Genomic DNA, 57,671 nt, shown 5'->3' on the forward strand with positions numbered 1-57,671 from the left:
ACACAAATCACTCCTCACAAAAGAGAGGAAAATTAACACCATTTTTCACAAGAAAAACGACTCTACAACTTTTTACTTTTTGTTTTCTTTTTTGTCTTCTGAAGTAGAGTAGAAAGATTCATTACCAAAAAGTTCATCGCAATTACCGTTTCCGAGGTCTCAGGTAGTTTGGCCATCACTCGACCAAGACTAAATTTCCTCTTTCCCTGTCCGAATTTACCCTCAATGGCATTACGCACTCTTTCATCTGAGCGTGCCTCTTTCTTTTTTTCTTTGCTCACCTCTTTCGGCGGTCTTCCCAATCGGGGACCACTCATTCTTATATCCCTTTCTTTACAATAAGCTCGATTCGCTTTTGTTCGATAGATTTTATCCACATGAACCGATTCCGGATAACATCCTGTTTCCCTTTTATATTCTTCTATTCGCGCTTGTAAATCTCCCGATTCGTTGTAATTATCCCAACTTAATTTGTCTAAGAAGACAAAGCCATTCACATTACTTGCCGATATTTTAGCTCCAAACTCTACTGCTTTTCCCGCTTTTCCACGCACTATTGGACGCACGTGAGGTTGGCTTACACTCACAATTCTGTTTTCTACTTTATTTGTCTTTTTTTCATACATTTCTAACTGTTGCTCATACACTTTTCCTATCGTTACAAGCTCTTCTTGCTCTTTTTTCGTTAGTTTTTCTAACTTTGCTCCCTCTTCTATCATTTTTTCTATATGAGACAAGTTTCTTTTTATATATCCTAGTTGTTTTTTTGTTCCTTTTCTTCTTTCTTTTTTTGACACACGACGTTTTTTTGCTATGGCTAAGTACTCTTTTCTTGCCACTTCCCTATAAGTCCTCGGCTTTTCTTTCCTTTTCTCTTTTATTTCTTCATACAGCTTATCTATTATTTTTTCTGTTTTTTCTCTGGCATCATTCAATATTCCTATATCCGTTGGATATTTTATATCTGCTGGTGTACAAGTCGCATCTAACAATAACTTTCCTTCATTTTCTTTTTTTTCTGACGCTACACCCGTCGCTTTTTTTTCTATTTCTTTATTAATTTTATTTATTAATTCCATTCCTATTTTTTTACGAAAATGAACCATCATTGACGCATTAAATGCTTCTTTGCTACTATAGCTTTCCATTCCTATAAAGTACTGTAAATAAGGGTTCTCTTTTATTTGTTCTACTGTTTCTCTGTCACTTTTTCCTGAAATTTCTTTGATAATTAATGCTCCTAATGCCATTCTAAATGATTTGGCTGGGGCTCCTTTTTTTTCTGTGAAGTTTTTTGCATATTCTTCCTCATATTCTTCCCAGGGAATCATTTTTGACATTTCTATCCAACGATTTTCTTCGTCTAACTGCCCGCCGAACAGATTTTTCAAGTTTTCTGGTGTTTCAATTGAGTACTGTTGCTTTCGGTACATCTGCTTTCTCTCTTCTTAATGCAATGGTTTTGAGGCATTCTACCCTATTTTCGTGCATTCTAGCGGTTCTTAATTCGCCTACTATTTTTCTCCGTAAAGGTTTCAGCTTTTTTCAGCAAGCCCTATTTACCGGAAGTGTTATCCGAAGCCTTAGAAGCTGCCAGAGGAGCCATTGGATTCAACGGTGCAGAGGCATTAATAGAGTTCGCTCCTCATGTACCTGAAGTGTTATCCGAAGCTTTAGCACTTACTAGAGGCATTGGGGATAAGTCCAAGCGTGCAAAGGTATTGGGAAGGCTAGCTCCCTATTTACCGGAAAGTTTGTTACCTGAAGCCTTAGAAATTGCCAGAGCCATTGGGAATGAATACTACCGTGAAGAGGCATTGACAAGGTTAGTTCCTCATTTACCGGAAAGTTTGTTACCTGAGCTGACTTTTCCCGTTAAGTCCAAAATCCAGCAATGCAAACTTCTAGAGGCTTTATCTGGCAAGGGTTTGAGTAATGATTCTCTTGACAGGAAAAAAATATTCTGAAGCCATCATCCCGCTTATCGTTCAAATTTCAAAAACAAAGGATGAAGGGAGTATGAGACTGTAAAATGGAGAAAATCTTAAAGGGCAGGTCAAAAAATGTTGGAATGGTGGACAAAAAACTTTGCCAGTTGTGAATTGGGAGACGAGAGGCTAAACAATCGTGCCTTCTCGATTGGGAAAAAGTTAAGTGAGGGGTTTGGAAAAGCCTTATCAGAAGTGTTTAAGGGAGGAAACGAGTTAAAGAGGGCCTATGAATTTTTGGGAATCCGAAAACAGACTTTGTCAAGATAATAGAGCCGCACTGTGAAATGACAACTGCCGCCGTAGAAGAATATAAGATAATGCTATCAGTCGGAGATACGACCTTCTTAGATTATCGCAATATCAAGGAAAAAAGGGAAGGGTATGGGCCGACTGGAAAAGGAGGGAATGGATTAATACTGCATAGTGCTTTAGCAATTGAGCCAGAAAAAGGACAAGTATTAGGTTTATTATGGCAAAAACTGTGGAATAGGGAGGTAAAAGAAAAGCCCCCAACAGATGAAACGGCGAAGCAGAAAAAAGAAAGACAGAAAGAACAAAGAAAAGCAGCTCGTCAAAGACCATTTGAGGAAAAAGAATCCTACAAATGGGTAGAGGCTCTAAACACCTGTGAGAAACAGGTAGAAAGTTCAACGAGGGTAATTCATGTATTTGACAGAGAAGGAGATGTTTCAGAAGTCTTTGACTCAGTGCGTCAACTCAAGCATACAGGAGTGCTGGTCAGAGCGTCTCATAATCGTAGTTTAGACAAAAATAGTGAACGACTTTGGCAACATTTGGAATCAGAACCGATTCGTTTTCATCAAGAAATCGAGATTCCGAGTACAGGAAAAAGAAAAGCACGGAAGGTTAAGCTTGCCGTCCGATTTTGCTCAGTTAATCTACGAACTCCCTATCGTTTTGATAATCGTGACCCGTTGAATGTCTATGCTGTTTATGCGACAGAAATCGATTGTCCCGAAGGCGAAACTCCTTTATCTTGGATGCTTCTGACTACAGAAGTTGTTGAGACTATTGAGATGGCTGTCACTATTCTTCGTTGGTACACCTACCGATGGCGGGTTGAAGAATTTCATAAAGTCCTTAAGTCTGGTTGTCAGAGTGAGCGTTATCGACTTGCCTCTGATGGAATGAAAACTCTTTTGGGTTTTTTAAGTGTCATTGCTGTTGAACTTTTACACGTTACTTATCTTCATCGTACCCAGCCCGATGCTCTCGCGATTGAAATTCTTAATCCTCTTCAACTTCAGGTGTTAAAAGCAGCCGCCTCTCAAAAACTTCCCCCTATTTTGACTGTTGCTTGGGCTGTCGAGTCTGTTGCTTTTCTTGGTGGTTATCTTGAACATCGTCGTAAAACTCCTCTCGGTATCCAAGTCCTTTGGCGCGGTTGGTTGAAGTTGCATGACCTTTGCCAAGGCTGGCAGCTTGCAATCCGCACTTAACGGGAAAAGTCAGGTTACCTGAGGCCTTAGAAATTGCCAGAGCCATTGTGCATGAATCCGACCGTGTAAAGGCATTGACAGGGTTAGCTCCCTATTTACCGGAAAGTTTGTTACCTGAAGCCTTAGAAATTGCCAGAGCCATTGGGAATGAATACTACCGTGAAGAGGCATTGACAAGGTTAGTTCCTCATTTACCGGAAAGTTTGTTACCTGAGGCCTTAGAAATTGCCAGAGCCATTGTGCATGAATCCGACCGTGTAAAGGCATTGACAGGGTTAGCTCCCCATTTACCAGAAAGTTTGTTACATGAAGCCTTAGAAATTGCCAGAGCCATTGGGAATGAATACTACCGTGAAGAGGCATTGACAAGGTTAGTTCCTCATTTACCGGAAAGTTTGTTACCTGAAGCCTTAGAAATTGCCAGAGCGATTGGGAATGAATCCGACCGTATAAAGGTATTGACAGGGTTAGCTCCCTATTTGCCTGAAGTGTTACCCGAAGCCTTAGAAATTGCCAGAGCGATTGGGAATGAATCCGACCGTATAAAGGTATTGACAGGGTTAGCTCCCTATTTGCCTGAAGTGTTACCCGAAGCCTTAGAAATTGTCAAAGCTCTTGGGAATGAAAATTACTATGCAGAAGTATTGACAGGGTTAGCCCCTCATTTACCAGAAAGTTTGTTACCTGAAGCCTTAGAAATTGCCAAAGCTCTTGGGGATAAATCCGACCGTGTAAAGGTATTGAAAGGGTTAGCACCCCATTTGCCAGAAAGCTTGTTACCCGAAGCCTTAGAAATTGCCAGAGCGATTTGGTCTGCATCCGACTGTGCAGAGGTGTTGACAGGATTATCTCCCTATTTGCCAAAAAGTTTGTTACCCGAAGCCTTAGAAATTGCCAGAGCCATTGGGAATCAAGGATACCGTGTAAAGGCATTGACCGGGTTAGCTCCCTATTTACCAGAAAATTTGTTACCCGAAGCTTTAAAAGTTGCTGGAGCGATTGGGAATGAATACTATCGTGCTAAGGCATTGACCGGGTTAGCTCCCCATTTACCAGAAAATTTGTTACCCGAAGTCTTAGCAGTTGCTAGAGCCATTGGGGACAAAGACAAATGTGCTAAGGCATTGACCGGGTTAGCTCCCCATTTACCGGAAGTGTTACCCGAAGCCTTAGAAATCGCCAGAGCTATTGGGCGTGAATCCGACCGTGCAGGGGCATTACAAGTATTGACTAAGGTGTTAACGCCTGCCAATGTTGACCTATCCTTCTGGGAAAAAACCCTTCATGCTTTGGGTACTCTCACTCGTCCTTCTTTCCTCGAAACTATTCCCAACTTAGTCCCTTTAATCCTTCATTTTGGTGGAGTGGTCGCCTTAAGAGAAGTCCATCAAGGGATTAGAGAAGTTAGTCGCTGGTGGAGGTGATGAGTGTGGGAGGTGTGGGAAGGGAGGGGGGTGTGGGGAGTGTGGGAGGTGTGGGAGGGATTAGTCGAGGAGCCAATCGTCTGGGTGGGTAATCATCTTTACTAAACCACTCAGGACTTGATTATAAGTCCCGTAAAGATCCCTCCCTTGTTCAACCGTGAGATACTGACATTTCACAGCAAACTTTAACCAAACTTGAGTTTCCGCCGCCTCCGCCTCACAATCATTCAATTTAGCGACAAATGCCGCTTTATATCTTCTTTTTCTCCAAGCCTCAGCTAGATTAGCGCAGACTGAGCGAGAAGAGCGACGAATTTGGTCAGTTAATGAATATTTCTCTTCAACTGGGAACTTTTTAGAAAATTCAAAAATTTGCATCGCCATCTCAAACGCCAATTGATAAATGGCTAAATCCTCGTGAGTCCTAAAATACTTTTTCTCCTTTTCCATCTTTTTAAATTGCGATCATTCTCCTCCCCATCTTCCCACACCTCCCCCACTTCCCCCCATAAGTCCTTTTACTTTTGTCACAGAAACAAATGATTTAACAGTGTTAAATCCCTACAGAATGGGATTGCAATCGCATTTTCAATGGACAATTATCAACTATTCATTATCAACTATCAATTTATCGGCGATCGCATTTTCACTTTGAACTATCAACTATTCATTATTAACTATCAATTATTAACTAATCGGCGATCGCAGTATTAATTCAAGATTTAGGAGTAATGTACTGTACTACCCATACCCGTCAACTTGCGAAAAAAATCGGCTGGACTGAGAACTCAACTCTAGCAAGAGTCCTCTTTTTGCCTTTAAGATGGAAATCAGAAAAATTTAGGTGTGTAGAGTTTAGTTAACTTATGCGGAATGCTATCACAGTAGTGGCTTTGCTAATTTCAATGACGGGGATTTTTGTCTCCTTAGCGAGGGAAGAACTACGCTGTAAGCTAGGGTTGAATTCTGCTGACTGTCCTCCCCTTTCATCTAGAACAACCTCCAGTCAGGAAAATCAGCCCAACTTCTCTTTGCCCAAAATCTTTAAAAACCATTCCACCACAACGGAAAATGTTAAAAACAAAGAAAAATCGGCAGAAACTCCTCAGCAATCGCCAGAAATCCCACAACTTTCGGGCATAGATACAACTAAGACAGAAGCAATGGGCAATAAGCTCCTCAAATCTGACTCAGAGGCATCGAACACTATTCAAAACGAGACTTCTCCCTTTAACTCTGGCCCCTCTAATCCTGAGCCGGTAGAAAATGCCAAGACGACTTCTGAGTATCCCAGCCAGGAAAGCAGTCAAATAGATCAAGAGAATCAAAACAACCCCAGTAATGATTCTAGTCCCGCTCAAACGCCCTCTCATCTAGCCCCCGATGGCCAACCGATCCCTGTTATTCCCCCTTCGCCAGTCACTTCTCCCTAAGCTAATCAAAAGTGCTGATAGAGTAGAGAGAGGATCCTTCGGCATTAAGTTTTATGAAAATTCCCATTCAAGCTCTATACGGGTTTTATCGCAGTGCCATTCGCAACGCCCGCTATCGTTGGTGGATCATTTTAGGAACCTTAGTCTATTTACTGAGTCCCATCGATATTTCGCCAGATATTTTTCCGATTGTCGGAGAAATTGACGATTTTATTTTGGTGACACTGATGATGTCAGAAGTTTCTCAATTAGTATTTGAGCGTTTTCGCTCCCGTTCTGAAGAAGATTCAGCCTCCACCCCCAAAACGACTCACACCATTATTGATGTGGATTCGGTTTCTGTTGACTAAATTGGCTTGGTACTTGGTTAATTTAGGTTTCTCTTTTTGCGATTGAATTTATCTCCTTGTCCTATGTCTGAACCTGCCCAGTTATTGCTTGTTGATGATGAACCTAGTATCCGCGAATCGGTGCAGGCTTATCTCGAAGATAGTGGCGATTTTCAAGTTGCCGTTGCGAGTAATGCGACGGATGCCTGGACTTATTTGCAACACCATTTACCGGATTTGATTATTTCCGATATTATGATGCCCCAAGTAGATGGCTATCAATTTTTAAGTAAGTTGCGAGATGATCCTCGTTTTAAGACTTTGCCCGTTATCTTCTTAACCGCTAGAGGGATGACCAGCGATCGCATTCAGGGTTATCAATCTGGTTGTGATGCGTATCTATCCAAACCGTTCGATCCAGAGGAATTGGAAGCCATTGTTAAAAATTTACTCGAACGTCGTCAGGCCAATATAGAGTCCCAGAGTGAATCGACTAAATTGCAGGAAATATATCAAGAAATCCGAGATTTGAAGGAACAAATTAGCCATCCTTCAGGGTTTGTGACTACACCTTCCCCCATTAAAATTGATTTAACACCTAGAGAACAAAGTGTTTTAGATTTAGTTGCCCAGGGATTAATGAATAAAGAGATTGCCTCTCGCCTAAAAACCAGTGTCAGAAATGTTGAGAAGTACGTCAGTCGCCTATTTAGTAAAACAGGAACCAATAGTCGGACTGAATTAGTGCGCTTTGCCCTCCAACATGGTTTAACCCAATAGTTTGCTAGAGAAAAATTGTCCTACGCTTTCTTAGAATAAACTTGTCCTAAACCAGGGAGTTAAAACCCTTACTGGCGGTTTTTAATGTCATAGTGAATCCGTTCGCCGCCATATTCCTTGGGGCAAGATTAATCAAAATTTAATAAGATCTTAGTTAGCTGTTAAAAACAAAGACCATCTAGAGGTTATAGAATTCTTAATAATTAGGATTAAACAGAAAACTGAACCTATATAAATTTTGAGTTCATCTATGCTAGCAAGTAGTTCGCTTACGCAGGAAAATATATCGGTTCTGGAAAAGTCGAATAATTTGGATTCTCTACCTCTGGATAACTATCGTGTAACTGTAGAAACGTTAACAGAAGAGGTTAAGGAGCATCTACTGGCAAACCCACGCTTGTCAGGAGTTATGATTACCCAAGATTATCAAGTGATTGGTGCAATTACACGGCGGACTTTATTTGAAAAATTAAGCAAAGAATTTAGTCATGGGATCTATGCAACTAAACCCATTTCAGTATTGTTAAATAGCCTCAGAGGGAAGGAAGAAATTCTAAAAATTTCCGCCACAACCCTGATTACTGATGCCGTTAAATTATCCTTTTGCCGTCCGATAAAATCAGCCTATGATCCAATTATGGTGCTCAAGAACGGTCAAGAGCGAGGAATGCTAGATTTTAGTAAATTAATTCTAGCTCAGTCAGAACTATTTTCCGCTCTCAATGAGCAGTTAATGCAACAAGAACAAGAACTTAGGAACTATGCAGATCAAGTAGAAGAACAGCGACAGCATGTTCAGCAATATGCAGTACAATTAGAACTTCAACAGCAGGAATTACAACAGCATAATACTTTACTAGAGCAGCAAAAAACACAGTTACAGCAACAGACAGAAGAATTGTCTCGCCAAGCTGAAGAATTATTTCATAAAAGTGAAGAAATTTCTAATTTAAATAAACGTTTTGAAGAAGTGGGGATTCTCGTCTCTAGAGAAGGCAAAAGAACTTTCAAAGAATTAGGCGATAGCGTCCAGTCGGTTCTTGAATTTACTCAGAAAATTAATGGAGTCAGTAGTGATTTTCAAGAAAAATTAACGATGATTGAGCAAGGTAATGATCTAATCAATAAAATTAGCAAGCGTGTAGAAAATATTTCCTATCAAGCCTCGGTTTTAGGCGGCAGTTTACCAGTAGATCATCAGAATAGGCTGGCCTTTAATATGATGATTGAAGAAATCAAAAAACTTAGTGTACAGATCTTGGAAGCGAATACTGCTATTAACAACCTTTCTAAAGAAATTCGACCGCAGATCCGTGTTTTAGTCAAAATCGCTCAAGAAAACCAAGAAGTGGTGACAACCCTTGCTCAAAATTCTCAGAATACTGAAATGGCTCTAGCCAATCTTTCTCAATTACTAGAATAGGTATTTAAACCTTTAGTGAGATAACTAAGAGCGGCGATCGCGGTCATTTGTGGGTTTAAAGGAAGCGGAAATTTACAATACTGATATCATTGTGGAACTATGGGTTTAACCGCAGTATTGTCTGCCAATCTTTAATCAGTTTTGCCATGTTTGATTTCCCACCTCTGCCCAATCCTAGCGCGATGCCAAGGGCACGCTACGCAATCGCCAAAAAGATCTGGCTAAGATTCGGTTTATCCATGCTGTTGACAATGCCGACTATTCTCTTGAGTAGTTTGGTCTGGAAAGCCATTCCCATCACCGGCACATCCCCCCAAGGCAGTTTTGCGATCGCCCAAGGCAATAACAAGCTGCTACAGCAAGGAAGTACTTTAGCGTTGGCAGGCAAAACCTTTCCGGTTAATTGGATCCAGTGGCAAGAAGGAGGACAAGTCCGCACCGGCATCAGCGATCTGGGAGCCATGCAAGTCTTGGGGATTGAGCTTTTGGATAGCAATCAGCCCCAGGTACAGCCCAGTCAGTGGTTTTCAACGGTGAGTAATCTCGCCACTCAATTCATCGCGCCCTATCGCTATCTGGATTTAACCGATTGGTTACAACAACTGGGCAATCAGGCCCAGGCACAGGGAGATACCTTAATGGTGAGTGCAACGGGTTCCCAGGTGACGGAGGTGCGGGAAGGCAATCAGGCTTGGGGAAAACGCATTGTCTTAACCCTTTCTCGACCTACTTTTTGGCAGGTTAGTCAGGCGAAAACGGAAGGGGTAGTCATGCTCAATGCCGCGATCGCTCCTAATCTTTTGACAACTAACGCTGTCCCTAATAATGGGATTAATAAACCCAATCAGCAGAGCAATGACGAAGATGATTTAGGCAGTAGTAATGGCGTAAAATCAACAGCCGGTCAAAGCTTTCGACTGGAGAATCTGGGAGCTAATAGCAAGATCTATGTCAGTCTCCCAACAGCGCATAAACTTCAGATCACAACTCTTAATAATCCCTATCGTTTAGTCATTGATATTCGGGCGGATGCTCCCCCGGCCAAAACCATTGTCTGGGCAGACGGGGTAACTTGGCGACAACAATTTATTGATATTGGCGGTGGTTCAGGTCTTTTTCCCGTGACCTGGTTAGAACTCAATCTTGCTTCTCCTCAAATTGCCCTGAAACCCTTAACGGCCAATCCCCAGGGTTTGCGCGGTATTGTCACCACAGCCAATCTGGTACGTGCTTGGCAAGCTTCAGCCGGTATTAATGGCGGTTTTTTTAATCGTAATACTCAATTACCATTAGGAGCAATCAAACGAGATAATCGCTGGTTATCTGGCCCTATTCTCAATCGTGGCGCGATCGCCTGGGACGATCAGGGTAAAGTAACCGTAGGACGCTTAAGTTTGCAGGAAAGTCTGACGACAAGCAATGGACAACAAATTGCAGTGAACTATGTTAATAGCGGTTTTGTGCAGAAAGGAATCGCCCGTTATACGACTGATTGGGGGGCGAACTATACGCCCATGACGGACAATGAAACCATTATTGTTGTTCAAAATAATCAAGTGACGGCCCAGCAATCTGGCGGCCAATCTGGTCAAAATGCCTTTCCGATTCCCCTGAACGGCTATCTCCTCACCCTGCGCGGTAATCCCCCAGCTCCGAATCTTTCGGTGAGAACGTCTCTAACCTTACAAAGTAGTGCTGTTCCGTCCAAATTTAATGATTTTTCCCAAATTGTGGGAGCCGGGCCGCTATTAATTGAGCAGGGAAAAATTGTCCTGAATGCAGCAGCAGAGAAATTTAATACCGGCTTTCAACAGCAACGGGCCTCTCGCAGTGCGATCGCGGTTAATGGAGCGGGAAAGATGCTGTTAGTCGCAGTGCATAATCGAGTTGGCGGTCAAGGGGCAACTTTAGCAGAAATGGCTTTGATTCTCAAAAAATTAGGAGCAGAATCGGCTCTGAACCTAGATGGCGGCAGTTCTACTTCTTTAGCCCTAGGGGGACAATTAATTGATCGTTCCGCCGTCACAGCCGCTAGAGTAAATAATGGTTTAGGACTTTTTATTCGTCCCTGAGCATCGTTTATGCTATTAAGGTAAGTTGATAGACAAACTGCTATTTACCCCAATAAACCTTGAATAAATCCATCTATAGTCTGCTCGATTTACCTTCTAAGGTTGAATATGCTTTGCTGGCCTTGTTGGAAATGGCAATGCGATTTAATCAGCAAACCCCCCTGACGGTTAGTGAAATAACTGCTAGACAACCCATTCCTGAACGTTACCTAGAGCAAATTTTGGGAACATTGCGTCGGGGTGGCCTCTTAAAAAGTCAACGGGGCTTTGGCGGCGGTTATCTTTTGGCCCGCGATCCTAGTCAAATTTCACTGCTGGATATTGTCACTCTCATTGAAGGTGAGCGTAAAGCAGAGCAACAGGGAGAATTTCCCACCATTGAGGTCAGACTGATCCGAGAAGGCTGGCAACAGGCCAATATCGCTGCTCAAACGGTTTTAGCTCAGTGTTCTCTGGCTGATCTCTGTAAACAACGGCAGCAATATCTGCAAACCAGCTTGATGTATTATATTTAGTCTCTAACCGAGAAAGTGGGCACAACCTTAAGAATGTCCAAGAATAACGGTCATTTTTTCCATTCCCCCTAACAATAAAAAGCGTCCTAGCTAACACAGGAAATCTATGGGAGAGAAAAAACGGATTGGCATTTTAACCAGTGGGGGTGATTGTGCAGGCTTGAATGCGGTCATCCGGGCGGTCGTACATCATGCAATCGGCAACTATGGTTGGGAAGTGGTTGGCATTAAGGAGGCCACTAATGGCTTAATGAGCAATCCGCCCCAGGTGGTTAATTTTGATCTAGAAACAATTGACTCACTGCTACTTATGGGGGGAACCATACTCGGTACGACCAATAAGGGTAATCCCTTTGCTTTTCCCATGCCTGATGGTTCCGTCCGCGATCGCACCCAGGAAATTATTGATGGTTATCGCAGTTTGAACCTAGAAGCTCTGATTGGCATTGGCGGCGATGGTAGTTTAGCGATTCTTCGCAAAATTGCTCAACAGGGCGGCATTAACCTGGTCGGTATTCCCAAAACCATTGACAACGATGTGGGGGCGACGGAAACGTCCATCGGTTTTGATACCGCGCTCAATATTGCCACCGAGGCCCTGGATCGTCTGCATTTTACGGCGGCGAGTCATAACCGTGTGATGGTCTTAGAAGTGATGGGACGGGATGCGGGTCATATTGCTTTAGGAGCAGGCATTGCTGGCGGGGCTGATATCATTCTTATTCCTGAAATTCCCTACCATCTAGACAATATCTGCAAAAAAATTCGCCAGCGTCAGGCCAGGGGTCAACACTTTTGTTTGGTGATCGTATCTGAAGCTGTTCGTACCGAATTAGGAGATCCGCTTAAGGGAGTACAACAGATGGGAGAAGATCGTTATGGCGGTATTGGCAAATATATTGCTGAGAAAATCGCTGAATATACGGGGGCTGAAACCCGTGTCACCGTACTAGGTCACATTCAACGGGGCGGAATCCCGTCCCCTGTGGATCGTCTCTTAGGAGCAGCCTTTGGTGTTGCCTCCGTGGATCTAATTGCCGCCGGTCACTATGATCAGATGGTCGCTTGGCAACGTCGTCAAGTGATTAGTGTCCCCATTGCTGAAGCGATTCAAACCTACCGTTCTGTGGATCTGGAGGGAACCCTAGTGAAAACAGCCAAGGGATTAGGTATTTGTTTAGGCGATGATTGAGGAGTGGTGTTCCTTACCATGCTAACTAGGGCGATCGCATTCTCTTAGGAGAGAAAATAACTGGCGATCGCTCTCGTCTCCTATGAAGAAAAAACAACTTTTTAGGGTAGAATGACAAAGGAAAATCTGGAGAGGTGGCAGAGCGGTTGAATGCGGCAGACTCGAAATCTGTTTTAGGGCGACCTAACGGGGGTTCGAATCCCCCCCTCTCCGTTCCTAACTTGAACTCACAACACTAGGCACGAATTTCTTTAACTTGCTTACTTAAGCGAAGTTGGGTGCCATGGGCATTCCAGTGAACTTGATCAAAGACTTCGTGCAGGATACAAAGTCCTCTGCCACTTTCGGCTTCTTCGGGGGGGAGAAAAACTTCGGCACAGTCCTCGCCCTCACCACATTGACACTGGGGGGTAAACCCTTCTCCTTGATCGGATATTACCCAAGCCATGCCTTCTTTGGAAGTCGTAAAATGAACAACAATAGATTTACTAGGATCCAGTTTATTCCCGTGTTTTGCCGCGTTAACTAGTGCTTCTTGGAGTCCTAGCCGAATTTCATCCCGAAAACAATTAGGAACACTGGTTAGCAGTAGGTCAAGGACTGGACACAAATAAAGCGTAGAAGAGAAGCTAAGTGTACTCCAACTCCGTTTAATCGGAGGAAGGGAAATAGAAATCACGCGCTTTACCTCTAAGACTGAAATACAAGAATACTGGCAAAAAAGGGGATTAGCTCTCAATGCTTCGGCCTCTCAATTAGCCCCATTAAGTACACCCTAGGGATTAGGACAGAATGTCCAGTCTAAAATATCCCTAAACGTTTGAAACCTTGTTTTTTAAGGCCTTCAGTAAAAACCAATTACGGCGAAAATTAACGTAACCATAGCGATTCAATCAAAAAATTGATGCTACTGACTTGATCATAGGTTTTCTTGACAGAGAGAAAGACTGGAAGAATGCAAAGCTCTAATGAATGCTCTTGACGGAACCCAGTCACGATACTCATTCTAACGCAATCTTTCCTAAGCGATTGTTATCTTGATCGCATCAAATTTTGTCAGAGGGCGTGATTGGGTTGTTTAGGGTCTTTGCAAAATAACCGCACATTCGACGTGAGCCGTTTGGGGAAAGAAGTCTGCTCCCTGAATCCAACTCAATTGGTAGTTGACCGCCTGGCAAAGGAATTTTAAATCCCTGGCGAGGGTAGCAGGTTGGCAACTGATGTAAACAATCGTGCGGGGGGCATGGGCCACCAAGGTTTCTAGGACTTGATGATCGCAACCTTTACGAGGAGGATCTAGAAGCACAATGTCAGGGATTTGAGACAATTGAGGTAATAGCGTTTCTACTTTGCCTTGCTGAAATTCCACATTCGTAATCTGGTTGATCTCGGCATTGCGGCGGGCTTGATGAACAGAAGCGGTATTAATCTCTAAAGCGATCGCCGATTTAACCTTTTGGGCGAGCGGTAAGGTAAAAGTCCCGATCCCACAGTAGGCATCCACCAGGTGTTCATCTCCCGTTAATGGCAATTGTCCAATAATTGCTGTTAGTAAACTCTCCGCTGCTTCTGTGTGGATTTGGAAAAAGGTATCGGGGCCAAGCTCAAATTCTAAACCCGCAAAAATTTCTCGACAGCTATTCCGACCGACAATGATCTGTGTCTCTTCCCCAAAAATGACATTGTTGTGTTGTGGTTGACAGTTGAGAGCTACGCCCACTAGTTCGGGGTAACGCTCTAACCAGATTTCGGCCTGTTCTGTGAGACCAGGCAAAGAAGGACTCGCACTGATTAAGGTAAGTAGAATTTCGCCGGTTCTTCGCCCAATCCGCAGAGCCAGATGGCGTAGTTTTCCCCGTTGTTGGCTTTCATCATAAATTGACCAGCCCTGGGACTGAATATCCTGTTTAATCTCCTTGAGGAAGGGGTTAAGACGACCATCTTGCACTGGACATTGATTGAGATTAATCAAATGATGACTTTGACGGCGGTAATAACCCGCTTGAACTTGTCCACTTTGAGAACGGGCCAGGGGGTAGGTAACTTTGTTGCGATAGCCCAAATTATCGACAGAACTGAGAAGGGGCGCGATCGCCAGATCCATAAAACCACCAATCCGTTCTAGGGCATCAATAATTTGCTGTTGTTTGCTTGCTCGTTGGTAATCGATATCAATATGCTGCCACTGACAGCCGCCACACTTATCAGCCACAATACAGTTCGGTCGAATGCGATGGGGGGATGGGGTTAAAATCTCCTGAAGTTGCCCATAACTATACTGTTTTTTCAATCGCACTAATCTCACCAAGACGCGATCGCCAGGGACAGTATCAGGGACAAACACAACTCGCTCTTGAAAACGCCCTAAGCCCTCACCACTATTGCTTAAACCAGTAATCTCTAACTCGATTAAATTGCCCTGTTGCCAAGTGGGATTGCTCATAGTTAATCCAAATAAGAGGAGAACTTGATTTTGTCGTGGGGATGGGATTGATTGTGGTTTAGGACAGCCTAAGTAAGGGCTAAACCTTGATTCCAGGCATGACGGGCAGTCCCAGCGTGTTTGGCGAGAGTTGTCCGTTGGGCGTTATTGAGTTTTAGCTCAGTTTTAAATCCCAAGAGCATAGTGAAGCCAAGAAGTTCAATTCAAGATTATGATAAACAAAAACAGAGAGATTGGCTCAGGTTGAATCTCTGGATAAAAATTAAAAATTTGAAAATGAACAAAAGTTAGTGATTATTAGCAAAACCATTACTGTTAATTAACCCTTCGTATGAAAAAAAAACTCTGCTTTTCCTTAACACCTGCTGGGTTGCTTCATTCCAGAATAGCGATCGCCACCAGTAAAGCCGGCGGAGTGGGCGTACTCGATCTGGAATTTTGTCGCCCCGAAGATGGAGAGAGAATCACTCAAAATCTTAATACTCTATTAGGGACTATTTCGATGGAACAAGAGATGGGTTTAAGATTCCGAGGGAATCAGCTTTCTTTTGTATCTTCCCTTTTGTCTCGTTTATCAGCTCGTCCCTATTGGATCATGCTGACAGGTTGGACAGCAGAGAATTTAAACAATATTTTGACTCAGTTACCGTCGGCCCATTCCTATCAACTCTTATTAGAAGTGACAGGGGCGGATCAGCTTGACCAGATTGTAGCCTTATCTGTCCCTATTGCCGGTCTTGTGCTGAAAGGAAGTGAAAGTGGGGGTTGGGTTGGCGAGGAATCCGCCTTTATGTTAGTACAAAAAGTCGTGGCCCAACAATACCAAAAGCAGACTTCACCCAAACTGCCCGTGTTTGTTCAGGGGGGAATCGGGGTTTGCACCGCAGCCGCTTGTTATGGCATTGGGGCCGCTGGTGTGGTGTTAGATGATCAATTATGGTTAATGCCAGAGTCACCTCTGCCGGAAACTTGGCAACGTCACTTAAAGGGGCTGAGTGGACAAGAGGCCTCACTCTATGGTGACAAATTAGGAGCCGGTTGTCGAGTTCTAGCGCGTCCTAGCTTTAAAGGAATTGCTCGCTTACAAGAATGGGCAGAGAAGTTGGAAATTCAAGCAGCAGATTTGGCCCAAGCGATCCCCCTCTGGCAAGAGCGTGTCTCAGACATTATGGGTTGGGGAGAAGCAACGGATTTTGTTTGGCCAATGGGTCAAGCGGTGGGTTTTGCCGAAGGATTAGTAGAACGTTATAAAACGACTGGCCGCCTGATTCAAGCCTTGATGGGTCAGAGTGTAGAACAGGTCAAACAAGCTCAAGATCTTCAACCTCTTCAGGCGCGATCGCCGTTGGCCCAGGCCCATCGGACAGAGTATCCCATTGTTCAAGGGCCAATGACCAGGGTAAGTGATACCGCAGAATTTGCTGCCGCCGTAGCCAAAGGTGGAGGACTACCCCTATTAGCCCTAGCCATGATGCGTGGTAAACAGGTAGAAGCTCTCCTCCGTCAGACCCAAGAACTTTTAGGAGAACAGTCCTGGGGAGTAGGAATGCTGGGTTTCGTTTCCCAAACCCTACGGGAAGAACAAATGGAAGCCATTCGAGCCGTTAAGCCCCCGTTTGCTCTAATTGCTGGTGGCAGACCCGATCAAGCGGCCCATTTTGAATCCCTGGGAATTCCGACCTATATCCATGTACCTGTCCCACGACTGCTTAAAATGTTCTTACAACAGGGAGCCAGACGCTTTGTCTTTGAGGGACGTGAATGCGGCGGACACGTGGGCCCCTTATCCAGCTTTGTGCTTTGGGAAAGCATGATTGCTACCTTGTTGAATGAAGTGACAAGTAGTATGGCCTCAGAGGTTCATGTGCTTTTCGCGGGGGGAATTCACGATGCTTACTCGGCGGCGATGCTGGGGGCCATGACCGCACCGCTAGTGGCCAAAGGTATTCGAGTGGGAATGTTAATGGGAACGGCCTATCTCTTCACCCAAGAAGCTGTGGTCGGGGGGGCAATTATCCCTGAATTTCAAGCACAAGCGATTCAATGTCATCGTACTGTAACCCTAGAGTCAGGGCCAGGTCATGCCACCCGTTGTGCCGTCACCCCTTTTTCCCAAGAATTTGAAGAAACTCGTCGTCGTTTATTGACAGAAGGGAAATCCAGTGAAGAAATTCGCAATGCCTTAGAAGACTTGAATGTGGGTCGCCTACGGATTGCTTCTAAGGGTTGTAACCGTAATGCCGAAGGGAAAATAGTGGCCGTTCCTTTGGAGCAGCAACGGGCAGAAGGGATGTACATGATTGGGCAAGTGGCCACCCTCCATGAGCAAATCTTTACCATTAAGGATCTTCATGAGCAGGTCTGTGTGGAAAGCAATCATCTCCTCTTAAAGCAGGAATTACCTCAGCCATCTTCTCCCTCTGGCCAACTCACCCAACCCTCCGATATTGCCATTATTGGCATTGGCACTCTCTTACCAGGTGCTCAAAGTCCAGAGGAATTATGGAGCCATATTCTTGAGAAGAAAAATGCCATTACGGAAATTCCGGCTCATCGTTGGGATTGGCGTTTGTATTACGACTCAGATCGTTCTGCCAGAGACAAGATTTATTCCAAATGGGGCGGCTTTTTAGACGATATTCCCTTTGATCCTCTGGATTACGGTATTCCTCCCAAATCTTTAAAATCCATTGAGCCGATGCAGTTGCTCATTTTGGAGACAGTGCGTAAAGCTTTGGCCGATGCGGGTTACGAAGACAGAGATTTTGATCGGGAAAATACCTCTGTGATTGTAGGGGTGAGTGGCGGTAGTGCTGACTTGGGACAACAGTACGGAACTCGTTCAGAAATTCCCCGTTTTGTGGAAAATCCGCCGCCGGAAGTTTGGGATCGATTGCCGGAATGGACAGAGGAAAGTTTTCCAGGACTTTTATTAAATGTAACAGCCGGTCGTATTGCCAACCGTTTTGATTTTGGTGGGACGAATTGTAGTGTGGATGCAGCCTGTGCTTCTTCCCTTTTGGCCCTGAAAATGGCCGTGGATGAGTTGGAGTCAGGACGTTGTAATGTGGCGATCGCCGGTGGCTTGGATACTACACAAAGCCCCTTTGCCTATTTTTGTTTTAGTAAAACGCCAGCCATGTCCCCCACCGGTCAATCCCGACCCTTTGATAAAAATGCCGATGGTATTGTCATTAGTGAAGGTGCTGGTATTGTCGTGCTCAAACGTCTTCAGGATGCCGAAGCGGACGGCGATCGCATTTATGCTGTGATTAAGAGTGTGGGCAGTTCCAGTGATGGTAAGGCTTTGGGATTAACTGCGCCCTTGAGTTCTGGTCAACGTCGCGCTCTGCAACGAGCCTATCAAAAGGCAGACTTTTCCCCTGGCACGATCGCCCTCTATGAGGCTCATGGAACCGGAACACCGGCGGGAGACAAGGCCGAATTAGAAACCATCAACAATACCCTCGTGGCAAGCGGCAAGGCCCTACCCAAATCCTGTGCGATTGGCTCAGTGAAATCTTTGATTGGTCATACAAAAGGTTCGGCTGGTATAACAGGGTTGATCAAAGCTTCTTTAGCTCTCTATCACAAAGTCTTAACGCCCCATGCCAACGTGCAAAAACCCCTATCCTTGCTGGAAGAAGCAGAAACACCTGTTTACCTTTTAAAAGAAGCTCATCCCTGGCTCCCAAATCCTGATTATCCTCGACGGGCAGGGGTAAGTGCCTTTGGTTTTGGGGGAACCAATTTCCATGCTGTTCTAGAAGAGTATGACGGCGGCTTACAGGAATCCGTCCTCGGCAGTAATCCTTGGCCGCAAGAATTATTGGTTTTTCGGGCTGAAAACCGGACAAAACTGATTAGTCAAGTTCAACAGTTGCAACAACAGTTACAGGCAGGAGCCGAGCCTCAGTTACGGGATTTGGCCTATAGCTATGCCCAACGGGCGCAATCTTTCACGGCCTATCCGATTGGGTTAGCCATTGTGACGGCCAATCTCGGTCAACTTCAAAGCGATTTAGCCCTAGCCCTCGATTACCTGAATGGGTCTGAAACCCAGGTCTTACCGCCCCATATTCTCTACGGCGAGAATGCGGCCCCCTCGACCCAACCCATCGCTTTTCTCTTTCCTGGTCAGGGAGCCCAATATCCTGAAATGGGACGGGAATGGAGTTTGTATCTGCCTGAAGTTCAGGCGGCCCTTGCCTTTGCCGATCAGCAACTCGCTTCGCACTTTCCCCAACGTTTGAGCCAGTTGATCTATCCTCCTAGTGCCTATTCCGAAGCGGGGGAACGTCAACAACAGGATGTTCTCCGTCAAACCAATGTGGCCCAACCGGCGATCGGAACTCTGTCGATGGGATTATTCCATTTTCTGAGTCGTCTGGGTTTTAAACCGTCCGTATTGGCGGGTCATAGCTATGGGGAATACACTGCGCTCTATGGGGCGGGGGTTTATTCTGCCAGGGATTTTCTCAAGCTCTCTGCCATTCGTGGTCAGGCTATGGCTAAAGCGGGTCAAGATTTTCCAGGAACTATGGCTGCGGTTCAAAGCGATCGCGCTACGGTCGAAAAATATCTTCAAGCGACTCAAGACATTGTTCTGGCCAGTCACAACACCCCCTCCCAGGTGGCCATTGCTGGACAAACCCAAGCCGTTTTAGCTCTGGTAGATCGCCTCAATCAAGAGGGTATTAATGCTCGGACACTGCCGGTTTCGGGAGCGTTTCATTCTCCCTATATGACCCAAGCCCAGGCCCCCTTAGCTGAGGCCATCAATCGTACAGAGATGCAGCTTCCCCAGATTCCGGTTTACAGCAATGTAACGGGGGATATTATGCCTGATGATCTGGAGCGTCTGCGGGGACTCCTGTTAGAGCATCTACTGGATCCCGTAGAATTTGTGAAAGAAATTACCACGATGTATGAGCAGGGAGTCCGTACTTTTGTAGAAGTGGGGCCGCGTTCGATCCTTAGCAATCTGAGTCGCCAAATTTTGGCAGAACGGGATCACACGATTGTTGCCTTAGATGCTGGCGGCAGTGATCTGCGAGGATTGCTAGTGGGTCTGGGTAATTTGTTTGTTCGAGGCATTGATTTTAACGTGACAGCCCTTTTCCAACATCGTCCGGTTCAATCCTTAGAACTCAATCGTCTCGTTGAGTTAACCCGTAAGCCAGACTTATCGCGCACGACCTGGCTGCTCAATGGTGGTAGCATCCGTAAACAGGATGAAGCCGTGGGCTATTCAGGAAAATTACCCCCCCTAACCCTAGAAACTGCCAAGGTAAATCCCACTTCGGTACAAACTACTAGCCCAACACCGAAACCTGACCAGCCGGTAGGAACAGCCCCAGTTCCAACGGTGAGCAATATCAGCCCAACCAACCACAAATTCCCTGCTTTTTCTGTTCATTCCAACCCAGCTTCCCTGCCAATTTCGGCGGACAACACTACAATTTCTGATCAAGCTTCTCTTCCCCTCAGCCATTACCCGATGAATCAACCAAATTATCCTGACAATTTTCCGCCTCACCATTCCTACAACCCTGGTCAGGAAGCCTTGATGGCTTATCAGTCCTATCAGGAAACCATGCGACATTTTCTGGTTTTACAGGAACGGGTAATGGCTCATTTCCTCACAGGAATGCCGGCTGCTGCCCCAATGCCCGGTAATAGTTGGCGCAGTATGCCCGTCAGTAATGCGGCCCCGATGATTGCTCCCCAACCTAGTCCGGCCGTTAATGGTGGTCATCGAGATGGTTCTGCGCCTCCAGCCCATCACCTTACTGTACCTGCCGGTTTACGCCCGATTCCTGCTCCCATAGAAACCGTCAGTACACCTCCCCCCGTCCCCCCGTCCCCCCCTCTCCCCGTATCGCCCCCAACTCCAGCGATCGTGAGCCAACCCACCGCTAGTGCAGCAACCGTTGTCCCTACGACCGACCATGCTTCAACCCTGGATCGGGCTTCTTTAACAGAAATACTGTTGAATTTAGTCAGCGATCGCACGGGTTATCCCACCGATTTATTAAAACTGGATCAGGATTTAGAGGCGGAATTAGGGATTGATTCCATTAAGCGAGTTGAAATTCTAGGCGCGTTACAAGAAGAGTTGTCGGGGGCGATCGCCGGTCAAGTGCAACAACAAATGGAACGCTTTACCAGTGCTAAATCCCTAGATAATATTCTGGATCAATTATTAGCCCTGATGACCCAAGGAGCCTCCTCTGGAACTGAGGTCAATGGCTTGGGAAAGCGGTAAGCCCTCGCTACGTCATGGGAGCCGAACCAGAAGTTTTACCGATCTCGGTTGTGGCCCCGCTCGCTGGTCTTTTTCTGATTACCGAAGACGAAACGGGGGTTGCTAACTTAGTGGCCCAGGCTTTACAGCAACGGGGAGTTAAAACAGTACTGCTTTCCCAATCAGTGCTGGCTAATTCTGAACAATTAACCGCTCAAGTAACTGCCTTGGCTGGACAGGGGCCCGTTTCGGGCATTGTGCATTTACTCGGTTTAAATTCTCATCCTTTACCGGAAAATCTTGCCGACTGGCAAGCCGCAACCCAAGGGCAGATCAAAGGTCTTGTGCAATTGCTTAAACTTTGCGCTCAGGATTTACAGGCTGTGGGTAAAGAGGTTTATGCGGTGGTGCTGGGAGCCTCGAATCTGGGGGGTGAATTTGGCCGCAATGGACAATGCCAACCTGGTTCCTTGATCGCTGGTGGCCAGACAGGTTTACTCAAAACTTTGGCGGCGGAATGGCCAACGGTGGTGACAAAATCCTTGGACTTTGATCAGGCGGCTCCTGCGGTGATTGCGGCTCGCATCCTAGAAGAATTATTGCTGCCAGGTGGACGGATTGAAGTGGGTTATCCTCAAAACACCCGCACGATTTTTCGCAGTTTAGAGATTCCCCTTACCGACCGGTCGGGAGAACCCTCTCTCAAGCCCACCCAGGATTGGGTGCTGTTGGCAACGGGGGGAGGAACAGGCATTACAGCCCAAATGTTGGCCGATCTAGCTCCCCTTGGTTTAACACTGATTTTGACAGGGCGTACGCGAAGCGTGCCTTTGGCATCGCCGGAACCGACTCCTGAGTCAGACCTAACCCAAGGCATCACCGAGATTGGTCAATTACGAACCCTGATGTTAAACCAGGTGAAAAGTGAAGGAATTATCCCCACCCCTGTCTTAGTAGAACAACGGGTTAAACAGCTTTTAAAACAACGGAGTTTGCGTCAAAGTTTAGATCACTTACGCACTCTAGGGGCCAAGGTGGAATATCACACCGTTGATAGTCGAGATCCTTCCCAGGTAGAAGCCTTGTTCAATCATATCTATGGCCACTATGGTCGTTTAGATGCGGTGGTTCATGGGGCGGGCATTATTGAGGACAAGTTACTAGCGGATAAACCCTTGGATTCCTTTGCCAGAGTGTTTGATACCAAGGTCGATAGTCTCTTTTTATTGAGTCGCTATCTGCGTCCTGAATCCCTTAAACTTTTGGTGTTATTTAGCTCCATCGCTGGTCGTTATGGCAATCGGGGTCAATCGGACTATGCCACTGCCAATGAGGTGATGAACCGTTTTGCTTGGTATCTAGATCAGCAATGGCCATCGGTACGGGTTGTTGCTATCAATTGGGGCCCCTGGGATAGTGAAGGCATGGCCTCTGAGGGGGTTAAACGCCAGCTACGAGAACAGGGCATTATTCCTATTCCCGAAGTAGAAGGCCGACAGTTTTTCCTCAATGAGATCTATTACGGTCGCAAAGGAGAGGCAGAAGTCATTGCTGGGGAAGGCCCCTGGGAAAGTAAAGAACAGGAACAGGCCCGTTTACGCATTGTCGATCTGGCCCCAAAACTGCCGCCCCGTGCTTTCCCGCTTCTAGAACGTGAGCTTCAACTACAACCGAATGGTAGTCTCACCCTCAGTCATCAGTTTTCCCTGCTTAATGACCCATATTTGCGAGATTACTCGCCCCAGGGATTGCCTACCCTTTCACCGGCGATCGCCTTGGAATGGTTAGCAGAATTGGCCCAGGCTGGTTGGCCGGAATGGAAACTAGCAGAAGTTCGAGATTTTCAAGTCTTGCAGCCCGTCATTTTAGCAGACTCCACCGCCTCCCTAGAAGTCATGTTCAAGGAGATCGCCTCTAGTCATAGCAATACAGAATCCATCGAAATTGTAACGGAAATGGTGGCGGTAGAAACTCAGGCAATTCTCTATCGGGCTGCTGTCAGTTTACGCTACTATACTAAACACGGTCACAGGTTGCGAATTCTAAAAATAAGAGATAATATAATAAAAATAGAAAAATTAGTCAAGAGGCTGAGAAATGATTAAGTTAGAATTTACAGAAGAAGACAAAAGACTGTTGTCTTACGGTCGGTTTAATCACCCGCATCCTAGAGTGCAGCTAAAGATGGAAGTTTTATGGCTAAAAAGTCAGGGATTGTCTCATCAAAAAATTGCTCAATTCGCAGGAGTTTCAGTAAATACGGTGACAAGCTATATCCGTGATTATCAAGAGGGCGGGATAGAAAAACTAAAAGAAATAAAATTTAATCGCCCGAAAAGCGAGTTAACAGAGCATCAAGGGACAATTGAGGCATATTTTGAGTCAAATCCACCAGCAGCAATAAATGAAGCAGTAAAAAGAATAGAAGAATTAACAGGAATAAAAAGAAGTCCGACGCAAGTCAGAAAATTTTTAAAGTCAATAGGAATGAGGTTTCTAAAGGTGGGAACAATTCCATCAAAAGCAGATGTAGAAGCTCAGGATAGCTATAGAGAAAAAGAACTAGAACCAAGGCTAGAAGAGGCAAAAGCAGGAAAAAGGGCAGTTTTCTTTGTAGATGCCTCTCATTTTGTAATGGGAGCATTTGTAAATTTTATATGGTGCTTCAAGAGGATTTTTATTAAGTCACCATCAGGGAGAAAACGTTTTAATGTGTTAGGAGCATTAAATGCAATTACCCATGAAGTAATTATGGTAACGAACAGTTCTTATATTACGGGAACTCAGGTTTGTGAACTCCTAGAAAAGATAGCAGAATTAGGACTATTAATACCGATTACGTTGGTATTAGACAATGCTCGTTATCAAAAATGCCGAATTGTACAGGAGTTGGCAGAATCATTAGGAATAGAGTTACTGTACTTACCTCCTTATTCTCCTAACTTGAATTTAATTGAAAGACTGTGGAAGTTTGTGAAGAAGAAGTGTTTATACGCAAAATATTATGAAGATTTTACGCAGTTTTCTGCAGCAATTTCAGGATGTCTTGAGGATGCTAACGTAAAATATAAGGAGGAGCTTGATTCTCTGCTCACCTTACGATTTCAACGCTTTGATAAATCTCAGATTATGAACGTTTGAAGTATACCTAGAAGATTTGAGCCTCAGTGCTCCTGAACCATTAACGGGTGGAGCTAACCTAACCCATTCAGAAATTTATAGCGGCTCCTATGACCTACCGGGTCAACCTTGGCAAAGCCTACAATCTGACTTTTCCCGTTAAGTCCAAAATCCAGCAATGCAAACTTCTAGAGGCTTTATCTGGCAAGGGTTTGAGTAATGATTCTCTTGACAGGAAAAAAATATTCTGAAGCCATCATCCCGCTTATCGTTCAAATTTCAAAAACAAAGGATGAAGGGAGTATGAGACTGTAAAATGGAGAAAATCTTAAAGGGCAGGTCAAAAAATGTTGGAATGGTGGACAAAAAACTTTGCCAGTTGTGAATTGGGAGACGAGAGGCTAAACAATCGTGCCTTCTCGATTGGGAAAAAGTTAAGTGAGGGGTTTGGAAAAGCCTTATCAGAAGTGTTTAAGGGAGGAAACGAGTTAAAGAGGGCCTATGAATTTTTGGGAATCCGAAAACAGACTTTGTCAAGATAATAGAGCCGCACTGTGAAATGACAACTGCCGCCGTAGAAGAATATAAGATAATGCTATCAGTCGGAGATACGACCTTCTTAGATTATCGCAATATCAAGGAAAAAAGGGAAGGGTATGGGCCGACTGGAAAAGGAGGGAATGGATTAATACTGCATAGTGCTTTAGCAATTGAGCCAGAAAAAGGACAAGTATTAGGTTTATTATGGCAAAAACTGTGGAATAGGGAGGTAAAAGAAAAGCCCCCAACAGATGAAACGGCGAAGCAGAAAAAAGAAAGACAGAAAGAACAAAGAAAAGCAGCTCGTCAAAGACCATTTGAGGAAAAAGAATCCTACAAATGGGTAGAGGCTCTAAACACCTGTGAGAAACAGGTAGAAAGTTCAACGAGGGTAATTCATGTATTTGACAGAGAAGGAGATGTTTCAGAAGTCTTTGACTCAGTGCGTCAACTCAAGCATACAGGAGTGCTGGTCAGAGCGTCTCATAATCGTAGTTTAGACAAAAATAGTGAACGACTTTGGCAACATTTGGAATCAGAACCGATTCGTTTTCATCAAGAAATCGAGATTCCGAGTACAGGAAAAAGAAAAGCACGGAAGGTTAAGCTTGCCGTCCGATTTTGCTCAGTTAATCTACGAACTCCCTATCGTTTTGATAATCGTGACCCGTTGAATGTCTATGCTGTTTATGCGACAGAAATCGATTGTCCCGAAGGCGAAACTCCTTTATCTTGGATGCTTCTGACTACAGAAGTTGTTGAGACTATTGAGATGGCTGTCACTATTCTTCGTTGGTACACCTACCGATGGCGGGTTGAAGAATTTCATAAAGTCCTTAAGTCTGGTTGTCAGAGTGAGCGTTATCGACTTGCCTCTGATGGAATGAAAACTCTTTTGGGTTTTTTAAGTGTCATTGCTGTTGAACTTTTACACGTTACTTATCTTCATCGTACCCAGCCCGATGCTCTCGCGATTGAAATTCTTAATCCTCTTCAACTTCAGGTGTTAAAAGCAGCCGCCTCTCAAAAACTTCCCCCTATTTTGACTGTTGCTTGGGCTGTCGAGTCTGTTGCTTTTCTTGGTGGTTATCTTGAACATCGTCGTAAAACTCCTCTCGGTATCCAAGTCCTTTGGCGCGGTTGGTTGAAGTTGCATGACCTTTGCCAAGGCTGGCAGCTTGCAATCCGCACTTAACGGGAAAAGTCAGAGCCTACAATCCATTGCTCAGTTGCAAAACCGAGGAGCTAACGCTGAAATCCTCAGTAGTTCTGTGGCCGAATTCCTGCCGACGATGGAGCCACCACAACCGACCTGGCTTCTTGACCCTCAATGGGTGGATGCAGCCCTACAGTTAGCTCGTATATGGGCAAAAAGCCAATCTCAAACTGTCACTCATGTAGCGCGTTTAGGGGCAGTGCAAGTTTCCCCCTCTGTCCCTCGTCCGACGACCTTAACCCTGGCCCTGCGAGCAAAAGCGTCGGGGACTGATTCGGTGGGTGTGACCTTTAGTTGATGAAGGAAAAGAAAAGTGTTAACATGGGATGAAAAGTGACAAAGAGGAAACAATGATGACAGCAAAACTAATTAATGTAGAGGGTTCAAAGATAAAAATAGAACTAACATTAGAACTCAGTCGTTCAATGTTGGATACAGAAATAAATATTCAAAAAGGCTTAAACGAAGTAGGTTGCATCGCCAGCAAAGAAGCCTTGAAATATTTAGATACAGATGGTTCACCCTTAAAAATCGGTGAAGAAATCTGGAAGAGTAAGGGAGAGCAACCGAAAGAATATCAAACACCTTATGGTGAGGTTATAGTGAATCGTCATGTATATCAGCGTTCACCTTTGAGGAAAAACGTATTGCCCCTTAGAAAGAGAAGCAAGGATAATCATAACATCAACGCCATTATTGGCAAAACAGGTATCCTCAAAAATGTCAGGGATGGCAGGCAAAGAGGTGAAAAATGATTTATTAGAAAATCATGGTAGAAAAGTAGCGCTATCCTATATCCAAAGATTGAGTGAAGCAGTAGGAAGTGTGGTACAGGCAAAAGAAGAAGCGTGGAGTTATGCCCCGCCCAAGGAGGATAGCCAAATTGCAACAGTGGGAATAGGATTAGATGGAACCTGTATGCTGATGTGTGAGGATGGCTACCGTGAAGCAATGGTGGGAACCGTTTCCCTATACGATAGTGAAGGCGAACGTCAACATACAATCTATCTAGGTGCGGCACCAGAGTATGGAAAAAAGAGTTTTCTAGAAAGATTAGAAAGAGAAATTGAGCGAGCGAAAAACCGTTATCCAGAGGCAACATTGGTCGGGATAGCAGACGGGGCAGAATCAAATTGGAAGTTTTTAGAAAAGCAAACGGAAGAACAGATATTAGATTTCTATCATGCCTCTGGTTACTTAGGTGCCTTGGCAGAAGCGTTGCATCCGAATACCGTGTCAAAACAAAAAGAATGGTTGACTGAAAATTGTCGAGAACTCAAGCATGAAAAAGGAAAAGCAGGAGAACTGCTAAATCTGATGAAAGAAGTCAAAGAAGAAAAAAGTCATTCTAAGAATCTTACCGAGAAACTACAAGCGGCGATTACTTATTACGAGAATCATCAGCATCAAATGGATTATGCTGAATACATAGAGAAAAAGTATCCGATTGGTTCAGGTGTTACGGAAGCAGCTTGTAAGACGTTGGTCAAACAACGATTATGTTGTTCAGGGATGCGATGGAAGGAAAAAGGAGCAGGAATTATTTTGAGCCTACGAGCTTTGGTATTGACCAAGGAACGATGGAGTCAATTTTGGGCAAAACTTGATCAATATGGGTTCCCTGTAGAACCCTGATTACAACAGCTTTTATCAACTAAAGGTCGCACCCGATTCGGTCAAGTATCGCTTTGATGCGGATTTCCTGAATAACTTTGGTCAGATTTATCTCCATCTGTCCGATTTAGAAATGGTACCTTAGCCATCATTTACCTAATTTAGTGGATTCATGACGCAGCAACCTCTCGATTCCGTAGTCGCTCAGTCCAATAGTATTGCCATTATCGGGATGGCGGGACTCTATCCCAAGGCGGCCGATGTGCAAGCCTATTGGCAAAATATTCTTAATAAAGTGAGTGGCATTACGGAAGGCCCCGATAATTGGACAGGGCCCCACTATGATCCTGATTCGGAGGAGAATGATCGAATTTATACCAAGAAGGCGGGTTTTTTAGGAGAATTAGCCCGTTTTAACCCTTTGGAATTTGGCATTATGCCCCGTTCGATCGCCAGTGCCGAACCCGATCATTTTCTAGCGATGCGGATGGCCAGAGATGTGCTGATTGATGCCGGTTATGGGGATGGTCAACGTCCCTTTAATCGTCAGAATACGGGCATTGTGATTGGTCGCGGAACCTATATCAATCGTGGTTATTCCGTTTTGTTACAGCATGGCATTATCGTTGACCAAACCTTGACGTTGCTGCGTCAGTTACAGCCGGAGTTAGAAGAAGAAGTTCTCCAGCGTTTACGGAAAGAGCTTAAGCAAAGTGTGGCTCCCTTTAATGCGGAAACGGTTCCCAGTTTAGTTCCCAATGTGATTACGGGCCGAATTGCCAATCGCTTGAATTTGATGGGGCCGAATTATTTGATCGATGCGGCCTGTGCCTCTTCCTTAATTGCGGTAGAACTGGCGATTCAAGAGCTAACCACTGGCCATTGTGACCTCGTTCTAGCGGGGGGACTACATACGGCCACACCAGCCCAACTCTATATGATGTTTTGTCAGCTAGGGGCCCTTTCACGGACGACGATCCGTCCCTTTGATGCCCATTCCGATGGCACACTGTTGGGAGAAGGGGTTGGCATGGTCGCTCTTAAACGGCTGGAAGAGGCTGAGTCAGACGGCGATCGCATTTATGCGGTGATTAAGGGAGTAGGCAGTTCCAGTGATGGTCGTGGGGCAGGTATTCTTGCTCCTCGTCTTGAAGGTCAGGTTTTAGCTCTAGAAAGAGCCTATCAAAGTAGTCAAGTCGATCCCAGCACCATTGAATTGATTGAGGCGCATGGTACGGGCATGGATCTCGGCGATCGCACCGAAGTTAAATCCCTCAGCGAAATTTTTGGGCAACGGCAAGCAGGTCAAATTCCCAATGTTGCTTTGGGGTCAGTCAAATCCATGATTGGTCATTGCATTCCGGCGGCAGGAATGGCAGGTTTAATTAAAACGGCTCTGGCTCTCTATCACAAGGTCTTGCCCCCGATGATTTGTGAGGAAGTGAATCCCAATCTGGAACTAGAAAAAACCCCCTTTTATATTAATACCGAAGCTCGGCCCTGGATTCATGGTCAAACCACACCCCGACGAGCGGGAGTCAATGCTTTTGGTTTTGGCGGCATTAATGCCCATGCGGTGTTGGAAGAATATCGAACCACCACTGATGTCTTGGCTGTTCAGGAAACTGCTCCCCAAATGCACGCCCAATGGCCGACAGAGTTGGTGTTATTGACTGGTCAATCCTGGTCAGCCGTGACGGAACTAGGCAGCAAAGTACAAAAAGCCTTAGCCCATAATCCAGATATTCAACTCAATCAACTGGCGATGGCCCTAGCCCAGGAGTCAGACGGGCCTTGCAAAATAGCCATTCTCGCCACCAGCAGTTCGGATTTACAGTCCAAATTGGCGATCGCCCTAGAAAAACAAAATGATCCCCAACGTCATCGTCTTTTTGGTCGTCAAGGCATTCTCTACAGCGAAATCGAAGAAGTAAAAACGCCGAATAAAGTTGCCTTTCTCTTTCCCGGAGAAGGTTCCCAATATCCCAATATGTTGGCGGATTTGTGTTTGCATTTTCCCCAGGTAAGGGCTTGGTTTGACCTCTTAGATGCGGCCTTCGCTGGCAGAACAGCGGCCATTCCCAGTAGTCTGATTTTTGTTCCTCCGACCAGTCTCACTGCCGAAGAACGAGATAGAATTCAGGCTCAACTTTTTCGGATGGGAGTGGCCACAGAAACCATGTTTGCGGCCAGTATGGGTCTCTATGCCTTGCTCAAGGAATGTGGGATTACGGGGGATGTCATGCTCGGACATAGTACTGGAGAATTTGCTGCCCTAGTAGCTTCAGGCACCATTCCCTATGAGAGTACAGATGATTTGCTGGCTAAAATGCGTCATCTCAATCAGATCTATCGAGATTTTGAAGCCAAAGCTGAGATTCCCAAGGGCGTTTTGATGACAGTGGGTGGCATTAAACCCCAAGCCTTGACCACAGTACTCGAAAAATTCTCAGGGCAGTTATACCTCGCAATGGATAATTGTCCCAACCAAGTCGTCCTATTTGCCGATCAAACAGCGATGGAATCAGCTATGGCCGAACTGCAAAATGCCGGCGGAATTTGTGTTGCACTCCCTTTTGATCGAGCCTACCATACGCCTTTGTTTATCGGTATTACAGAACTGCTGAGGGTCTTCTTTGACAGCATTGAAATGCGAACCAGTGAGATTCCCCTCTATAGTTGCTGCACCGCCGCCGCTTTTCCCGCCGAGGTAGAAGGCATTCGAGAATTGGCTTCCCGACAATGGTCAAGTCGCGTTCTTTTTCGAGAAACCATTGAAAAACTAGAGCGAGAGGGCGTTAATACCTTCATTGAAGTGGGCCCCAGTAGTCATTTAACCGGCTTTATTGGTGATATCTTAAAACGCAAAAAAGGCGTTCTGGCTTTGGCCAGCAACCATCAAAGAGCATCCGGTTTAGAGCAATTTCAACGTCTTTTAGCCCGTCTCTGGGTCAAGGGCATTGCGGTTAATTGGCAACCTCTTTATCAGTATCGTGCCATCCCGGCCATTGAGCTAGAAACCCTGCTCAGTAGCCAACCTCAGACTCTTACCATGCCTCTCTTGGACGTGGATATGCCGGTGCTGCGGGCGAGATCGCAAGTCATTGATGAAATTCGCCAGGCGATCAAACAGCCTCAACCTTTACCGCCGGCGATCGCAACAATCCCCTCGCTACCATCCGATAATCCCCCAACCTCCCCATCTAACCTAGTAGTTCAGCCTTCTGTCCCCAGACAGGGTGCGATTATGAACGATTATTTTGGTCTGATGCAAGATTTCCTCGGCCATCAAACCAGAGTGTTAACCAATTTCTATGATCATTCTGGTACGGTTGATAACGGTACTAATGGGCAAAACCAATTCCAACCCCTGACTCCCCAGGAGATTTGGCCCTTCCTAGGAACCGTCTTAGCCCAAAGCGAAGGGGAAATTGTTTGGCAACGTCGTTTAACGATGGCGGGCGATATTTTTCTGCTAGACCATACCTTTGGGGGTAAGCTTTCCCAATTTGATGATGCTCTTTTTCCGTTAGGCGTTATTCCCTTTACCATCAGTATGGAGATTTTGGCCGAAGCCTCTCAGTCTCTAGTGGGAACCGATAAGGTGGTGATCAGCCTATTCAATTTACGGGGTTATCGTTGGCTGGCTTTGGATCAAGGAGATATTACCCTCGAAATTAAGGCGAAATTATTACCTCAGCCGAGTGAAAACCAGTGGGATGTCTATGCCCAAATCTTTCTGCCCGATGCTGGCATGAATAGTTTAGTTTTTGAAGGCACGGTGCGATTGGCCTACGAATTTCCACCGGCTCCCCCAGAAATGCCCTTTCATTTGACTCATCCCCAAGCCTCCTGGCTACCGGATGAGTATCTTTATCGAACGGGGATGTTTCACGGGCCACGTTTCCAAGGGGTCAAACATATTTGTCGCTGGGGTCATGAAGGAATTGAGGCGGAAATGGAAGTGATCCCGCTTGATAATTTCTTTCGAGATATTCGTCGTCCCCGTTTCCAGATTGATTCTGGTTTAATGGATGCCGTTGGTCAGTTGGTGGGTTATTGGATTTCCATGCGTTACGGGGCAGGCTTTAGTGTTTTCCCCTATCAAGTCAAGGCTTTTCATCAGTATGGCCCCCAACTGGCGGATCATCAAAAGGTGATTGGCCGAGGTTTTATGGAATTTGTCAATGAGCGACAAACCATTTCCGATTTTGACTTTCTAGATACTTCAGGGGCGGTTGTGGCTCGCATCGAACAGTGGCAGGATCGTTATTTTGAACTACCTGATCGCTACTATGCGTTACGACTGAATCCCCAGGAAACCTTTATGTCCCAACCCTGGCGACAGGATGAGGGCATCTGGGGGCGGAGTTTAGTCATTTATCCTGATAGTTTTCTAGAAAATTCCTGGGGGATTTGGAAACGGGTTTTGGCTCATTTAGTTCTTAATGCCCAGGAGCGAGACTATTGGTACAATCAACTGCCGGCGGAGGATGGAAAACTGAAGACAGAATGGTTATTTGCCAGTATTGTGGCCAAGGATTTGATCCGACAATGGGCAGAACAAACCCTTAATATCAAAATAGCTCCCGTCGATGTCCAGGTGGGGATTACGGAAGCTGGAGAATGGTGGGTGAGTTGTCCAGTGTTAGAAGCAACGACTCCTTTGCCTGCTATCTCGATTCATTTTGAAGACAATCAGGCGATCGCTGTTTTGAAATAAAAGGGCAAATTCTAGGGGAACCAAGACCAGAAATCGACCTGGAAGAAACGGACAATGGGTCGAGTAAAGGCAATAAAGACTGGCATGGTGGGGCCTTCAATTTTGGCATAACCAGTCATGCCAGGTCTGAGTTGTTGGTCAGGATCATCAATTTTAATGGTGACTTTTAGCACTTGTCCCGCCGATTCAGATAGATACTTGGTGCTTTTCCCCGATTGATCTTCCAAGGCCTCTTGACCATAGGTCGTATCTTTTTCTGTCACCGTTTGGACAGACATGACTTTTCCTGTAAAGAGGGTATTGTAAAACGTATAAAAACGAATATTGACCTTATTATTGGGTGCAAGCACGTCTAGTACATTTTCTGGGACTTTAATTTCGGCGATCGGCTCAGATTTGAGAGTGGCCGTGGCAAAGGTATCGCCTTTGTTAATGTACTGTCCAATTTTAGCAGTGAGATTGGCGGAAGAAAGAATCCCATCAAAGGGCATTCGTAATTGTGTGCGTTTTACTTGATCCTGATAGTATTTTAAATCCTGCTTTTGACGTTTCAGATCTGCCTGGGAAGATTGTACTTTTTCACGAGCCGCCTGAATTTCATCGGGATGGGGGCCAGCAACCACCTTGTTATAATTAGCGATCTCTTCTGATAGCTGACTTTTGGCCGTATTCAGTTGTTGAATAGCAACACCCAAATCATGTTGAGAGGCTAAGAATTGTTGACGAGAAACAGCCAAATCTTGTTGAGAAACTAAAAATTGTTGCTTGGCAACCGCTAAGTCATGTTTAGCGACCTCCAAATCTTGTTTGGAGACTTCTAACTGGTTACGAGCGTCCTGGATTGAAGCTTTAAAGGTATCCAGTTGCTTTGTGTCTGTTTCTGCATTTTTTAGCTGATTTTCATATTGTTGTAGTGAATAAACCCCTTCTTGGTAGGATTCTTTGTAGCGCTCGGCTTCCCGACGGCTAAAGTCAGCTTGGCTAATTCCGGTTATTAACTTGGTTTGCTCTAACTGAATTTGGCCACGAGCAACGGCTACCTTATTAGCGGCAACACGGACGTTACTGCGTGCGACTTCTACCTCGTTTATTGCTAGTATTACATTTCCCTCGGCGACTCTAACCCTATTTCGAGAAACGCCGACATTACTACGGGCAACTTCTACTTGGTTTTCGGCCACGCCCACATTACTACGGGCAATGCCAACTTTTTCCTTGGCAACCGCAATGTCTGTCTCTCTAGGAGTCGTTAATAACTGTTGCAGATCAGCTTGAGCTTGTCTTACATTGGCTGCTTGTTGAGTCACCTTATCCTGGGCTGTCAGTAAACTGTTTTGTAGTTCTGGCGAATCTAATTGGGCGATGACCTGCCCTGCTTGAATAAATTTGCCATCTCCCCCAGGGAAAAAGACCTTCGTTAATGTTCCTACCACGTCTGATTCGATGGGTTGTTCCTTCGGAGGAAGTAATTGAATAGAACCACCTGCGCTAAATCGATAGGGTAGTAAGGCAATAATAATGGCTCCTGCTGCCAATAATAATAGAAGCCAATAATTCTTTAGAAATTGGGAAAACCCATTTAACGGGTCTTTAGAACTATTTTGACGGCGATCGCTGGGAAGTTCTATGGGCGGCGGCGGAGCATGACCAATAGACTCTGGTTTCCAGTTAAAGTTTGACATAATATTGACGGTGAATAGTATTAAAATAGCACAGAAAATAACGGCCCCTGTCCCTTTTAAGCTGAAGACTAGGGTTGTAAAAGTAATATAGGCGATGTAAATAAAAAAGGCAATACTAAAAAGAATTACGAAGATTCCAAATAGAAATAAAAGGATTCTAGTCGAAAGGGGAATGGCTTTGGGAAGCGGCTTAAAGAGAATAGTTCTGCGCCAAATTTCCATCGATCTTTTGAGAGAATCAGAACCAATTTGGAAATAGGAAACAAACCAGCCATAACCATCGGAGGCCGTAAACCACAGAGGGTTAATATCAACCAAGAAACTGATCAACCCAGAGTAGAAAAACACTAAAGCACCGGTGGCCAAAGAAAAATGAGCATTACGATTGCCAATCCAGACAAACAAAGAAAAAGCCATCACTGCCAGCCATAACAGCAGGGGACTCCCAAAAATCCAGAGGCGCGATCGCCGCTCCATTGCCCAAAAACCTTGGCGATCCAGATTAAATCGTGGGACACAGCCCATAATCAGATCGAGGTTAAATTCTTGAACCAGCCCACCATAATAAAGACAGACAGAACCTTGCAACCACTTGCCAAGAAAATTCAAGAGCGACAAACAGAAATAGACAAGCAGAAAAAATTGAAGATTGCCAGTTCTTGAAACACTATCTACCCAAAATAGCGGTTGGTTTCTTAAGAACGTGACTAATCCTAGAGGAAAAATAACAATCAGCGACCACACTAAAAAGCGTAAAGGACTCAGAAATTTCGCCCAAAAAGCTAGAATTTTACCTGGATCAGCTACGGAGAAAAGTTTAATCGTTTTAGTCAGATTCCGTTCATAAATTTCTAGTAGATTAAATGTCTTTAATTCTTGGGAAAAACTAGCAAAATCATCGTAACTAAGAGAAATTTTAAAGGTATTCTGAAGATTATAAATAATTTCCTCTACACTGGTCATACCATCCATTGCTTGGCAAAGAAAGTATTCTTCTTCTGTAAACTCAAAACTGTTGCCTGATAGGGGATCAGTCACGATATAACGATCCAAGCGACCATCAACGCCAAAAGTTGACTCGATTCTGAGATCTTGGCGAAAGCGGTTTTGAAATCGTTTATACATCAGGTAAAGTTCAACAGTTTGTTAGTTAAGAACAAAAGGATCAGAGCGGTAAGATATGAGCTTAAGAAGAAAAAAATAAATTGAGGAGAAAAGTTTCTTTTAATATCCTCGTTCCTTTATGAATAAAGCGTGACCATAAAGAAGGAGATCGTTTGTAGGGAATGGCTTTGCCCTTAAATTGAGGATATTGTTCAGGTTTGTGAAGATAACGATAATATAGAAAAATTTCCCGATAGGGGAAAGTTAGGTTTTCTCCTGCACAAATGGCACTAAATAAGGATTTGGGGAGACCAATATAGTGTAGATAGGTAAGACGTTTACCGCGATCGTAGAGAAGATGCTCTTTTTCCTGAAAATGCTCAGAAGTCACACAACAACCTGTCCGTTTTGTCGGCGGCAAAGTCAGAGCTAAATTATTGATCTTTTTTTCAGAGCGCATCATTAAATAATTGAGAAGAGATTGATCTGGGGCAAAGGGATAGAGAATTTCTGCTTCACCACCCCGTAGTTGGGAAAGTATTTGGCCTAATTGATCGGTAGAAAACAATTGGCGATGGGAAGCATAAAAACCAGAACAAAAAGTCTCTGCTTGGAGACGAGACGGTGCAAAGATTTGGGTTAAGTGAGGAGAGTTGATCTCGTAAATATGGGTTGGATCTTTATATTGAAAATCATAGACTACGCAATCGGAGCCGGTGAGTTGCTCAAAAATGTCATCGACGGATCCTAACAGTAGGGTATCCGCATCCATATAGAGAAACCGTTCAAAGGGGCCATCAAAGGCACAAAAGCGACGATGGGTTCCAAATCGATGATAGCCTGTACTGCCAGCTTTTCGCCAGTGGTATTTAGCCGTCGGATGATAATCCCAAGCTTGTTGAGCAAAATTGTCCCACCGTTCAATGGAGGATTGATCCTCATACAGCATCACATTCGGGCGGTCAGCGATCGCGGTTTTGAGTCGTTCAAGCTGATGATCATAGGGATAAATACAGATGGGAAAATCCGGGCCTAACTGCACTTCAATACTATTGAGCAACGCCAGCAGGGAATCATAAACCCCATCATTGCCGAGGGTACAAATACCATCCATATTAGCCAACACTCCGTCCCGAAATAGTTAATAATTAAGTCAGCATCATAGACCAATTGCATCTTCCCCGCATCATCATGAGTAGAGATAGAGATATGCGAGAATCCAACTCTGGTTTGGTTACTTCCGTTCCTCAAGCTGTTCTGCGAGCCTCCACCAATCTGACGACAGTGGGCAATCTGGGCTTCTGGATTCAAATTGTCGTTGGAGCGTTTGCGGCTGTCACCTTTTTGTTTGCCAGTATGGGACTAACGGTGGGGCAGGATCGAACCAGTGGCATTGAGGGAGGCATTTTTTCTGCCTTTGTTTCCCTTATCTTTTTAGGCGTTGCCATTTACTTTTCGATACGTTATCGACGCTTGGGACGAGAATTGCAAAATGTGGATGCTCCTAGTCATCCCCGACGAACCGATATTTTAAAAATTGTGCGTTGGGGTCTGATTGTTAATCTGATTGGCATGGGTTTTGCCATTATTGGAGCCGCGTCAGTGAGTGGAATCGTACTAGTTAAATCTCTCAGTATTCCCCAGGGTACTTTGGCCGCTAATCCCAAACAATTTGTTCAGTCCATTGATCTTTTGGCAATTCAGGCTAATACTAATACCATTATTGCCCATTTTACGGGTTTATTATCTTCCCTTTGGCTATTAGATCGTCTGAATAAATAGAAGGAATAAATGGAGGAAATAACGGCCAATGCAACGGACTCGTCTCAACACTGTCATTGAAATTAGTGGAACTCGCTTTACCCAGTTTTTTAATAATCCTTGGCGACGGATTTCCTTAGTTTTGCTGGGATTTTTGTCCGGTTTTTTTATTGGAGCCGCCGTTTCAACGACTGCCGGTCAAGATGCTCAGTGGGATGTGGTGGGTGCCGGTCTATTATTATTGTTTGTGGAATTAGTCAGCCGTTGGGTTTATCGTCAACCGTTGAAGAATAATCAACAGCGATCGCTGATTTTAGAGATGGTAAATTTTTTTAAAATGGGTATTGTTTATAGTCTATTTTTAGAAGCCTTTAAATTAGGGTCTTAGTCTGGGATAGAAAAAGCTGCCGCTAGAGCTTTTTGGCTAACGGTTTGGTAAAGGGGTTGTAAGAACTGTTTAACTTCCTGAGCTTCTTCCTGGGGTAAAGGCATCATTCCCAATAGATCTAGACTATTTTTGAGATCGGTGGGAGGAGCGATCGCCACTAGGGAAGGATCCAGGGGTTCATCGTAATACCAAAATTTTTCTAAAGTTTTAAGATCTTCTACCTTGGTTTTAGTTGGCTTAACAGGAGTGGCAGAATTCGCAATTGGAGTTACAGGATCTTGTTCTAGTGCGATAGGAGTAGCGATCGCGGTTAATTCTGTCGGCTGACTACGTTGTTGTCGTAAAGCGGCTAACAGTTGAATTTTACTGCGCCCTCTCAACCGAAACATCACAAAGGGATCTTCACTCAGGCGATCGCCTAACTGATAATAAACCGCACCAATATGCTTACAGGGATTGGCTTTATCAGGACAACTACAACGGGAACGAATATCGGTCAGGGTATAGGGAAATAAATTTAAACCATTTTTAATAAAAACCTGTTCAATAGATTCAGGCATTTGACCCGCTAATAACTGAGCCGAATAGAGAGCTTTTTCTGCCAAAGTACCGATAATATAAGACCAATCTTCATTGGTAAAGGGATCAAGATTGAGCAAAACTTGATAGGGTTCTGCTTCACTGCCCTGTACCTTGGCAATAACCTCAGCATTATTAAACTCCATACTCAGAACATGACCTTCCCTGGCATAATTACGCGCCCGTTCTAAACGTTTTTTAAAGCGATAGGAATCTAGTAATTCTAGCCAGCGTTGTACCCACCATTGGCGATTATCAATTGCATCATTGATCATTGTTGGTTCAGGTTTCAAATTTCAGTTTTCAGGATTATTTTTTGTCTAAACTCTTGATAATATCCCCCCGTTCTACGTCCCCCCTGATCAAGCTACTCTGTACACACAAGTTGCAGAATCCCCCCTTTGAAAGCTATCCATTACGCAGAAGTCTCTGAAACTTTTGCTGAGTCTCATCCCCCCCAACCCCCCTTAAAAAGGGGGGAGAAGATGAAAAGCTTGCTTTGTATGGCTTTGAGTTTTTTGGGTTAGGAGATTCGCGCAACAAACAACTTTGAAAGGGGGAAGACAAATTAAAGGTTTGAAGTCCCCCTTTTTAAGGGGGATTTAGGGGGATCAAATTTAAAAGCGTGTCTTTTTTCAAGATGTGTGTACACAGTAGCCTTATCAAGGGAGGCTGGGGGGATCAGGCACAAAATCTATAGTTCAATTTAATTGAAACCAGCTACTTAACTAGATGGGCTTCTAGGAACCAGAGTCGCTTGTCAATGGTGCGGGAAATTTCCGTGTAGAGATCTGATGTATCCGCATCCCCTAAATCTCCCGTACTGGCGATCGCCGCTCGAACATGGGCAGCATAACTACCAAAGCGATCGGCCAAGGCTGTAACGTGATCAATTCCTTGAACAACATCAAGAGGATATTCAGGCAAAATAGAATTCGCCGCCGCAATGCGAGCCGTTCCCAAGGGAGTACCGCCTAAAGCTGTAATCCGTTCAGCCACCAGATCAACATATTCTTCAATTTCCGTTGCCAATTCATCAAACAATTGATGCAACTGATAAAAATCTAACCCCTTAACCGTCCAATGGGCCTGTTTGATTTGGGTTTGCAGATCCAGGGTCGTGGCCAGGGTTAAACTGAGGGTATCAATCACCTGGGTTCGCACATCAACAGGTAGATCGATACGAGTCGGATAAAGCTTACTGACGGTTTTCACTTGAGTCGCAGTCATAAAATTTTTCTCCAGCAATTAATGCTATCTATCTATCGTAAATGGGTCTAGGCCTTGAGATAAGCCAGTAACGCTCCAGAATCACCAATCTGTTTGCCATCAATATAAACCTGGGGAACGGTGGTCGCACCGGTCACAGCCTTGAGAGATTTAACGGTGATTGTATCACTAAGGACAATTTCTTCATACTCTAATCCTTTCTCTTTGAGGGCAGCTTTGGCTCTGGCACAGTAGGGACAACCCACTTTGGTAAAGAGAGTAATGAGGAGAGGTTCCTTCGCTTCGGGATTAATATATTTCAGCATCGTTTCCGCATCCGATACTTCAAAGGGATCCCCTGGCACCTCTGGTTCAATGAACATTTTTTCAATGGTGCCATCCTTCACCAGCATGGAATACCGCCAGGAACGCTTGCCAAAACCCAGATCGGATTTATCAACTAGCATTCCCATTCCTTCGGTAAATTCTCCATTGCCGTCGGCGATAAAAGTCAAACTATCAGCCTTTTGATCCTTGGCCCATTCGTTCATGACAAAGGTATCGTTAACGGAAACGCAGAGAATTTCATCCACCCCATCGGCTTTAAAAACACTGGCAAGATTGTTGTAGCCAGGAACATGGGCGGAGGAACAGGTGGGGGTAAAGGCTCCAGGCAGAGAGAAAACCACAACAGTTTTGCCTGCAAATAGTTCGTCGGTGGTCACGTCAGCCCATTCATTGTTACGACGTAGGTGGAAGGTGACAGAGGGGACTTTTTGGCCTTCATGGTTCGGTAGCATGGTGATGGCTCCTAAAGAGGGTGAGAGGAATAATACAACGTTTTAAATTATAGCCTAATCATAGTCATAACGACTTCGAGTTGTCAAGCCACTGAAATTTCGGGGACGGGAAAAAATCTGTCAGGGACAGAAAAAGCCTGATAGGCTAGGGAGAATGTTCAGTTCCCTGGTCGTCATTTTTAGTCCTCTTTCTCCCTATTCTGTTAATTAATGGTTGCTAGTCATTCCCTCCCTCCCCAAAATATTGAAGCGGAAGAGTCTATTCTGGGTGGCATTTTGCTGGATCCAGAGGCGATCGGGCGAGTAGTAGATCTGTTATTGGCAGAAGCGTTTTACGTTAAGGCCCATCGAGATATCTATGAAGCGGCTCTCCATCTCCATGCCCAGGCCCAACCAACCGATTTAATGACGGTGACGAATTGGTTGCAAGATCATCATCAGTTGGAACAGGTGGGAGGTTTAGGAAAATTAGCTCAGTTGGTAGATCGCACAGTCTCGGCGGTAAATATTGACCGTTATGCGGCCTTGGTAATGGATAAATATCTCCGTCGCCAACTGATTGCCGCAGGTCACGAAATTATTGATCTAGGCTATGACACGGCTCTCGATTTAGATGTGGTTTTAGATGAAGCAGAAAAGAAGATTTTTCGTCTAACGCAAAAACGCGCTCAGGAAGGGTTAATTGCCCTGTCGGAAACCCTGATTCAGACTTTCTCAGAATTGGAAAAACTGCATCAAAAAATTTCTACGCCTGGCGTGGAAACCGATTTTTATGATCTAGACGCGATTACGGGAGGATTGCAGCGTTCTGACCTGATAATTCTAGCTGGTCGTCCCTCAATGGGGAAATGTTGTGAAGCTAATTCAGAAATTGTCTTAGCCGATGGTCGTGTTTGTACCATTGCTCAAATTTATGAGCAACAAAAGGCAGACATTTTAACGCTTCAACAAGATTGGAAACTGTCTTGGACAAAACCTTCAGCCTTTATTGATGACGGATTAAAACCTGTTTTTCGTGTGACCACAAGATTAGGACGTTCCTTGGAAACGACATTAACTCATCCTTATTTAACGATCGCAGGTTGGCAGGCTCTTTCTGCTTTAAAAGTTGGTAATAAGATTGCTGTTCCCCGTCAATTACCTTGTTTTGGGAAAGAAATCTTAAGTCCTGCACAAATCAAAGTATTAGCCTATTTAATAGGTGATGGAGATGTCACAGGAAGTTGTCCTCGTTTTACCAATATTAATCCTAGAGTTCAGCAAGATTTTGAACAATCAGTTACAGAATTTACAGGGATTAAAGTTCGCATTGACACATCTAATAATACGCGAACTCCAACGCTTCGGGTTTCCAAAGATCTAGATTTTATTGGAGAACAAAGAAATATTTTTGCAAAAAATCTTAATAATATAATTCAGTCAAAATCCATAGATATTGATGAGTTAGCCCGTAAAATAGGAGTTAGTGTTGGTAGTATTTACAATTGGAAAAAAGGCTATTGTTTTCCTGAAAAAGATAGCTTTAATTTATTTTGTCAAGCGTTAGATATTGCTCCGAGTATCTTACTCCCGTGTGAAATTGAAGGAATCATGAAAAATGGTGTTAGTAGTGTCAAAAACTGGTTGCAAAAGCTAGGATTGGATGGAAAAACTGCTCACACAAAAACCATTCCTGATATTGTTTTTCAATTAGAACGCTCTTTATTAGCCCTTTTTCTGAATCGATTATTCGCAACAGATGGTTGGGCTAGTATTCTTAAAAGTCAACAAATTCAGTTAGGTTATGGAAGCGTTAGTGAAAAATTAACTCGGCAAATTCAACATCTTCTTTTACGCTTTGGAATTATTGCCAGATTAAAGAAACGGTCAATCAAATATAAAGACACACGCCGCAACGCTTGGCAATTAGATATTACGGATGCCTATTCAATTAAAAATTTTATTGAAGAAATCGGTATTTTTGGTAAAGAAGAGCAACTAATTGCTATTCAATCTGTATTAGCTACTAAAAATTACCAGACAAATTGTGATCTTATTCCCATAGAAGTTTGGCAACAGTTAGAAATCGCTAAAGGCAATGAATCTTGGTCTTCTTTAGGAAGACGTGCTGACATCGTTGGTACGAGTAATCTTCATGTGGGGAAACGAGCTTTTACAAGACAGCGTTTATTACAATTCTCAACTGCTTTGGAGGATCTCCCTCTTCAACAATTGGCAAATAGTGATATTTATTGGGATGAAATTGTCTCGATTGAATCCGTTGGCTTAAAACAAGTTTATGATTTAACGATTCCTGAAACTCATAATTTTATCGCTAATGATATTTGTGTTCACAATACAGCTTTCGGTTTAAATATTGCCTCAAATATTGCCAGAAAACATAATTTACCCGTTGCTATTTTTAGTTTAGAAATGTCTAAGGAGCAGTTAGCAATTCGTTTACTGGCAGCCGAAGCAGAAATTGATAGCAATCGTTTACGGACAGGTCATTTTAGTCAAAACGAGTTGGAACCTTTGACCATTGCGCTAGGAAATTTGTCTAGCTTACCTATTTTTATTGATGACACCGCCAATATCACCGTCATGCAAATGCGATCGCAGGTAAGACGTTTACAAAGTGAGCAAAAAGGCAAATTAGGATTAGTCTTAATTGACTATTTACAATTAATGGAGGGAGCCAGCGATAATCGTGTTCAAGAAATCTCTAAAATTACCCGTTCTTTGAAGGGACTCGCCAGGGAAATTAACGCCCCAGTTATTGCTTTATCACAGTTAAGTCGCGCCGTAGAATCACGTACCAATAAGCGACCGATGATGTCAGATTTGCGGGAGTCAGGTTGTATTAGTGGAGATAGTTTAATTACCTTAGCCGATAGCGGACAAAGAGTAGCAATTAAAGATCTAGTTAACCAGTCTAATTTTAAGATTTGGGCAGTTAATGAAAAGACAATGAAATTAGAACCGGCTTTAGTTAGTCATGTATTTTGTACAGGTAAAAAAGCTATATTTACATTAAAAACTCGCTTAGGTAGAACTATTAAAGCAACGGCTAATCACCAGTTTTTAACGATTGAGGGGTGGAAACGATTAGAGCAACTTAATATTGGTGACTATATTGCTTTACCTCGTATTTTAGAAAATTTCTCACCGCAATCAATGAGTGATGGCGAATTAGCATTACTGGGTCATTTAATTGGCGATGGTTGTACACTTCCTCGTCATTCAATTCAATATACAACTAATGATATTGAGTTGGCTGAAATAGTTGTTGGATTAGCCAAAAATATTTTTGGTGATCAAATTAATCCTCATATTAAACAAGAGCGTCAATGGTATCAAGTTTATTTATCAGCCAGTTATCAGCTTACTCATAATGTTAAAAATCCTATTACAAAATGGCTAGAAAATCTCGAAATCTTCGGTTTACGATCTTATGAAAAAATTGTCCCTAAACAAGTTTTTGAACAACCCCAGTCAGCGATCGCAGTTTTTCTTCGGCATCTATGGAGTACCGACGGTTGTATTAAATTAGTAAAAGGGAAATCACTAAGACCTGTTGCTTATTATGCGAGCAGTAGTGAAAAGCTCGCTCAAGATGTTCAATCTTTACTTTTAAGAATTGGAATTAATAGTTGTCTATCTAAAATTTCTCAAAAGGGTAAAGGTCTGGATAACTACCATGTGACGATTACGGGACAATCTGATCTTCGACTTTTTGTTAATAAAATTGGAGCAATTAATAGCTATAAACGGGCAAGTATTAAGGAAATTGAGTCCTATCTTGATAAGCATATTGCCAATACAAATCGAGATGTTATTCCTAAGCAAATTTGGAAGTTATATGTTGTGCCAGCGATGAAAGATGCTAACTTAACAATTCGTGCAATGCAAGGTCAATTAGGAATTTCTCATTGTGGAACAACTCTTTATCAACAGAACGTGAGTCGTAACAGAGCAGACCGATTGGCGAAGGTTGTTAAATCTGAACAATTAACAAATTTAGCCCACAGCGATATTTATTGGGATTCCATTATTTCAATTACAGAAAATCATGTAGAAGAAGTTTTTGATCTTACTGTTCCAAATCTTCATAATTTTGTTGCTAATGACATTATTGTCCACAACTCCATTGAACAAGATGCCGATCTAATCATGATGATCTACCGAGATGAATATTACAATCCTGATTCGCCGGATCGCGGTATTGCCGAACTGCTTATAACCAAACACCGAAATGGCCCCACAGGAGTTATCAAACTACTGTTTAAACCTGAATTTACTCAATTTCTCAATTTACAAAATCGCAACGACTACTAGATGAAAGAAATAGGGCTAAACCCCCGCACCCCTAGCCTCTCTTCTCTTCTGGCCAAAAAGCAAGAAGCTTGACAAGAGATGGAGATGTTTTTCCCACACTACTTTCATCTTAAAGAGGAGCCTTTTTCATTAAATCTCGGATCGAGTTGTCCCTGGCCATCAACTGCTGCATGGTATCCAGCAAATGATCAATGACATCTTCTCGTTCCAAACCTTGGTATTCCTGCTGTAAACATTGCAGTTGAAACTGTTGCTCCATCGATAATTCAAAAACCTGTAGATTCATCATCGGGGTAACTCCTGAATAATTCCTTAAGTTAACGGCTCAATAGGGGTTTGGTGAATCAAATCCCTTAAAACATTTGTCTTGATCATTAAGAGGCGAGAAGCCTGTAGAAGAAGATCCAAAGCTTGCTCTCGGCTCATCCCTTGGGCAGCATCCCGCATCCGTCTGAACTCGAATTGCTGCTCCATTGTGAGATCTAATGAGGTAGATTCCATCGGTCAATCCTCCCGACTTGGTTTGTAAACTTAATGTAACAAATATTTGACAGGATGTCTAGTCTGTGGTTGAGATGACTTGACTGCGTCGTGACTTGTTCCATTATTCTGTGCCTTTAGAGATAGCTAAGGTAAAACCGTAAAAGCACATGGCATCCTTTTTAGCAAGGCTTTTTTGAAAAATATGCTCAAAATGAACAAAAAGCTTGATGTTAATGGATTTCAAGAGAAATTAGCGAACTGCTCACGTCAAGAAATGAGTCCGTAATGCCAGATAGTGCAGAAGTGAACTGTTAGTATGGAACAATGGTGCAGCAATTATTCCCTTCCTTGCAAGGCCAGAAACCCAGTCCAGAAATAAGGGCTAATGTTCAGTTTCCAAGGTTTCTGGCTATTATGGAAAGGGTTATTGCTATCCTAGAGTGCTCTGTTTGTGACTGCTACCCGTATTCACACTTAAGATTTTTTAATGGGGTTGTCCGTCTATAGAGATTTCTATCAATTATTTGACCCAGGGGATAGCCAATCTGTAATAATCTAATAAGACAACCTAAAGAAACGAGTTGGTGGGGACGAGGATGAGAATGCCCGTCTGACCGATCCTAACTCTTACCCCCAGTGCATTGTATTTACGGAGTTCTATTTTGACGGCAAGTGCCGATATGGTTAAGAATCGTCATTTTTGGGGCAACGAGGGAAAGCGTCTAGGCGAAATTTATCCCGTTGCTCTATTTTTGCTGTTGGGGGGACAAACTTGAATACAAGTCCTAATCAAATTTTCATTTACATCAAATATCTCTGGAGGCATCTAGATTATGTCCGTTCGTCTTTACGTCGGTAATTTACCCAAAGAACCTATTGAGCGTCAAGCTTTGCAGGAAGTTTTTGCTGAAGCTAATGCTGTTGTTTCTACCAAGGTCATTAAAGATCGAAAAACAGGCAAATGTCGAGGTTTTGCCTTTGTAACAGTTTCCACGGATGAAGCTGCGGATGAATTTATCGAGAAGTATAACGGTCAGTCTTTTATGGATAGTCCCTTAAAGATTGAAAAAGCTCTTCCCCGTGCTAAGGGCAAGGAAAATGGGGAAGGTGAAGGAGATGGTGACGATGAAGCCATTGTCAGTGAAACGGAGGTAAACACAACGGCTGTGGCCAGTAAACCTACTAGTGTTAAAAAAGCGAGTAAAAAGCGTAATCGCAATCAATCCAATAGTCTTTCTAGTTCCTCTAGTTCTTCTGAGGGGGTTCAACCCGATCCCCGTTGGGCAGATAAACTAGCACAGCTTAAAGAGATGTTGGCTGCCGCCAATAATTAAAGGTGTTCAGTTTAGAGTGACATAACCTCCTGTGTGATGATGTAAGTAATTTAGGCCAAGAAAATGAATTCTTGGTCTGGGCTCCTTTGTCAATCTACTGGTAAGGCTGTTGCCTAAAATTAGCTTTTACGACTCTGTTTTACCCTGTCCTTAAATAACATTAAATTTTTGAAGAGGATTTGAGAAATGACTGAAAAGATTGATCCCGTACTGTTAATGAAGCAGGAAGTGGGGAAAGCAGCTGCCAATCGGGTGCAGTCCAATTCGATTGTGGGTTTGGGAACGGGATCGACGACGGCTTTTGCCCTAGAGTATATTGGCGATCGCCTTAAAAAAGGGGAATTGACCAATGTGGTAGGTGTTCCGACTTCTTTTCAGGCAGAGGTATTGGCCCGTGAGTATGGTATTCCTCTGACCACTTTAGATGCAATTGACCATATTGATATTGCGATCGATGGTGCCGATGAGGTGGATCCCCAAAAGAATCTCATTAAAGGGGGCGGGGCAGCCCATACCCGTGAGAAAATTGTCGATGCTCTAGCCAATTCCTTTATTGTTGTCGTCGATAGTGGCAAATTAGTTGATAAGTTGGGTTCGACTTTTCTGTTACCAGTAGAAGTGATTCCCATGGCCAGAACGCCTGTTATGCGAGCCTTAGAGAAATTAGGCGGTCAACCGACTCTACGGATGGGGGTGAAAAAGGCTGGCCCCGTAGTCACGGATCAGGGCAATTTGGTGATTGATGTCAAATTTGCGGCGATCGACAATCCAGCTGAATTGGAAAAAACCATTAACAATATTCCAGGGGTTTTAGAAAATGGTCTTTTTGTGGGAGTGACAGACGTAGTTTTAGTGGGCGAGATTATTGACGGCAAGCCTAGAGTGAGAGAATTCTAGCCCATCAATTACGCTTAAATTTCCAATACCAATATCATTAAAGGAAGATGGGGATGATCCTCTCTTCTTCCTTGGGGTTGGGCTGTTAATTGGTGATTCAGCTATTTAACACTAGACAACTGATGTCCATTACGGGAAACCGTTGCTTGAATAGATTCCAGTTTGGATACCGATTGACTGTTCTCCGTTAAAACCTCTTGATTAAAACGATAGCCCACATTTCGTACTGTTTGAATTAAGCTTGGTTGACGGGGATCCGTTTCGATCTTCTTTCTTAAGGAAAGGACATGGGTGTCAATGGTACGGGGGTTGTCGATCGCCTCTGGCCAGGCCCGACGCAATAATTCCGAGCGACTTAAGGCAGTTCCTTCTGCTTGGGTTAGAACGTAGAGTAAACTAAATTCCTGGGGAGTCAGATCAATAAAATCTCCCTGATACTGAACTCGTCTTTGCACTAAATCAATTTTCAGATCACCATAATCTAACAAGAGTGGAGCAACGGAAGTCCGAATGCGGCGGATTAAACATTCTACCCTGGCCATGAATTCCTGCATTCCAAAGGGCTTGGTCAAATAATCATCGGCTCCAGCCTTTAAACCCTGCACGATATCCTTCTCTCCATTACGGGCAGAGAGGACGAGGATCATAGACTGTCGCTGCTGAAATAACCAACGGCACAATTCGATGCCATCTCCGTCTGGTAAATCAGAGTCTATGACCGCTAAGGTCGGTTGCCGTTGCATGAACGCCTGTCTAGCCTGCTGCAAATTGGCACATTGTTGGACTAAATAACCTGCCTGCTGCAAATGCCAACTCAACAGCGATCGCAGGTGAGGATTCCCCTCAACAATCGAAAGATAAACTGGATTCACCTTGATTTCATTCCTACATAACTCGCCAGGCTTAAATTAACAAACTTAATGTCAAGGGATTGTAACATCTGCTACGATGAGGAGTCAGCAAATCCGTAGAAAAACTAAAGATTTTTAGGCTATTTCCAAGAAATATTGATAGAATCTCTCCACCCTTAACATTGTCAAGTCTTGACGATAAAATGAAAATATAGTCCTCTAATGCCAACTATGTTACAAGACCCCCTGACAATTCGCTACTACCAAAAACTAACCGATGGGATGGTGGATCTCTGGCACCGAGGCCGTCGGATGGAAGAAATTCGTCTTTATACGGAAGGCTACATCGCCTGTATGCGCCAAAGTAACCATATAGAACCCTATCTTATCCATCGTCTCGAAGATGATGCCTATGCTTTTTTAAGAGATCCCTCAAACTTTAGCTTGCCTGTCTTTGAGGTAGAAAGAGATTATGATTACCGTTGATCCGTTCTGTTTTTTAGAGCCTAATGCTTTTTCATGCTGAAATAAGGGGTAGGATACAAAGGACGATCCTACCTTTTTTGCGCTGAACCTAGGAAGCGAGGGCAATCTCGACCATCTCTTGCAATTCTCCACTCTGATAGAGTTCAATCAAAATATCCGAACCGCCCAGAAATTCTCCATTTAGATAGACTTGAGGGATAGTTGGCCAATTAGAGTATTCCTTGATTCCTTGACGAATCCCTGGATCATCTAGAACATTGACGGTCTCATAGGGAACCCCCAAGGCATTTAAAATTTGGACAACATTGTTAGAGAAACCGCATTGGGGCATCAACTTGTTACCCTTCATAAAAACAAGAATTTTATTAGCGGCAATAAGTTTGTCAATACGCTCTTTTACTTCATTTGTAAGGGTTGGTGACATCATAGGGGTAAAAATTGGCTCCAAGGTAACGAGAAAAAAACGAGATAACGGATAGTCAAAAAGCTTAACTTATTTTAAACCCTAGAGAGTTTGACCAACTTTAGCCCAAGCTTCTGGCGTAAAGGTTTTGAGGGCTAGGGCGTGGATCGCTTCAGTGGCCATTTCAGTTTTGAGGGCATCGTAAACCATTTGGTGTTGTTTAACTCGGCTTTTGCCCAAAAACTCCGCAGACACAACAACTGCCTCCAAATGATCGCCACCGCCGGTCAGGTCTCGAACGATGACTTCTGCATCCGGTAGTTGGGATTTAATCGTATCTTTGACTTGAGTAAGCATAACCATAGCGTTAAAAAGGGGATTTTTTGAAGATTATAAAGTAGTGTTTCTCGTCTTGACCGTTATTTCGCCGGTGGTGGATTGCTGCTAGGATTGGGAACTGGAGTGCTACCTGGATTGGATGGTGCAAAGGGCGTGGCAACAAAGCCTAATTCTAAAAGCTGTTGATAGGACTTTTTCCCTAGATCGGTAGTGGGGTTTTGGGAACGAATAATTTGAATAAGTAAGGGAACGGCCAATTCCGGTTGATTTTTAGCTCGGTGAACCAGGGCCAAACGGTAGGTGGCTTCGTCTCGCATCTGACCTGTTTTGAGAGCTTCTGAACGTTGTTCTTCAAAAACTTTTTGATCAATCCCCGAAAAACTATTGGCTAGTTGTAAATGAAAATTGGAAAGTTGGTTAAAAATTTTGCGAGCCTGCTGCAATTTATCCATTGCCACATCATATTTTTCCCCATTAACGGCTTGGATCGCTTCATTCATTAACTTTTGACCGCCACTGGGACTCAGCAGACTATCAGATTGATTGAGGGGACGGAGATCATCTAGATCATCTGTGCCTTCACCCATGCCAGGAGCATCAGGGGGGGTTTGAGATTTTTGGGAGATTAACCAGTTAATCGTCTGAGGGGCGGAACTTTCTTGGGAGTGAGCCGCCTGGAAACTTGAAAAGGCTAGGCTTAATGGCAAAATTGCCAGGCTCCCCATAGCAAAGGTACGAAGGGACAAATTTAGCATAACGGGATTGATAGGTCTTAACGCCCCTCCGAAGGTAGCAATTCTTGAGGTATCTTAACACTGAGTGTTATTGCCTGGATAACGGTTCTGTGAAATTTTGCTCTAATTAAGGCGAAGCTGTTGCTCACGGCGTAGGCTTTTCTCCAATTCTTTCTTGGCATTCTCGGCTTGTTTTTGCTGATCTTGAAGTTGCTGTTGGAGTCTTTTTTGTTGATTTCGCTGTTCTTCTAGCTGCTTTTGCATGATTTGTTGATTTTGTTTCCCTAACTGTTCCGATAGCAATTGCCGTTCTTGCTGTAGGCGTTGTTCCTGAAACTGCGACTGCTGTTGAAGAGTATTTTGTAATAGCTGTTGTTCAGAGAGTTGTCTTTGAATAACGGGTTGGGCAGGGGCCAGATTAGGGGAGAGTGAGGAAAGGGGCAGGGGATAACGGTTATGAAGGGAAATAGATGGCTGATTGGTTAACAGAGGAATGGTGGAAGGTAACAATTGCATTTGTCTAGGTTCTAATTGGAAATCGACCTTTACTTGGGAACCAAGAATACGCTCTAAATTAGCAAGATCATCCATTAGATGGGTTTGCAATGCTTGGGGGAGATTGGACTCCGTCGGCATACTGAGCGATCGCCCTGGGGTTAAACGATAGGGGAGGCTTGGTAGAGCGTTTAGTAAAGGAGCGGATTGAGTTCTGCCCAGGGAAGCGACAAGCAGAGGTACTGTAACGACTGGTGTGAAAGGGGTGGGAGTGGGTGGAGAAATGGCTGAGGTGATAACGGCAGGAGCCAGGACTGTCGGCGTAACGAGGGCAGTCGGCGTAACGGGACGGGGAAATTCGAGAATAGCGGAGGGGGTAATGAGTAGGGGATTCGTTTGGTTGCCAGGAATAATTAAGGCATCTATAACGGTCGGTGCGATCGCGGAAGTTTGGGGAGAAAAACTATATACACCCTGGTAGAGATCTTGATAGGTGGTTTGGGGTAAAAGGGAAATATTAACAGGTGCGTTCGGATCGTAGGGCTGAAACTGTAATTGGGCCAGACTGTCGATAATCGAGCGAAAGGAAAGGACAGAGTTGGCATTGCGAGAAGATAAGTTATTTGTTTTTGAGAGAGCCAAGCCGGAATTATTGTTCTGCTTTTTAACAAAGCTGATTGCTTGTAAATCGATTTCATTTCCCTGGTTATTAGCCATCTTTAAGCTATTTTGAACCGTACCTCCCGTCAGATTGAAGGTTGCAGCCATTACCGAAGAGGAATTGAGGAGTAAAAAAAACAGCGTCCAGCGATAGAGGGTAGGAAAGGAAAACATATTCAAACTGCTAACAAAATCGCTAACAGATATAGTCAATACTTTAGATTTGTCTTCTATTCTAACGTTTAACCTAAAATAACAGTGCTATTGTGCCAGGTTAAGGACTGGTTAGTTGCTGAACGACCAATTGAGCGATCGCCGTTGCTGCGCCTGGTTGGCCTCGAACTTGACTTAAATCGGTTTTAATTCTCGCTAAAATTTCGGGCTGATCTAGCCAACTAATGGCTAATTGAGCGACCTGTTCAGGATCAAGCTGGCCGATTAATTCAGGAATAATGGCTTTTCCGGCCCAGATATTAGGCCAGGCATAAAGACGGTTTTGAGAAATAATTAGGTAATTGATCAAACGGGCTAGGAGTTTGCCCAGGAGCGGTAAACGCGCTAACATCCCAGGCAAGCCGTCCCAACTTTGCATCGCTTCTAATTGTTGAGTCGGCAGTAAAACAATCATCGGAACCGTTAAGGCTCCTAACTCGGCAGTATTGGCTCCGACAGTGGTCAGGGCAAAATGCCATTGACTGAGGCGATGATGGGCGGGAAATTCGGTAATAAGGCCAATACTGAGATTACCAGAGGTTTCTAGGGTGGGAGTTTGATTTTCTCCTGAAGCGTTCACACACAATTGGGCTGCGACCTTTCCCATTTTTGCCACCATTGCATTCTGATGGGGATCGGCATATTGAGCTAAAGTGGGCAGATCCAGGGTGGGAGCAACGGCAATTTCAAATAATACTTCCGGGCGGTGGCGGTGGATGGCTTCGGCGATCGCTAAACAAAAGGGAACTCCCTGGGTGAGTTTACTGGCCTTTGAACCTGGCATGATGCCAATAATCGGTTTTGTCGCCGTTGATGGCAGTAAAGAGAACTGAACATCGGCCATCAAATCTCCCGTGACGATTGCTTTAGAACGATAGCGGAAAGGAATTTTTTGTCTAACGCTTTCCGACCTTACCCCAAAAGCATCTATCCAGCGATACCAACGGGCTTCCCATTCCGCATAAATAACGGTACGGTAGCCAAGTCGTTTACCGAGAGCCAGGGCATAAAATTGATCACCCCCCAAAAATAAAACCACTCCCCGCGATCGCCAATCCCAATTTTCTGCTGTTTTGCCCCAGAGCAAAAAGTTCCAAAAATCTTCACTGGCCTGAACCCGATCCACTTCACCATAGGTGCGAGCCAAATCTGCTTCTTTGCCCATGGCGTGAGGACAGGGGGATAAAACAACCGATATTCTGACCGTTTCTCGATCTTCCCCCCATAATTGTCGCAAGGCTTTAAGCACCGGACGTACCCAGGTAGTCATTTCCCCAGGGCCATTAGACAAAATTAGAATATCAACAGGTTCCATAACGCTACGAGCCGAAGGGTTTGCCCCACCATTGCCAACATTCCTTATTAAACGGCGATCGCCATTTGAAAATTAGATGTCGTTCCCATTGTTGCAGAATTTTTTTCTGGGGGGGAATATGGGGCCAAAAAGCCGAAACCACCTCAACCACCAGTTGATAACGACGATGTAACTCAATATATTGCAGAATATAATCTTTGCAGTCGTGGGTTCCTTGCCAACGTTGATTGGGGGTCAGTTTTGTTTCTCCTACATATAACAGTAAGGGGATACTGCGATCCAAAATAAAGTAAAGACAACCTTGATTGCTACTGTCTAAAGGTTCCGCAAAACTAGCCTGCCGCCAAAAGAGAGAGGAGTGGGACGGCAAGGCAAAGGGATCAATTTCGTCGGGCTGATGCCAGGTGGTGTTCGCTAATTCAAAGAGCGAGGTTTGTTGAGGCGGAGGGGTCACTTTAACGGTTTGTTGATAGGCAAAAATACTATCCTTCCAGCGTATCAACTGTTCTCGACTCATGGGTAAGGACTCAGGACGAGCAACTCGGTAGGGAGAGGGGGCATCAAAAAGTTTTAATTGTTTGGCCATACCCTGATTTAGTCGGTAAAGTTGATCAAGCTGGATCTCACAGTCTTAGGCATTCGGTAATCCAGCCAGTAGATAACCTAGGGCTAAAAGCATACCACTGACAAAGTGAAAATTCACCGCTAGAAATTTGCAGTTATTCACTAAATTGGGCTGATCATGATATTGCTGAACATGACGAACCAATTGCCAAGCTAGGGGTAAGCTGATGAAAACCAGTCCCGTCTGCCAGGGTGCTAAGCCCGTCAAGATAAATCCGATCGCCAAAAGATAGAAACTAATCGTGCTGATCGTTAAAATCTGGGAACCTCTGGCCGTCCCTAAACGCACAATCGGCGATCGCTTACCAGCGGCCAGATCATCGGCAACTTGGTGAAAATGAGAACAAAAAAGAATGATCGAAGTACTGATACCCACTAGGGTAGCAACTGTTAAACTTGTCCAGTGAAACGCCTGGTTTTGGGAATAGTCAACGGCGGCGATCGCCATCGGGCCAAAGGTGATAAAACAGATTACTTCTCCTAAGCCTTGATAGCCCAGCCGGAAGGGTGGCCCTTGATAGCTATAACCCAAGAGACAGTCCAGCAAGATGAGCAGAATTACTGTACTGTCCTGTTGTAGCCAACTGATGGCCACAATTCCCAGCAGTCCTGCCAGCAAAAAAAGATTACTTAAGACAAAAATCAGCGATTTATTGCCGGTTAAATTCACCACCGAATGGGCCTTATTTTGATCAATTCCCGTATCTGCATCAAAAACATCATTGCTCAGATTTAGCCAGGCGATAATGGCGATCGCGGAAAAAAGAAAAATACTAAAAATCTGGCCCTGAAACTGATGGGATTGATTATAGGCAAAGGCTGTTCCCACCGCGATCGGAATTACAGCAACACTATACATCGGAGGCTTAATCGCTGCCATCCATAACTTTTTTTGACTGGGAGCAGGGGAACTGGTAGAGATCATCTGTCAATTCTGAATCGTAGTTATCATCGGGCATTATCTTATCTAGCGGGGAAGTACTCTCGTCTGCCAGATAAAATTGTCTAACCAGAACGCCTTTCTTCGATAGGATAGTTAGGAAGTAGCTGTGCTTGACCGTACCTTAATCCGAGGAAAAGTCTTCCCAAGAGCGCACCCTTTGGCGTTCTAATGTCTTTCTGCCCACAGTAGGGACAGTATTAAGACATACCATTAATGTCACCGTTTTGTTAAACATTGATAAATAACTTTAAAAAACTTTACGATGTCTGTTGCCGTTCCAGTCATCCCCCCACTGCCAAATCTCCTTGATGATGAACAGGAACTTTATCAGTTTTTGTTAGCTTGTCAAGAAAAATTACGAGGGAATCAAGGCAAGATTTTTAATTTTTCCCAATCTATTCCCTTTGCAGATCCCCTTAGTGTTTTAGCTGCGATCCAACCCCAGGATTGCATCCATTTCTATGGGGAAAATCGGCACAAAGAAGAAGCCATTTTAGGTTATGGTGTAACCAATTCATTTGAGTTATCAGACGGTTCTCGATTTCGTCAATCCCAAACGTTTTTACAAGCTTGTTTTCAACAGATCGTAACAATTCCAGGCAAAAATGGTTTAACGCTCCCCCCTCAGATTTTTTGCGGCTTTACTTTTTTTGAAACTAGTCATCCTCAATCCCCTTTTCCTACGGCATTTTTATTTTTACCCCAACTGCAATTGTTAAAGAAACGCAATCAATGTTTTTTAAGTTGTAATATTGCTCTCGATAAGACCGTTAATATTCGATTTTTAGTTAAGCAAATTTATCGTCAACTACAGTGGTTAAAAAATCCGACTGAAAGCTTATATTTTAGTGAAATTTCTCCTCTCATTAATCCTCTACTCCAGCCGATTCCTGTTAATTCAGCCTTAAATATCCAAACCTCTATCCAGACCATTCTAAAATCAATTCAAAATCATCACTTTAGTAAAGTTGTCCTTGCTCAGGCCATGGATGTTTGGGGGCAACAAAACTTTCAAGTGGATCAATGCCTACAGCGTTTACGTCATAGTTATCAAGATTGTTATCTTTTTTCGATTGGCAATGGTCGGGGTAGTTGTTTTATCGGGGCCAGCCCTGAACGATTACTCAGTATTCACAAGGATCAACTGGTGACAGATGCTCTGGCAGGTTCGGCTCCTAGAGGATTAACGCCCCAGGAAGATGCTCAATTTGCTCACCAATTACTGCAAAGCAACAAAGAACGCCGTGAACATCAAGCGGTCATTGAATTTATTGTCCAACGTTTAACAGAATTGGGACTCACTCCCCAGCGATCGCCGCTTAAACTGCTCAAATTATCTAACATTCAACATCTCTGGACACCCATCCATGCTCAACTCAAACCCTCTCTTCATCCCCTGGATATTTTAGCCAAATTACATCCTACTCCTGCTGTGGCAGGGGTTCCCACTCAAATTGCCTGTCAGATGATCCAAGCCCATGAAAACTTTGATCGTTCTCTCTATGCGGCTCCCCTGGGTTGGGTTGATGCTCAAGGCAACAGTGAATTTATTGTTGGTATTCGTTCGGCCTTAATTCACCAAAATCAAGCGCGTCTTTTTGCAGGGGCTGGGATTGTGGCTGGTTCAGAAGCTTCTAAGGAATTAGCAGAAATTAATTTGAAACTGCAAACGCTTTTAAAGGCATTAGTTTAGTCAAATAGAGTTAACTCAAGCGTGATACATTGATTGAGTCGGTTCTGTTGGAGATCAGCCAACCGAGGTAAGGGGGAAAGTTTGGTGTGAGTCCAACGCTGTCCCGCAACTGTGATGAAGTGTTTAATATTTCAAAGCCAGGAGGCCCGCCGATAGTTTGATTCCATTTACATCTACGAGGTATAGAGTTATGAACCAGTCTGACAATTTGGGCTTTTTTCGCACAAAAACGGTTTTTAATCAACTAGGGCTATATTTTTCAGTTAGTCTTGGGCTACTGCTGATGGCTTTGCCTGCCTCTGCACACCACATGATGGGGGGAAAGGTCCCTACTGACTTCTTTCAGGGTTTTATGATTGGCATTGCCCATCCCCTGATCGGCTTCGATCATTTTGCGTTTATTTTCGCGGTGGGATTATTAGCGGCCATACAACAACGAGGGATTTTTATTCCCATTGCCTTTGTTTTGGCCTCAATGTTGGGGGCTGGAGCGCACTTAGCAACCTTTAATTTATCAGGGGTTGAGTTAGGGGTTTCTGCCTCAGTACTGCTTTTCGGTATTTTGTTAACTCTCAAGAACCGTCCTAACACGGCTACGATTGTCGGTTTGTCAGCGATCGCCGGTCTATTTCATGGTTACGCCTATGGTGAGTCTATTTTTGGAGCAGAAACCACGCCTTTATTTGCCTATTTGCTGGGCTTTACGCTGATTCAACTAGCAGTTGCAATGATGGTATTTGGACTGAGCAAAAAATTTCTGTCAGGAGAAGCTCAACTTCCGATTGGGCGATCGGCTGGTTTAGTTCTGTCGGGTATGGGTTTGGCGTTCCTGGCCTCAGCCATTGCTAATGTTATATTTCCATTACCAAAAGGGTAAATTTTAAGCACTATTACGGGCTGTCTTTTGACATTAAGACTGGAATTATGAGACAGTCTGGTGAAAATTAGCTGTTCACCTCAATGGACAGCTTTGTTTAGTATGCTTATCTAGCCTAAAATGTTGAACAAAACAATCAGTCAGAAACAATTATTTTGGACTTTGTTACTATTAACTTTGATTGTCTGTGTTTATTTGAGCGGTTTAGTTCGTGCTACTGCGTTAAGTTAATGAAGATTCAATCCTTTTGCAAATCTCACCACAGTTCCCTGGATGCTTGACTGTCTAACAGAGGCTGCCCCATAACCAGTAGTTTCAAGAATCAAAACCACCATGTTTGAGAATCTTCTTCCGCCCCTGAATGACCATAATTTACCCTATCCCGATACGATTCATCCGATTGTGGTACATTTTGTGATCGCAATGGTTTTATTTGCCGTTTTATGTGATGCGATCGCCTATTTCAGCCGTAATCATCGTTTATACGAAGTAAGCTGGTGGAATTATTTTTTTGCCACTATTTCTATTTTTATCGCCATTATTTTTGGGCAAGTGGAAGCAGGATTAGCCAGTCCCTATGCTGATGTGGAAAAGACGTTGAATCTGCATTCCCTGATTGGTTGGTCATTATCGGGGGTTTTAGCGGCCATTACAGGTTGGCGTTATGTGATCCGTGTCCGTAATCCCAAAGAGCTACCCGTGTCATTCCTTGGGGTGGGATTTTTTTTAACAGGATTGGTTATTCTTCAAGTGTATCTGGGAGATTTACTGGTTTGGGTCTATGGCTTACATACCGTTCCGGTGGTAGAAGCCATTAAAGAAGGGGGTTTGCTGTGAGTCCTGATTTGATTGAACAGTTGTCTGGCCAACTTGGCCCCAATGGTTTACCCTATGTTGTCCCGATTCATCCCAACTTAGTTCATCTCACCCTGGGTTTATTTATTGTCGCGATCGCGTTTGAC

At 44.1% G+C, this 57,671-nt stretch carries 47 protein-coding genes, 1 tRNA gene, 3 pseudogenes and 1 riboswitch (1 of these 52 only partly in view); of the genes and pseudogenes, 30 read left to right on the top strand and 21 right to left on the bottom strand.

The annotated features are described in order from the left end of the window. Positions 1-95 precede the first annotated feature (95 nt). A pseudogene (locus tag KA717_36640) lies at positions 96-1,433 on the bottom strand (IS5 family transposase). Between the two features lie 135 nt (positions 1,434-1,568). Between KA717_36640 and KA717_36645 the strand changes: the two are divergent. The 4 genes from KA717_36645 (at position 1,569) to KA717_36660 (ending at position 4,875) form a co-directional block, all read left to right on the top strand. Beyond that, complete coding sequence (locus KA717_36645; protein ID UXE60908.1) at positions 1,569-1,967, top strand: hypothetical protein; 399 nt, start codon at positions 1,569-1,571, stop codon at positions 1,965-1,967. Positions 1,968-2,063: 96 nt separating this feature from the next. Continuing rightward, positions 2,064-2,258, top strand: coding sequence for a transposase (locus tag KA717_36650; GenBank protein ID UXE60909.1), 195 nt, complete (start codon positions 2,064-2,066; stop codon positions 2,256-2,258). Positions 2,259-2,275: 17 nt separating this feature from the next. Further along, on the top strand, positions 2,276-3,451 hold the full coding sequence (locus tag KA717_36655; GenBank protein UXE60910.1) for an IS4 family transposase: 1,176 nt from the start codon (positions 2,276-2,278) through the stop codon (positions 3,449-3,451). After that, positions 3,418-4,875, top strand: a complete 1,458-nt coding sequence (locus KA717_36660) for a hypothetical protein (GenBank protein UXE60911.1) — start codon at positions 3,418-3,420, stop codon at positions 4,873-4,875. Before KA717_36655 ends, KA717_36660 begins: the two co-directional genes overlap by 34 nt. A gap of 60 nt (positions 4,876-4,935) precedes the next feature. Here the strand turns inward: KA717_36660 and KA717_36665 are convergent, their stop codons facing one another. Next, positions 4,936-5,325, bottom strand: coding sequence for a four helix bundle protein (locus KA717_36665; protein UXE60912.1), 390 nt, complete (start codon positions 5,323-5,325; stop codon positions 4,936-4,938). Between the two features lie 581 nt (positions 5,326-5,906). Between KA717_36665 and KA717_36670 the strand changes: the two genes are divergently transcribed. The 8 genes from KA717_36670 to KA717_36705 all read left to right on the top strand — a co-directional run bounded on the left by KA717_36670 (position 5,907) and on the right by KA717_36705 (position 12,832). Next, positions 5,907-6,308 carry a hypothetical protein gene (locus tag KA717_36670; protein UXE60913.1) on the top strand — a complete coding sequence of 134 codons (402 nt, stop codon included), beginning with the start codon at positions 5,907-5,909 and terminating at the stop codon, positions 6,306-6,308. A gap of 53 nt (positions 6,309-6,361) precedes the next feature. Then, positions 6,362-6,658 carry a DUF1232 domain-containing protein gene (locus KA717_36675; protein ID UXE60914.1) on the top strand — a complete coding sequence of 99 codons (297 nt, stop codon included), beginning with the start codon at positions 6,362-6,364 and terminating at the stop codon, positions 6,656-6,658. Between the two features lie 63 nt (positions 6,659-6,721). Beyond that, positions 6,722-7,417, top strand: coding sequence for a response regulator transcription factor (locus tag KA717_36680; GenBank protein ID UXE60915.1), 696 nt, complete (start codon positions 6,722-6,724; stop codon positions 7,415-7,417). A 310-nt stretch (positions 7,418-7,727) separates the two neighbouring features. Next, positions 7,728-8,840 carry a hypothetical protein gene (locus KA717_36685; protein UXE60916.1) on the top strand — a complete coding sequence of 371 codons (1,113 nt, stop codon included), beginning with the start codon at positions 7,728-7,730 and terminating at the stop codon, positions 8,838-8,840. Positions 8,841-9,091: 251 nt separating this feature from the next. Beyond that, positions 9,092-10,912 (top strand): phosphodiester glycosidase family protein, encoded by a 1,821-nt coding sequence (locus tag KA717_36690; protein UXE64894.1) that lies wholly within the window; start codon positions 9,092-9,094, stop codon positions 10,910-10,912. Between the two features lie 131 nt (positions 10,913-11,043). Next, complete coding sequence (locus KA717_36695) at positions 11,044-11,427, top strand: Rrf2 family transcriptional regulator (protein UXE64895.1); 384 nt, start codon at positions 11,044-11,046, stop codon at positions 11,425-11,427. A 106-nt stretch (positions 11,428-11,533) separates the two neighbouring features. Then, the gene (locus KA717_36700; GenBank protein UXE60917.1) at positions 11,534-12,619 is read left to right on the top strand and encodes an ATP-dependent 6-phosphofructokinase; all 1,086 of its coding nucleotides are present in this window, start codon (positions 11,534-11,536) and stop codon (positions 12,617-12,619) included. Between the two features lie 128 nt (positions 12,620-12,747). After that, a tRNA-Ser gene (locus KA717_36705) sits at positions 12,748-12,832 on the top strand. Positions 12,833-12,854: 22 nt separating this feature from the next. Here KA717_36705 and KA717_36710 read toward each other — a convergent pair. The 3 genes from KA717_36710 to KA717_36720 all read right to left on the bottom strand — a co-directional run bounded on the left by KA717_36710 (position 12,855) and on the right by KA717_36720 (position 15,244). Next, a complete protein-coding gene (locus tag KA717_36710) occupies positions 12,855-13,298 on the bottom strand; it encodes an anti-sigma regulatory factor (GenBank protein ID UXE64896.1) in 444 nt (147 codons plus the stop codon). A gap of 399 nt (positions 13,299-13,697) precedes the next feature. Beyond that, positions 13,698-15,062, bottom strand: coding sequence for a 23S rRNA (uracil(1939)-C(5))-methyltransferase RlmD (gene rlmD, locus KA717_36715; GenBank protein UXE60918.1), 1,365 nt, complete (start codon positions 15,060-15,062; stop codon positions 13,698-13,700). A gap of 68 nt (positions 15,063-15,130) precedes the next feature. Then, positions 15,131-15,244, bottom strand: a complete 114-nt coding sequence (locus KA717_36720) for a helix-turn-helix domain-containing protein (protein ID UXE60919.1) — start codon at positions 15,242-15,244, stop codon at positions 15,131-15,133. Between the two features lie 188 nt (positions 15,245-15,432). On the opposite strand from KA717_36720, the gene KA717_36725 reads away from it, so the two are divergent. The 8 genes and pseudogenes from KA717_36725 to KA717_36760 all read left to right on the top strand — a co-directional run bounded on the left by KA717_36725 (position 15,433) and on the right by KA717_36760 (position 32,522). Continuing rightward, positions 15,433-21,330 (top strand): acyltransferase domain-containing protein, encoded by a 5,898-nt coding sequence (locus KA717_36725; protein ID UXE60920.1) that lies wholly within the window; start codon positions 15,433-15,435, stop codon positions 21,328-21,330. A 14-nt stretch (positions 21,331-21,344) separates the two neighbouring features. Then, positions 21,345-23,414 (top strand): SDR family NAD(P)-dependent oxidoreductase, encoded by a 2,070-nt coding sequence (locus KA717_36730; GenBank protein UXE60921.1) that lies wholly within the window; start codon positions 21,345-21,347, stop codon positions 23,412-23,414. Then, the gene (locus KA717_36735; GenBank protein UXE60922.1) at positions 23,407-24,450 is read left to right on the top strand and encodes an IS630 family transposase; all 1,044 of its coding nucleotides are present in this window, start codon (positions 23,407-23,409) and stop codon (positions 24,448-24,450) included. Before KA717_36730 ends, KA717_36735 begins: the two co-directional genes overlap by 8 nt. Before the next feature lie 326 nt (positions 24,451-24,776). Then, positions 24,777-24,971, top strand: coding sequence for a transposase (locus KA717_36740; GenBank protein UXE60923.1), 195 nt, complete (start codon positions 24,777-24,779; stop codon positions 24,969-24,971). 17 nt (positions 24,972-24,988) lie between these two features. After that, a complete protein-coding gene (locus KA717_36745) occupies positions 24,989-26,164 on the top strand; it encodes an IS4 family transposase (protein UXE60924.1) in 1,176 nt (391 codons plus the stop codon). Further along, entirely contained in the window at positions 26,124-26,483 is a 360-nt protein-coding gene (locus KA717_36750; protein ID UXE60925.1) for a hypothetical protein, read from the top strand. Before KA717_36745 ends, KA717_36750 begins: the two co-directional genes overlap by 41 nt. Before the next feature lie 55 nt (positions 26,484-26,538). Beyond that, positions 26,539-27,820: pseudogene (locus tag KA717_36755) on the top strand (ISKra4 family transposase). Positions 27,821-27,971: 151 nt separating this feature from the next. Continuing rightward, positions 27,972-32,522, top strand: coding sequence for a polyketide synthase dehydratase domain-containing protein (locus tag KA717_36760; GenBank protein UXE60926.1), 4,551 nt, complete (start codon positions 27,972-27,974; stop codon positions 32,520-32,522). Between the two features lie 11 nt (positions 32,523-32,533). Here the strand turns inward: KA717_36760 and KA717_36765 are convergent, their stop codons facing one another. Then, complete coding sequence (locus KA717_36765; GenBank protein ID UXE60927.1) at positions 32,534-35,329, bottom strand: HlyD family efflux transporter periplasmic adaptor subunit; 2,796 nt, start codon at positions 35,327-35,329, stop codon at positions 32,534-32,536. Positions 35,330-35,390: 61 nt separating this feature from the next. Then, positions 35,391-36,434 (bottom strand): hypothetical protein, encoded by a 1,044-nt coding sequence (locus tag KA717_36770; GenBank protein UXE60928.1) that lies wholly within the window; start codon positions 36,432-36,434, stop codon positions 35,391-35,393. 83 nt (positions 36,435-36,517) lie between these two features. Here KA717_36770 and KA717_36775 point away from each other — a divergent pair, with 83 nt between their 5' ends. Both KA717_36775 and KA717_36780 read left to right on the top strand, forming a co-directional pair. After that, a complete protein-coding gene (locus KA717_36775) occupies positions 36,518-37,090 on the top strand; it encodes a DUF3611 family protein (protein UXE60929.1) in 573 nt (190 codons plus the stop codon). Between the two features lie 28 nt (positions 37,091-37,118). Next, positions 37,119-37,457 carry a DUF565 domain-containing protein gene (locus KA717_36780; GenBank protein ID UXE60930.1) on the top strand — a complete coding sequence of 113 codons (339 nt, stop codon included), beginning with the start codon at positions 37,119-37,121 and terminating at the stop codon, positions 37,455-37,457. Here the strand turns inward: KA717_36780 and KA717_36785 are convergent. The 4 genes and pseudogenes from KA717_36785 to KA717_36800 all read right to left on the bottom strand — a co-directional run bounded on the left by KA717_36785 (position 37,454) and on the right by KA717_36800 (position 39,979). Beyond that, on the bottom strand, positions 37,454-38,308 hold the full coding sequence (locus KA717_36785; protein ID UXE64897.1) for an SWIM zinc finger family protein: 855 nt from the start codon (positions 38,306-38,308) through the stop codon (positions 37,454-37,456). The two genes, KA717_36780 and KA717_36785, sit on opposite strands and share 4 nt — an antisense overlap. Before the next feature lie 448 nt (positions 38,309-38,756). Next, positions 38,757-39,266: a DNA starvation/stationary phase protection protein Dps gene (dps, locus tag KA717_36790; protein UXE60931.1), complete on the bottom strand. Its 510-nt coding sequence runs from the start codon at positions 39,264-39,266 to the stop codon at positions 38,757-38,759. Between the two features lie 47 nt (positions 39,267-39,313). Further along, the gene (locus KA717_36795) at positions 39,314-39,571 is read right to left on the bottom strand and encodes a glutathione S-transferase N-terminal domain-containing protein (protein UXE64898.1); all 258 of its coding nucleotides are present in this window, start codon (positions 39,569-39,571) and stop codon (positions 39,314-39,316) included. Then, positions 39,557-39,979: pseudogene (locus tag KA717_36800) on the bottom strand (peroxiredoxin). Before KA717_36800 ends, KA717_36795 begins: the two are co-directional and overlap by 15 nt. Positions 39,980-40,255: 276 nt before the next feature. On the opposite strand from KA717_36800, the gene KA717_36805 reads away from it, so the two are divergent. Next, entirely contained in the window at positions 40,256-44,362 is a 4,107-nt protein-coding gene (locus KA717_36805) for a replicative DNA helicase (GenBank protein ID UXE60932.1), read from the top strand. A gap of 109 nt (positions 44,363-44,471) precedes the next feature. On the opposite strand, the gene KA717_36810 is transcribed toward KA717_36805, so the two are convergent. Then, a complete protein-coding gene (locus KA717_36810) occupies positions 44,472-44,651 on the bottom strand; it encodes an NblA/ycf18 family protein (GenBank protein ID UXE60933.1) in 180 nt (59 codons plus the stop codon). 23 nt (positions 44,652-44,674) lie between these two features. After that, positions 44,675-44,863, bottom strand: a complete 189-nt coding sequence (locus KA717_36815) for an NblA/ycf18 family protein (protein ID UXE60934.1) — start codon at positions 44,861-44,863, stop codon at positions 44,675-44,677. Between the two features lie 815 nt (positions 44,864-45,678). Here KA717_36815 and KA717_36820 point away from each other — a divergent pair. Then, entirely contained in the window at positions 45,679-46,179 is a 501-nt protein-coding gene (locus tag KA717_36820; protein UXE60935.1) for an RNA-binding protein, read from the top strand. A gap of 186 nt (positions 46,180-46,365) precedes the next feature. After that, positions 46,366-47,076, top strand: coding sequence for a ribose-5-phosphate isomerase RpiA (gene rpiA, locus KA717_36825; protein ID UXE60936.1), 711 nt, complete (start codon positions 46,366-46,368; stop codon positions 47,074-47,076). Positions 47,077-47,177: 101 nt separating this feature from the next. Here rpiA and KA717_36830 read toward each other — a convergent pair whose 3' ends face one another. Next, on the bottom strand, positions 47,178-47,948 hold the full coding sequence (locus KA717_36830) for a response regulator transcription factor (protein UXE60937.1): 771 nt from the start codon (positions 47,946-47,948) through the stop codon (positions 47,178-47,180). A 201-nt stretch (positions 47,949-48,149) separates the two neighbouring features. On the opposite strand from KA717_36830, the gene KA717_36835 reads away from it, so the two are divergent. Beyond that, on the top strand, positions 48,150-48,413 hold the full coding sequence (locus KA717_36835; protein UXE60938.1) for a hypothetical protein: 264 nt from the start codon (positions 48,150-48,152) through the stop codon (positions 48,411-48,413). An 88-nt stretch (positions 48,414-48,501) separates the two neighbouring features. Here the strand turns inward: KA717_36835 and grxD are convergent, their stop codons facing one another. From grxD to menA, 7 genes are all read right to left on the bottom strand, one after another. After that, on the bottom strand, positions 48,502-48,837 hold the full coding sequence (grxD, locus tag KA717_36840; protein UXE64899.1) for a Grx4 family monothiol glutaredoxin: 336 nt from the start codon (positions 48,835-48,837) through the stop codon (positions 48,502-48,504). 81 nt (positions 48,838-48,918) lie between these two features. Next, positions 48,919-49,179 (bottom strand): BolA/IbaG family iron-sulfur metabolism protein, encoded by a 261-nt coding sequence (locus KA717_36845; GenBank protein UXE60939.1) that lies wholly within the window; start codon positions 49,177-49,179, stop codon positions 48,919-48,921. Between the two features lie 56 nt (positions 49,180-49,235). Beyond that, a complete protein-coding gene (locus KA717_36850; GenBank protein UXE60940.1) occupies positions 49,236-49,880 on the bottom strand; it encodes a hypothetical protein in 645 nt (214 codons plus the stop codon). Between the two features lie 132 nt (positions 49,881-50,012). After that, positions 50,013-51,257, bottom strand: coding sequence for a hypothetical protein (locus KA717_36855; protein ID UXE60941.1), 1,245 nt, complete (start codon positions 51,255-51,257; stop codon positions 50,013-50,015). Positions 51,258-51,318: 61 nt separating this feature from the next. Next, the gene (locus KA717_36860; protein UXE60942.1) at positions 51,319-52,527 is read right to left on the bottom strand and encodes a lipid-A-disaccharide synthase; all 1,209 of its coding nucleotides are present in this window, start codon (positions 52,525-52,527) and stop codon (positions 51,319-51,321) included. A 49-nt stretch (positions 52,528-52,576) separates the two neighbouring features. Continuing rightward, on the bottom strand, positions 52,577-53,158 hold the full coding sequence (locus KA717_36865) for a GIY-YIG nuclease family protein (protein ID UXE60943.1): 582 nt from the start codon (positions 53,156-53,158) through the stop codon (positions 52,577-52,579). A gap of 45 nt (positions 53,159-53,203) precedes the next feature. Beyond that, positions 53,204-54,121, bottom strand: a complete 918-nt coding sequence (gene menA / locus KA717_36870; protein ID UXE60944.1) for a 2-carboxy-1,4-naphthoquinone phytyltransferase — start codon at positions 54,119-54,121, stop codon at positions 53,204-53,206. A gap of 280 nt (positions 54,122-54,401) precedes the next feature. Here menA and KA717_36875 point away from each other — a divergent pair, with 280 nt between their 5' ends. The 4 genes from KA717_36875 to KA717_36890 form a co-directional block, all read left to right on the top strand. Then, the gene (locus KA717_36875) at positions 54,402-55,832 is read left to right on the top strand and encodes an isochorismate synthase (GenBank protein UXE60945.1); all 1,431 of its coding nucleotides are present in this window, start codon (positions 54,402-54,404) and stop codon (positions 55,830-55,832) included. 22 nt (positions 55,833-55,854) lie between these two features. Then, a riboswitch (cobalamin riboswitch) is annotated at positions 55,855-56,001 on the top strand. 114 nt (positions 56,002-56,115) lie between these two features. Next, positions 56,116-56,709 carry a HupE/UreJ family protein gene (locus KA717_36880; GenBank protein ID UXE60946.1) on the top strand — a complete coding sequence of 198 codons (594 nt, stop codon included), beginning with the start codon at positions 56,116-56,118 and terminating at the stop codon, positions 56,707-56,709. Positions 56,710-57,042: 333 nt separating this feature from the next. Then, the gene (locus KA717_36885) at positions 57,043-57,546 is read left to right on the top strand and encodes a DUF2231 domain-containing protein (GenBank protein UXE60947.1); all 504 of its coding nucleotides are present in this window, start codon (positions 57,043-57,045) and stop codon (positions 57,544-57,546) included. Next, on the top strand, positions 57,543-57,671 hold the 5' end (the start) of the coding sequence (locus KA717_36890) for a DUF2231 domain-containing protein (GenBank protein UXE60948.1). Its footprint extends 477 nt past the window's final position; 129 of the gene's 606 nt are visible here — the first part of the coding sequence; its start codon is at positions 57,543-57,545; its stop codon lies beyond the right edge, outside the window. Before KA717_36885 ends, KA717_36890 begins: the two co-directional genes overlap by 4 nt.

The organism is Woronichinia naegeliana WA131 (assembly GCA_025370055.1).
Lineage (GTDB): Bacteria > Cyanobacteriota > Cyanobacteriia > Cyanobacteriales > Microcystaceae > Woronichinia > Woronichinia naegeliana.

Excerpts from the sequence above, each read along its gene's own strand:
- KA717_36735 (UXE60922.1), top strand. The coding sequence starts at position 23,407 with ATGATTAAGTTAGAATTTACAGAAGAAGACAAAAGACTGTTGTCTTAC.
- KA717_36815 (UXE60934.1), bottom strand. The coding sequence starts at position 44,863 with ATGGAATCTACCTCATTAGATCTCACAATGGAGCAGCAATTCGAGTTC.
- KA717_36775 (UXE60929.1), top strand. The coding sequence starts at position 36,518 with ATGCGAGAATCCAACTCTGGTTTGGTTACTTCCGTTCCTCAAGCTGTT.
- KA717_36695 (UXE64895.1), top strand. The coding sequence starts at position 11,044 with ATGGCAATGCGATTTAATCAGCAAACCCCCCTGACGGTTAGTGAAATA.
- KA717_36765 (UXE60927.1), bottom strand. The coding sequence starts at position 35,329 with ATGTATAAACGATTTCAAAACCGCTTTCGCCAAGATCTCAGAATCGAG.
- KA717_36875 (UXE60945.1), top strand. The coding sequence starts at position 54,402 with ATGTCTGTTGCCGTTCCAGTCATCCCCCCACTGCCAAATCTCCTTGAT.
- KA717_36745 (UXE60924.1), top strand. The coding sequence starts at position 24,989 with ATGACAACTGCCGCCGTAGAAGAATATAAGATAATGCTATCAGTCGGA.
- rlmD (UXE60918.1), bottom strand. The coding sequence starts at position 15,062 with ATGAGCAATCCCACTTGGCAACAGGGCAATTTAATCGAGTTAGAGATT.
- KA717_36740 (UXE60923.1), top strand. The coding sequence starts at position 24,777 with ATGTTGGAATGGTGGACAAAAAACTTTGCCAGTTGTGAATTGGGAGAC.
- KA717_36650 (UXE60909.1), top strand. The coding sequence starts at position 2,064 with ATGTTGGAATGGTGGACAAAAAACTTTGCCAGTTGTGAATTGGGAGAC.
- dps (UXE60931.1), bottom strand. The coding sequence starts at position 39,266 with ATGACTGCGACTCAAGTGAAAACCGTCAGTAAGCTTTATCCGACTCGT.
- KA717_36850 (UXE60940.1), bottom strand. The coding sequence starts at position 49,880 with ATGGGGAGCCTGGCAATTTTGCCATTAAGCCTAGCCTTTTCAAGTTTC.
- KA717_36805 (UXE60932.1), top strand. The coding sequence starts at position 40,256 with ATGGTTGCTAGTCATTCCCTCCCTCCCCAAAATATTGAAGCGGAAGAG.
- rpiA (UXE60936.1), top strand. The coding sequence starts at position 46,366 with ATGACTGAAAAGATTGATCCCGTACTGTTAATGAAGCAGGAAGTGGGG.
- KA717_36680 (UXE60915.1), top strand. The coding sequence starts at position 6,722 with ATGTCTGAACCTGCCCAGTTATTGCTTGTTGATGATGAACCTAGTATC.
- KA717_36795 (UXE64898.1), bottom strand. The coding sequence starts at position 39,571 with ATGCTGAAATATATTAATCCCGAAGCGAAGGAACCTCTCCTCATTACT.
- KA717_36820 (UXE60935.1), top strand. The coding sequence starts at position 45,679 with ATGTCCGTTCGTCTTTACGTCGGTAATTTACCCAAAGAACCTATTGAG.
- KA717_36665 (UXE60912.1), bottom strand. The coding sequence starts at position 5,325 with ATGGAAAAGGAGAAAAAGTATTTTAGGACTCACGAGGATTTAGCCATT.
- KA717_36810 (UXE60933.1), bottom strand. The coding sequence starts at position 44,651 with ATGATGAATCTACAGGTTTTTGAATTATCGATGGAGCAACAGTTTCAA.
- KA717_36845 (UXE60939.1), bottom strand. The coding sequence starts at position 49,179 with ATGGTTATGCTTACTCAAGTCAAAGATACGATTAAATCCCAACTACCG.
- KA717_36750 (UXE60925.1), top strand. The coding sequence starts at position 26,124 with ATGACCTTTGCCAAGGCTGGCAGCTTGCAATCCGCACTTAACGGGAAA.
- KA717_36700 (UXE60917.1), top strand. The coding sequence starts at position 11,534 with ATGGGAGAGAAAAAACGGATTGGCATTTTAACCAGTGGGGGTGATTGT.
- KA717_36720 (UXE60919.1), bottom strand. The coding sequence starts at position 15,244 with ATGCTCTTGGGATTTAAAACTGAGCTAAAACTCAATAACGCCCAACGG.
- menA (UXE60944.1), bottom strand. The coding sequence starts at position 54,121 with ATGATCTCTACCAGTTCCCCTGCTCCCAGTCAAAAAAAGTTATGGATG.
- KA717_36690 (UXE64894.1), top strand. The coding sequence starts at position 9,092 with ATGCCGACTATTCTCTTGAGTAGTTTGGTCTGGAAAGCCATTCCCATC.
- KA717_36760 (UXE60926.1), top strand. The coding sequence starts at position 27,972 with ATGACGCAGCAACCTCTCGATTCCGTAGTCGCTCAGTCCAATAGTATT.
- KA717_36865 (UXE60943.1), bottom strand. The coding sequence starts at position 53,158 with ATGGCCAAACAATTAAAACTTTTTGATGCCCCCTCTCCCTACCGAGTT.
- KA717_36655 (UXE60910.1), top strand. The coding sequence starts at position 2,276 with ATGACAACTGCCGCCGTAGAAGAATATAAGATAATGCTATCAGTCGGA.
- KA717_36675 (UXE60914.1), top strand. The coding sequence starts at position 6,362 with ATGAAAATTCCCATTCAAGCTCTATACGGGTTTTATCGCAGTGCCATT.
- grxD (UXE64899.1), bottom strand. The coding sequence starts at position 48,837 with ATGTCACCAACCCTTACAAATGAAGTAAAAGAGCGTATTGACAAACTT.
- KA717_36780 (UXE60930.1), top strand. The coding sequence starts at position 37,119 with ATGCAACGGACTCGTCTCAACACTGTCATTGAAATTAGTGGAACTCGC.
- KA717_36835 (UXE60938.1), top strand. The coding sequence starts at position 48,150 with ATGCCAACTATGTTACAAGACCCCCTGACAATTCGCTACTACCAAAAA.
- KA717_36860 (UXE60942.1), bottom strand. The coding sequence starts at position 52,527 with ATGACTACCTGGGTACGTCCGGTGCTTAAAGCCTTGCGACAATTATGG.
- KA717_36880 (UXE60946.1), top strand. The coding sequence starts at position 56,116 with ATGGCTTTGCCTGCCTCTGCACACCACATGATGGGGGGAAAGGTCCCT.
- KA717_36730 (UXE60921.1), top strand. The coding sequence starts at position 21,345 with ATGGGAGCCGAACCAGAAGTTTTACCGATCTCGGTTGTGGCCCCGCTC.
- KA717_36885 (UXE60947.1), top strand. The coding sequence starts at position 57,043 with ATGTTTGAGAATCTTCTTCCGCCCCTGAATGACCATAATTTACCCTAT.